48 protein-coding genes and 3 pseudogenes (2 of these 51 cut by a window edge) are annotated in these 57,671 nt (G+C 64.4%); 16 read left to right on the forward strand and 35 right to left on the reverse strand.

Annotated features, from left to right (window positions below; genetic code table 11):
• The 11 genes from gcvT to HU772_RS23910 all read right to left on the reverse strand — a co-directional run.
• A protein-coding gene (gene gcvT, locus HU772_RS23860; RefSeq protein WP_186660616.1) for a glycine cleavage system aminomethyltransferase GcvT crosses the window boundary here: on the reverse strand, positions 1-660 show its 5' portion. It extends 423 nt beyond the left edge of the window; the window shows 660 of its 1,083 coding nt (coding positions 1-660); its start codon is at positions 658-660; its stop codon lies beyond the left edge, outside the window.
• A 124-nt stretch (positions 661-784) separates the two neighbouring features.
• A complete protein-coding gene (locus HU772_RS23865) occupies positions 785-2,407 on the reverse strand; it encodes an ABC transporter permease (protein ID WP_186660614.1) in 1,623 nt (540 codons plus the stop codon).
• Positions 2,408-2,568: 161 nt separating this feature from the next.
• Positions 2,569-3,570 carry an extracellular solute-binding protein gene (locus HU772_RS23870; protein ID WP_186660612.1) on the reverse strand — a complete coding sequence of 334 codons (1,002 nt, stop codon included), beginning with the start codon at positions 3,568-3,570 and terminating at the stop codon, positions 2,569-2,571.
• A gap of 154 nt (positions 3,571-3,724) precedes the next feature.
• A complete protein-coding gene (locus tag HU772_RS23875) occupies positions 3,725-3,940 on the reverse strand; it encodes a TOBE domain-containing protein (protein WP_003255829.1) in 216 nt (71 codons plus the stop codon).
• A gap of 30 nt (positions 3,941-3,970) precedes the next feature.
• Positions 3,971-4,783 (reverse strand): aliphatic sulfonates ABC transporter ATP-binding protein, encoded by an 813-nt coding sequence (ssuB, locus tag HU772_RS23880; protein ID WP_186660698.1) that lies wholly within the window; start codon positions 4,781-4,783, stop codon positions 3,971-3,973.
• Positions 4,783-5,580, reverse strand: a complete 798-nt coding sequence (gene ssuC, locus HU772_RS23885) for an aliphatic sulfonate ABC transporter permease SsuC (protein WP_186660610.1) — start codon at positions 5,578-5,580, stop codon at positions 4,783-4,785. Before ssuC ends, ssuB begins: the two co-directional genes overlap by 1 nt.
• Positions 5,581-5,590: 10 nt before the next feature.
• A complete protein-coding gene (gene ssuD / locus HU772_RS23890; protein WP_186660608.1) occupies positions 5,591-6,739 on the reverse strand; it encodes an FMNH2-dependent alkanesulfonate monooxygenase in 1,149 nt (382 codons plus the stop codon).
• 60 nt (positions 6,740-6,799) lie between these two features.
• Positions 6,800-7,765 carry a sulfonate ABC transporter substrate-binding protein gene (locus HU772_RS23895; RefSeq protein ID WP_186660606.1) on the reverse strand — a complete coding sequence of 322 codons (966 nt, stop codon included), beginning with the start codon at positions 7,763-7,765 and terminating at the stop codon, positions 6,800-6,802.
• A gap of 93 nt (positions 7,766-7,858) precedes the next feature.
• On the reverse strand, positions 7,859-8,452 hold the full coding sequence (gene ssuE / locus HU772_RS23900; RefSeq protein WP_186660605.1) for an NADPH-dependent FMN reductase: 594 nt from the start codon (positions 8,450-8,452) through the stop codon (positions 7,859-7,861).
• 365 nt (positions 8,453-8,817) lie between these two features.
• Positions 8,818-9,456, reverse strand: a complete 639-nt coding sequence (locus HU772_RS23905; protein WP_186660603.1) for a peroxiredoxin — start codon at positions 9,454-9,456, stop codon at positions 8,818-8,820.
• Positions 9,457-9,621: 165 nt separating this feature from the next.
• Positions 9,622-10,977, reverse strand: coding sequence for an OprD family porin (locus HU772_RS23910; RefSeq protein WP_186660601.1), 1,356 nt, complete (start codon positions 10,975-10,977; stop codon positions 9,622-9,624).
• Between the two features lie 562 nt (positions 10,978-11,539).
• On the opposite strand from HU772_RS23910, the gene tauA reads away from it, so the two are divergent.
• Genes tauA through tauD form a run of 4 tightly spaced genes read left to right on the forward strand, consistent with a single transcriptional unit; the run spans position 11,540 to position 15,040 of the window.
• Positions 11,540-12,511: a taurine ABC transporter substrate-binding protein gene (tauA, locus tag HU772_RS23915; protein WP_186660599.1), complete on the forward strand. Its 972-nt coding sequence runs from the start codon at positions 11,540-11,542 to the stop codon at positions 12,509-12,511.
• An 18-nt stretch (positions 12,512-12,529) separates the two neighbouring features.
• Positions 12,530-13,324: a taurine ABC transporter ATP-binding subunit gene (tauB, locus tag HU772_RS23920; RefSeq protein WP_186660598.1), complete on the forward strand. Its 795-nt coding sequence runs from the start codon at positions 12,530-12,532 to the stop codon at positions 13,322-13,324.
• Positions 13,321-14,157, forward strand: coding sequence for a taurine ABC transporter permease TauC (gene tauC / locus HU772_RS23925; RefSeq protein ID WP_186660596.1), 837 nt, complete (start codon positions 13,321-13,323; stop codon positions 14,155-14,157). The genes tauB and tauC overlap by 4 nt, the downstream gene beginning before the upstream one ends.
• 49 nt (positions 14,158-14,206) lie before the next feature.
• Positions 14,207-15,040 (forward strand): taurine dioxygenase, encoded by an 834-nt coding sequence (gene tauD, locus HU772_RS23930; RefSeq protein WP_186660594.1) that lies wholly within the window; start codon positions 14,207-14,209, stop codon positions 15,038-15,040.
• Positions 15,041-15,140: 100 nt separating this feature from the next.
• Here tauD and betT read toward each other — a convergent pair whose 3' ends face one another.
• Both betT and epsC read right to left on the reverse strand, forming a co-directional pair.
• Positions 15,141-17,102 (reverse strand): choline transporter BetT, encoded by a 1,962-nt coding sequence (gene betT / locus HU772_RS23935; protein ID WP_186660696.1) that lies wholly within the window; start codon positions 17,100-17,102, stop codon positions 15,141-15,143.
• A 317-nt stretch (positions 17,103-17,419) separates the two neighbouring features.
• Entirely contained in the window at positions 17,420-18,352 is a 933-nt protein-coding gene (epsC, locus tag HU772_RS23940; RefSeq protein ID WP_186660593.1) for a serine O-acetyltransferase EpsC, read from the reverse strand.
• A 328-nt stretch (positions 18,353-18,680) separates the two neighbouring features.
• Here epsC and tcyJ point away from each other — a divergent pair, with 328 nt between their 5' ends.
• Genes tcyJ through tcyN form a run of 3 tightly spaced genes read left to right on the forward strand, consistent with a single transcriptional unit; the run spans position 18,681 to position 20,915 of the window.
• The gene (tcyJ, locus tag HU772_RS23945) at positions 18,681-19,487 is read left to right on the forward strand and encodes a cystine ABC transporter substrate-binding protein (protein ID WP_186660592.1); all 807 of its coding nucleotides are present in this window, start codon (positions 18,681-18,683) and stop codon (positions 19,485-19,487) included.
• Complete coding sequence (gene tcyL / locus HU772_RS23950) at positions 19,484-20,152, forward strand: cystine ABC transporter permease (protein WP_186660591.1); 669 nt, start codon at positions 19,484-19,486, stop codon at positions 20,150-20,152. Before tcyJ ends, tcyL begins: the two co-directional genes overlap by 4 nt.
• A 1-nt stretch (position 20,153) precedes the next feature.
• Positions 20,154-20,915: an L-cystine ABC transporter ATP-binding protein TcyN gene (gene tcyN, locus HU772_RS23955; RefSeq protein WP_186660590.1), complete on the forward strand. Its 762-nt coding sequence runs from the start codon at positions 20,154-20,156 to the stop codon at positions 20,913-20,915.
• A gap of 18 nt (positions 20,916-20,933) precedes the next feature.
• On the opposite strand, the gene HU772_RS23960 is transcribed toward tcyN, so the two are convergent.
• The 5 genes from HU772_RS23960 to trxA all read right to left on the reverse strand — a co-directional run bounded on the left by HU772_RS23960 (position 20,934) and on the right by trxA (position 26,456).
• The gene (locus HU772_RS23960; RefSeq protein ID WP_186660589.1) at positions 20,934-21,584 is read right to left on the reverse strand and encodes a gamma-glutamylcyclotransferase; all 651 of its coding nucleotides are present in this window, start codon (positions 21,582-21,584) and stop codon (positions 20,934-20,936) included.
• A 334-nt stretch (positions 21,585-21,918) separates the two neighbouring features.
• Complete coding sequence (locus tag HU772_RS23965) at positions 21,919-22,887, reverse strand: CDP-6-deoxy-delta-3,4-glucoseen reductase (protein WP_186660588.1); 969 nt, start codon at positions 22,885-22,887, stop codon at positions 21,919-21,921.
• The gene (ubiD, locus tag HU772_RS23970) at positions 22,887-24,353 is read right to left on the reverse strand and encodes a 4-hydroxy-3-polyprenylbenzoate decarboxylase (protein WP_186660587.1); all 1,467 of its coding nucleotides are present in this window, start codon (positions 24,351-24,353) and stop codon (positions 22,887-22,889) included. Before ubiD ends, HU772_RS23965 begins: the two co-directional genes overlap by 1 nt.
• A 204-nt stretch (positions 24,354-24,557) precedes the next feature.
• The gene (rho, locus tag HU772_RS23975; RefSeq protein WP_011536308.1) at positions 24,558-25,817 is read right to left on the reverse strand and encodes a transcription termination factor Rho; all 1,260 of its coding nucleotides are present in this window, start codon (positions 25,815-25,817) and stop codon (positions 24,558-24,560) included.
• Positions 25,818-26,126: 309 nt separating this feature from the next.
• A complete protein-coding gene (gene trxA / locus HU772_RS23980; RefSeq protein ID WP_186660585.1) occupies positions 26,127-26,456 on the reverse strand; it encodes a thioredoxin TrxA in 330 nt (109 codons plus the stop codon).
• A 242-nt stretch (positions 26,457-26,698) separates the two neighbouring features.
• Between trxA and ppx the strand changes: the two genes are divergently transcribed.
• Positions 26,699-28,201: an exopolyphosphatase gene (gene ppx / locus HU772_RS23985; protein ID WP_186660584.1), complete on the forward strand. Its 1,503-nt coding sequence runs from the start codon at positions 26,699-26,701 to the stop codon at positions 28,199-28,201.
• Positions 28,202-28,474: 273 nt separating this feature from the next.
• On the opposite strand, the gene ppk1 is transcribed toward ppx, so the two are convergent.
• Positions 28,475-30,706, reverse strand: a complete 2,232-nt coding sequence (ppk1, locus tag HU772_RS23990; RefSeq protein ID WP_186660582.1) for a polyphosphate kinase 1 — start codon at positions 30,704-30,706, stop codon at positions 28,475-28,477.
• Between the two features lie 19 nt (positions 30,707-30,725).
• On the reverse strand, positions 30,726-31,736 hold the full coding sequence (gene hemB, locus HU772_RS23995; RefSeq protein ID WP_186660580.1) for a porphobilinogen synthase: 1,011 nt from the start codon (positions 31,734-31,736) through the stop codon (positions 30,726-30,728).
• Between the two features lie 208 nt (positions 31,737-31,944).
• On the opposite strand from hemB, the gene HU772_RS24000 reads away from it, so the two are divergent.
• Entirely contained in the window at positions 31,945-32,589 is a 645-nt protein-coding gene (locus HU772_RS24000) for a DedA family protein (protein WP_186660578.1), read from the forward strand.
• Positions 32,590-33,138: 549 nt separating this feature from the next.
• Here the strand turns inward: HU772_RS24000 and HU772_RS25055 are convergent.
• A pseudogene (locus HU772_RS25055) lies at positions 33,139-33,717 on the reverse strand (sterol desaturase family protein); the annotation flags it as partial.
• 113 nt (positions 33,718-33,830) lie between these two features.
• On the opposite strand from HU772_RS25055, the gene elbB reads away from it, so the two are divergent.
• Entirely contained in the window at positions 33,831-34,496 is a 666-nt protein-coding gene (elbB, locus tag HU772_RS24010; RefSeq protein ID WP_186660576.1) for an isoprenoid biosynthesis glyoxalase ElbB, read from the forward strand.
• A gap of 245 nt (positions 34,497-34,741) precedes the next feature.
• On the opposite strand, the gene HU772_RS24015 is transcribed toward elbB, so the two are convergent.
• Together HU772_RS24015 and HU772_RS24020 are read right to left on the reverse strand one after the other, a co-directional pair.
• A complete protein-coding gene (locus tag HU772_RS24015) occupies positions 34,742-35,194 on the reverse strand; it encodes a YaiI/YqxD family protein (RefSeq protein WP_186660574.1) in 453 nt (150 codons plus the stop codon).
• 83 nt (positions 35,195-35,277) lie between these two features.
• Positions 35,278-37,209, reverse strand: coding sequence for an FTR1 family protein (locus HU772_RS24020; RefSeq protein WP_186660573.1), 1,932 nt, complete (start codon positions 37,207-37,209; stop codon positions 35,278-35,280).
• A 288-nt stretch (positions 37,210-37,497) separates the two neighbouring features.
• On the opposite strand from HU772_RS24020, the gene HU772_RS24025 reads away from it, so the two are divergent.
• From HU772_RS24025 to HU772_RS24040, 4 genes are read left to right on the forward strand one after another with little or no spacing between them, the layout of a single operon-like run.
• Positions 37,498-38,889 carry a COG3014 family protein gene (locus tag HU772_RS24025; RefSeq protein WP_186660571.1) on the forward strand — a complete coding sequence of 464 codons (1,392 nt, stop codon included), beginning with the start codon at positions 37,498-37,500 and terminating at the stop codon, positions 38,887-38,889.
• A gap of 14 nt (positions 38,890-38,903) precedes the next feature.
• Entirely contained in the window at positions 38,904-39,272 is a 369-nt protein-coding gene (locus HU772_RS24030; RefSeq protein WP_186660570.1) for a YcfL family putative periplasmic lipoprotein, read from the forward strand.
• Positions 39,273-39,293: 21 nt separating this feature from the next.
• The gene (gene lpoB / locus HU772_RS24035; RefSeq protein ID WP_186660568.1) at positions 39,294-39,881 is read left to right on the forward strand and encodes a penicillin-binding protein activator LpoB; all 588 of its coding nucleotides are present in this window, start codon (positions 39,294-39,296) and stop codon (positions 39,879-39,881) included.
• A gap of 3 nt (positions 39,882-39,884) precedes the next feature.
• The gene (locus HU772_RS24040) at positions 39,885-40,628 is read left to right on the forward strand and encodes a penicillin-binding protein activator LpoB (RefSeq protein WP_186660567.1); all 744 of its coding nucleotides are present in this window, start codon (positions 39,885-39,887) and stop codon (positions 40,626-40,628) included.
• A 44-nt stretch (positions 40,629-40,672) separates the two neighbouring features.
• On the opposite strand, the gene HU772_RS24045 is transcribed toward HU772_RS24040, so the two are convergent.
• The 7 genes from HU772_RS24045 to HU772_RS24075 form a co-directional block, all read right to left on the reverse strand.
• Positions 40,673-41,644 (reverse strand): IS110 family RNA-guided transposase, encoded by a 972-nt coding sequence (locus tag HU772_RS24045; RefSeq protein WP_217858722.1) that lies wholly within the window; start codon positions 41,642-41,644, stop codon positions 40,673-40,675.
• 366 nt (positions 41,645-42,010) lie between these two features.
• Complete coding sequence (locus HU772_RS24050; RefSeq protein WP_186662679.1) at positions 42,011-43,429, reverse strand: efflux transporter outer membrane subunit; 1,419 nt, start codon at positions 43,427-43,429, stop codon at positions 42,011-42,013.
• Complete coding sequence (locus tag HU772_RS24055) at positions 43,426-44,301, reverse strand: efflux RND transporter periplasmic adaptor subunit (RefSeq protein ID WP_186662680.1); 876 nt, start codon at positions 44,299-44,301, stop codon at positions 43,426-43,428. The genes HU772_RS24050 and HU772_RS24055 overlap by 4 nt, the downstream gene beginning before the upstream one ends.
• On the reverse strand, positions 44,298-44,510 hold the full coding sequence (locus HU772_RS24060) for a DUF1656 domain-containing protein (protein WP_016392395.1): 213 nt from the start codon (positions 44,508-44,510) through the stop codon (positions 44,298-44,300). The genes HU772_RS24055 and HU772_RS24060 overlap by 4 nt, the downstream gene beginning before the upstream one ends.
• Positions 44,507-46,594: an FUSC family protein gene (locus tag HU772_RS24065; protein ID WP_186662681.1), complete on the reverse strand. Its 2,088-nt coding sequence runs from the start codon at positions 46,592-46,594 to the stop codon at positions 44,507-44,509. The genes HU772_RS24060 and HU772_RS24065 overlap by 4 nt, the downstream gene beginning before the upstream one ends.
• Complete coding sequence (locus HU772_RS24070) at positions 46,591-47,028, reverse strand: MarR family winged helix-turn-helix transcriptional regulator (RefSeq protein ID WP_186662682.1); 438 nt, start codon at positions 47,026-47,028, stop codon at positions 46,591-46,593. Before HU772_RS24070 ends, HU772_RS24065 begins: the two co-directional genes overlap by 4 nt.
• A 255-nt stretch (positions 47,029-47,283) precedes the next feature.
• Complete coding sequence (locus HU772_RS24075; RefSeq protein ID WP_186662683.1) at positions 47,284-48,096, reverse strand: tetratricopeptide repeat protein; 813 nt, start codon at positions 48,094-48,096, stop codon at positions 47,284-47,286.
• Between the two features lie 207 nt (positions 48,097-48,303).
• On the opposite strand from HU772_RS24075, the gene HU772_RS24080 reads away from it, so the two are divergent.
• Positions 48,304-48,861, forward strand: a complete 558-nt coding sequence (locus HU772_RS24080) for a WYL domain-containing protein (RefSeq protein ID WP_186662684.1) — start codon at positions 48,304-48,306, stop codon at positions 48,859-48,861.
• 104 nt (positions 48,862-48,965) lie between these two features.
• On the opposite strand, the pseudogene HU772_RS24085 reads toward HU772_RS24080, so the two are convergent.
• The 5 genes and pseudogenes from HU772_RS24085 to HU772_RS24100 all read right to left on the reverse strand — a co-directional run.
• Positions 48,966-49,115: pseudogene (locus tag HU772_RS24085) on the reverse strand (ABC transporter permease); the annotation flags it as partial.
• Positions 49,105-49,209 (reverse strand): annotated as a pseudogene (locus HU772_RS25140) (TauD/TfdA family dioxygenase); the annotation flags it as partial. The pseudogenes HU772_RS24085 and HU772_RS25140, both read right to left, overlap by 11 nt.
• Before the next feature lie 330 nt (positions 49,210-49,539).
• Positions 49,540-50,916, reverse strand: a complete 1,377-nt coding sequence (locus tag HU772_RS24090; RefSeq protein ID WP_186662685.1) for an HlyD family type I secretion periplasmic adaptor subunit — start codon at positions 50,914-50,916, stop codon at positions 49,540-49,542.
• Positions 50,906-53,062, reverse strand: coding sequence for a type I secretion system permease/ATPase (locus tag HU772_RS24095; RefSeq protein WP_186662686.1), 2,157 nt, complete (start codon positions 53,060-53,062; stop codon positions 50,906-50,908). Before HU772_RS24095 ends, HU772_RS24090 begins: the two co-directional genes overlap by 11 nt.
• Before the next feature lie 43 nt (positions 53,063-53,105).
• On the reverse strand, positions 53,106-54,443 hold the full coding sequence (locus HU772_RS24100; RefSeq protein ID WP_186662687.1) for a TolC family outer membrane protein: 1,338 nt from the start codon (positions 54,441-54,443) through the stop codon (positions 53,106-53,108).
• 349 nt (positions 54,444-54,792) lie between these two features.
• Here HU772_RS24100 and HU772_RS24105 point away from each other — a divergent pair, with 349 nt between their 5' ends.
• Positions 54,793-57,671: the 5' end (the start) of a retention module-containing protein gene (locus tag HU772_RS24105; protein ID WP_217858741.1), read on the forward strand. 12,670 nt of this gene lie beyond the right edge of the window; the window shows 2,879 of its 15,549 coding nt (coding positions 1-2,879); it begins with the start codon at positions 54,793-54,795; the stop codon falls past the right edge of the window.

Below are 57,671 nucleotides of genomic sequence, written 5' to 3' on the forward strand. Positions count from 1 at the left end.
CAGGCCGCTTGGGGCGATGCCGGCGCCGACCAGGTCGTTGAAGAACGCCGGGGCTTGCTCGGCCGGCAGCATGATTTCCAGGCCATCCTCGCCGGTATAGCCGGTGCGTCCGATGAACCAGTCACCTTCGGCCATCCCTTCGAACGGGCGCAGTTCGCGAATCAGCGCGGCGCGCGGCGCACTGACCAGCGCAGCGACCTTGTCCCGGGCATGCGGGCCCTGGATGGCGAGGATCGCCAGCTCTGGGCGGTGCTTGAAATCGGCCTTGAAACCTTCGCTGCGTACCCGCAGCCAGGCCAGCACCTTGTCGCGGGTGGCGGCGTTGGCCACCAGGCGGTAGCCGTCTTCGGTGCGGTAGGCGATCAGGTCGTCGATGACCCCACCCGCGTCGTTGAGCAGCGGGCTGTAGAGGGCTTTGCCGGGGCTTTCCAGGCGCGTCACATCGTTGGCCAGCAGGTGTTGCAGCCACGCAGTGGCGGCACAGCCATCGATGTCGATGACGGTCATGTGGGAGACATCGAATACCCCGCAGTCACTGCGCACCTGGTGGTGCTCCTCGACTTGCGAGCCATAGTGCAGGGGCATGTCCCATCCGCCGAAATCGACCGTCTTGGCGCCAAGCGCCAGGTGCAGGTCATACAGAGGCGTACGCTGTCCCATGGGTTTCTCCTTCCGGGCGTGGCGAGGCGGCGGCGGTCGGCGATGTTCAAGCATCACCTGTTTTTGTAGGACCCGTCGCTGCGAATGCCGCGCATTGTAGCCGCAAGGGCGCCGCGTGGCACCCTCAGCGCGGTTGCCCCGGACGTTGCGCCGAACGGCGAATCAGGCCGATCACCGGTAGCAGGCCAACCAGCACCAGGGTCAGCGCCGGCAATGAAGCACGCGCCCATTCGCCCTCGCTGGTCATCTCGAACACGCGCACGGCCAGGGTGTCCCAGCCAAACGGTCGCATCAGCAAGGTCGCCGGCATTTCCTTGAGCACGTCGACGAACACCAGCAAGGCGGCGCTGAGAGCACCGGGCACCAGCAACGGCAGATACACCTTGAAAAACAATCGTGGGCCGGCGACCCCAAGGCTGCGCGAGGCCTCCGGCAGAGACGGGCGGATCCGCTCCAGGCTGCTTTCCAGCGGACCATAGGCCACGGCAATGAAGCGCACCAGGTACGCCAGCAGCAAGGCCGACAGGCTGCCCAGCAACAGCGGCTTGCCTGCGCCGCCCAGCCATTGCGACAGCGGAATCACCAGCTGGTTGTCCAGGTAGCTGAACGCCAGCATGATCGACACCGCCAGCACCGAGCCAGGCAACGCGTAGCCCAGGTTGGCCAGGCCAACCCCGGCACGAATACCCCCGGTCGGCGCCTGGCGCCGGGCGAAGGCCAGCAGCAATGCCACGCAGACCGTGATCAACGCGGCCATGGCGCCCAGGTAGAGGGTATGCATGACCAACCCGAGATAACGCTCGTCCAGGTCATGCCGGCCGCGCTGCCAGCACCACGCGAGCAACTGCAGCATCGGGATCACGAAAGCGCAAGCGAATACCAGCAGGCACCAGCCACTGGCCGCCAACGCCTTGAGCCCACGCAGGTGGTACAGCGCCTGCCCGCGCGGGCGCTCGTTGGCGCTGCGGCTGGCGCCACGGGCGCGCCGCTCGCCGTACAGCACCAGCATCACCGCCAGCAGCAGCAGGCTGGCCAGCTGCGCCGCGCTGGACAGGCTGAAGAAGCCGTACCAGGTCTTGTAGATCGCGGTGGTGAAGGTGTCGAAATTGAACACTGCCACCGCCCCGAAATCGGCCAGGGTCTCCATCAGCGCCAAGGCGATACCCGCACCGATGGCCGGTCGTGCCATCGGCAGCGCCACCCGCCAGAACGCCTGCAAAGGCGACAAACCCAGGACCCGCGCCGCTTCCATCAGGCCCTTGCCCTGGGCCAGGAAAGCGCTGCGCGCCAGCAGGTAGACATAGGGGTAGAACACCAGCACCAACACCGTGATCACCCCGCCGGTGGAGCGCACCCGCGGCAGGCGCATCGGGCCGAAGGCCTCGCGCAGCGAGGTCTGCACCGGGCCGGCAAAGTCCAGCAGGCCGACGAAGACGAATGCCAGCACATAGGCGGGGATGGCGAACGGCAGCATCAACGCCCAATCCAGCCAGCGCCGGCCTGGGAACTCGCAGAGGCTGGTGAGCCAGGCCAGGCTCACCCCCAGCACGGTCACGCCGACGCCCACCCCCAGCACCAGCGTGAGGGTATTGCCCAGCAGGCGGCTCATCTGGGTGTCGAGCAGGTGCGACCAGATCTGTGTGTCGACCGATTGCCAGGACAGCAGCAGGACGCTCAGTGGGAGCAGGACCAGGGCGGCGGTCAGGGAGACTGGCAGGTACCAGCGGCGTTGGGGGGTGTGGGGCAATGCAGGAGTCTCGGTTGCAGGTGGCGACCGCTGTGCGGTCGTTCGCGGCTAAAGCCGCTCCCACAGGGATCGCGCCAACCTGCCAGGCAGCGCAGAACCTGTGGGAGCGGCTTTAGCCGCGAAGGGGCCCTTGAGGGCCCCGCAAGGATAAGCGCTGAAACTCAGTTCCAGCCAGCCCGGTCCATCAGGCGAATGGCCTCGGCCTGGCGCTTGCCAGCCACTTCCACCGGGATGCTGTCGGCCTTGAAGCTGCCCCAGGCCGCCACTTCCGCGGACGGTTTCACCTTCGGGTTGGCCGGGAATTCCTGGTTGATATCGGCGAACAGCTTCTGCGCTTCTTCGCCGGTCATCCACTCCACCAGCTTCTTCGCCGCTTCCGGATGCGGTGCATGCTTGGTCAGGCCGATGCCCGACAGGTTCACGTGCACGCCACGGTCAGCCTGGTTGGGCCAGAACAGCTTCACCGGCAGGTCGGGTTTGTCCTTGTGCAGGCGGCCGTAGTAGTAGGTGTTGACGATGCCCACGTCGCACTGGCCGGCAGCGATGGCCTGGAGTACCGCGGTGTCGTCGGAGAACACATCGGTGGACAGGTTGTTGACCCAGCCCTTGATCAGCTTCTCGGTCTCGGCCTCGCCGTGGTTCTCGATCAGGGTGGCGGTCAACGACTGGTTGTAGACTTTTTTCGCCGTGCGCAGGCACAGGCGGCCTTCCCAGTGCTTGTCGGCCAAGGCCTCGTAGGTGCTCAGCTCTTCGGGTTTGACCCGATCGGTGGAGTAGGCGATGGTCCGCGCGCGCAGGCTCAGGCCGGTCCAGTCATGGGACGAGGCGCGGTACTGCGCGGGGATGTTCTGGTCGATGACCGTCGACTTGATCGGCTGCAGGATGCCCATCTGCTCGGCCTGCCAGAGGTTGCCGGCATCGACGGTCAGCAGCAGGTCGGCCACGCCGTTCTGCCCTTCGGCCTTGATGCGCTGCATCAAGGGCGCTTCCTTGTCGGTGATGAACTTGATCTTGACGCCGGTCTTGGCGGTGTAGGCGTCGAACACCGGCTTGATCAGCTCGTCGATGCGCGAGGAATACACCACCACTTCGTCCGCCGCCTGGGCGGTGCCACCGAACAATGTGAGGGCCAGGGCGGCCAGAAGAGGCTTGCGGGGCAACATCGGGAGTACTCCTCGCTGATTTCAAAGGTGTAAATGGTAGTGAATCCCATTTTCCCGCTCATCTGCGACGCAGTTACCAGATGTTGCAAAGGCCTGCCGACGCTCACGCGATAGCAATACCTCGTGGACGTCGGCAGCCCGACAAACATGGCCTTCACAGCTTGGCGATGGAGACCTCGGTCGATTTGACGAAGGCGATCACCTCGCTGCCGACTTGCAATTCCAGCTCGCGCACGGAACGGGTGGTGATCACCGAGGTGACGATGCCGGAGGCGGTCTGCACGTCGATTTCCGACAGCACCGGGCCTTCGAGGATTTCTTTCACGGTGCCTTTGAACTGGTTGCGAACGTTGATGGCTTTGATGGTCATGGCGTTATTCCTTTTGCGGTCTTCGTAGGTTCAATGGGCCCAACGCAACTGCGTGGGCAAAGGGGCTACAGGTTCCGGTTCGGGCGGGGTGCCCGGCACGGACAGGACACGGTTGAGCACTTCGCTTTCCAGCGCCGCCAGGCGGTGCGAACCGCGCACCCGCGGTCGTGGCAGGTCGACCGCCAGGTCCAGGCCGACGGCGCCGTCCTCGATCAGGATCACCCGGTCGGCCACGGCAACGGCTTCGCTGACGTCGTGGGTGACCAGCAGCACGGTGAAGCCATGCTGGCGCCACAGGCGCTCGATCAGTTGCTGCATCTCGATACGGGTCAGTGCATCCAGCGCGCCCAATGGCTCGTCCAACAACAACAGACGCGGCTGGTGGATCAGCGCGCGGGCCAGGGCCACCCGCTGTTTCTGGCCACCGGAAAGCGCCGCCGGCCATTCGTGGGCGCGCTCGGCCAGGCCGACCGCCTCCAGGGCCTCCAGGGCGCGCCGGCGCCAATTGCCGGTCAAGCCCAGGCCGACGTTGTCGATGACTTTCTTCCAGGGCAGCAGGCGCGCGTCCTGGAACATCAGCCGGGTGTCTTCACGAGCCTCGGCCAACGGCGCGGCGCCGGCCAGCAGCTCGCCGGCACTGGGCTGGTCGAGCCCGGCCAACAGGCGCAGCAAGGTGCTTTTACCGCAACCGCTGCGGCCGACGATGGCGACGAACTGGCCAGCCGGAATGTGCAGGTCGATGCCGCGCAGCACTTCACGCTGGCCAAAGGTGCGCCGCAGACCATTGGCCGCGAGCGGGATGCCGGGCAGCAGGCGCGGCGGCCGTTCCTTGAGCACGGTCATCATGCGCCCTCCTTCCTGGCCACCTGGTACGCCGGGTGCCAGCGCAGCCACACGCGCTCAAGGCCACGAGCCGCCAGGTCGGCAAGCTTGCCGAGCACGGCGTACAGCACGATCGCCAGCACCACCACGTCGGTCTGCAGGAACTCCCGGGCGTTCATCGCCAGGTAGCCGATGCCAGCATTGGCCGAGATGGTCTCGGCGACGATCAGGGTCAGCCACATGAAGCCCAGGGCGAAGCGCACGCCGACCAGGATCGAGGGCAAGGCGCCCGGCAGGATCACCTGGCTAAATAGCGCGAAGCCCGACAGCCCATAGCTGCGCGCCATCTCCACCAGCGCCGGGTCGACGTTGCGGATGCCGTGGTAGGTGTTGAGGTAGATGGGGAACAACGTCCCCAGCGCCACCAGGAAGATCTTCGCCGACTCGTCGATGCCGAACCACAGGATCACCAGCGGGATCAGTGCCAGGTGCGGCACGTTGCGGATCATCTGCACCGAGCTGTCGAGCAGGCGCTCGCCCCAGTTCGACAGGCCGGTGACGAAGCCCAGCACCAGGCCGATGGCGCCGCCAATGACGAAGCCCAGGCCGGCGCGCCAGCCACTGATGGCCAGGTGGGTCCAGATTTCGCCGCTGCGCACCAGCTCGACGCCGGCCGCGACCACCGCGCTCGGCGCCGGCAGAATGCGCGTCGACAGCCAGCCGGCGCTGACCGCCAGCTGCCACACGGCCAGCAGCAGCACCGGCAGGGCCCAGGGGGCCAAGCGTTGGCGCCAGGTGCTTGAGGGTGCATGACTCATGGCCGGGCCCTCAGCTCTGCGCCACGGACTTGGGCAGGATGTCGTTGGCCACCATTTCCCCGAACGGGCTGACGTAACCACCGGTCTGCGCCTGCTCCGGGCGCTGCACGTCCAGATGCGGGAACAGCAGTTCGGCGACGCGGTACGACTCCTCGAGGTGGGGATAGCCGGAGAAGATGAAGGTGTCGATGCCCAGTGCCGCGTATTCCTTGACCCGGGCGGCGACGGTCGGGCCATCGCCCACCAGCGCGGTGCCGGCCCCGCCACGCACCAGGCCGACGCCAGCCCACAGGTTCGGCGCGACCTCCAGCTTGTCGCGCTTGCCGCCATGCAGCGCGGCCATGCGCTGCTGGCCAACCGAGTCGAAACGCGCCAGCGAGGCCTGGGCACGGGCGATGGTGTCGTCGTCCAGGTGCGAAATCAGCTTGTCGGCGGCGGTCCAGGCTTCGTCGTTGGTTTCCCGCACGATCACGTGCAGGCGAATGCCGAAGCGCACTTCACGGCCCTGGGCCGCGGCTTTCTCGCGCACCTGGGCGATCTTCTCGGCCACGGCGGCCGGCGGCTCGCCCCAGGTCAGGTACAGCTCGACCTGCTCGGCGGCCAAGTCCTGGGCGGCCTCGGACGAACCACCGAAGTACAGCGGCGGGCGTGGCTGCTGGATCGGCGGATAGAGCAGCTTGGCGCCCTTCACCTGGATGTGCTTGCCGTCGTAGTCGACCACCTCGCCTTCGAGCACCTTGCGCCAGATGCGGGTGAACTCCACCGAGGCTTCGTAGCGCTCCTGGTGGTTCAGGTGCAGGCCATCGCCCGCCAGTTCGTCCGGGTCGCCGCCGGTGACCAGGTTGAACAGCGCGCGGCCATTGGACAGGCGGTCCAGGGTGGCGGCCTGGCGCGCGGCGACGGTCGGCGAGATGATCCCCGGGCGCAGCGCCACCAGGAACTTCAGGCGCTCAGTCACGGGGATCAGCGAGGCGGCGACCAGCCAGGAGTCCTCGCATGAGCGCCCAGTGGGGATCAGCACGCCGCCAAAGCCGAGGCGGTCGGCGGCCTGGGCGATCTGCGTCAGGTAACCGTGGTCGACGGCGCGGGCGCCTTCGGTGGTGCCCAGGTACTTGCCGTCACCGTGGGTAGGAAGGAACCAGAAGATGTTCAGGCTCATTGGAGTTGTCTCCTCAGGGGTGGCGAGGGCCGGGGCGACGCCCCGGCGCAGGCGAATCGTTCAAGGCGCGCTGGCGACCTTGGCCGGGGGTGTCCAGATCACGTCCTTGATGCTCAAGGGTTTGGGAATCAGCTTCAGGGCCTGGAAGGTGTCGGCGATCTTCTGCTGCGCGGCGACCACCTCCGGGGTCAGCGGCGCGGCGCCGTAGCCCTGGCGCTTGACCGAGGTGAGAGTGATGTCGGCGGGCAGGCCGAGCAGCGGCGCGACCTGGTCGGTGACCTGCTGCGGGTTGGCCTGGGACCATTCGCCCACCGCGCGCACTTCCTCGACCAGGGTGTTGATCACCGCCGGGTGCTGGGTCGCATAGCTGCGAGTGGCGAGGTAGAACTGATGGTTGTCGACCAGGTCCTTGCCGTCGCGCAGGGTGCGAGCCTGCAGCTGTTGCTCGGCCGCGGCCTGGTAGGGATCCCAGATCACCCAGGCATCCACGCTGCCGCGCTCGAAGGCAGCGCGAGCGTCGGCCGGGGGCAGGTAGACCGGCTGGATATCGCTGTACTTGAGGCCGGCGTCTTCCAGGGCGCGGACCAGCAGGTAATGCACGTTGGAGCCTTTGTTGAGGGCGACCTTCTTGCCCTTGAGTTCCTTGACCGACTGGATCGGCGAGCCCTTGGGCACCAGGATCGCCTCGCTGTGCGGGGCGGGTGGCTCATAGGCGACATACAGCAGGTCGGCGCCGGCGGCCTGGGCGAACACCGGCGGGGTCTCGCCGGTGACGCCGAAGTCGATCGAGCCGACGTTCAATCCTTCGAGCAGTTGCGGGCCGCCGGGGAACTCGGTCCATTGCACCTGGATGCCCTGCTCGGCCAGGCGCTTCTCCAGCGAGCCCTTGGCCTTGAGCAGCACCAGGGTGCCGTATTTCTGGTAACCGATGCGCAGGCTCTCAGCCTGGGCCTGGGTGATGGCGCCGAACGATACAGCCGCCGCGAACAGGGCGACCAGACCGCGACGCAAGAAGACTGTGCGCATGGCGCTCTCCTGTGCGAGTGGGTTCGGGTAGCACCTGCTTGCCTCGTTGGCGGGCGAGTAAGGTGGGAACAGCGATGAAACGGTAGCGGTGGCTCAGATGCTCCAGCGGGCACTGAGCAGGCGTTCGTTGAGCAGGCCTGGCGCAACGGGCCGAGGCCGCCGCGCCAGGGCACCGTGGAAGGTGTCCAGTGCGTCCAGCAGGCGTTGCTCCAGCGCCGGGTCCAGGCGCGCCGGGCGGTCGCCGTCGGCATAGGCGATCTGGCTGTCGTCGGCGAAGATCCCTTGCAGGGTCTCCTGCGCCTTGAGCGCCGCCAGCACCGGCTTGAGGGCGTAGTCCACCGCGAGCATGTGGGCGATGCTGCCGCCGCTGGCGATCGGCAACACCACCTTGTGTTCCAGGGCCCGCTCGGGCAGCAGGTCGAGCAGGGTCTTCAGGGCACCAGCAAACGATGCCTTGTACACCGGAGTGGCGACCAGCAGGCCGTCGGCCTGGGCCACCAGTTCGTTGAAGTGACGCACCTGCGGGCTGTCGAAGCGTGCGTGCAGCAGGTCCTCGGCGGGGAATTCCCGCACCTGGAAGGTCACCACCTCGACACCGCGCTGTTGCAGCCAATCGCGCGAGTGTTCCAGCAGCACGCCGGAGCGGGAACGAAGACTGGGGCTACCACCGACAGATACAACCAGCATTGAAAGCGCTTCCTTCGAATCAATTCAGGGCCGCGAGGGGTTGGCCCCGCTGGATGGGAATGACATTAACAGTTCGTCATATATATCTATAAATCATATTTTCGTATTTATTTATTCCATAAAGAGATATTCAGATTTATCTCTGAGCGGCCTTGCCGAGGCGTCGGACCGGCCGGAAAGGGCCGCAAAGCGGCCCCGGCGATAGGTGCATTGATGCTGAGATCCTGGGGGTGCTGTGCACCCCTTTCGCGACACAAGGCCGCTCCTGCAGGGGATATGCGTAGCTTTCTGCCAGGCATAAAAAAGGGCCGTCGAAACGGCCCGAAGATCCCTGCTTGGCTAAGAACAATGCAACGAGGAATTCATCAGCGGTTGGGCTGCGGGGTCAGGCGCAGGTAGGGTTTGACCGCCCGGTAACCTTTCGGGAAGCGCTGCTTGATTTCGTCCTCGTCCTTGAGCGACGGCACGATCACCACCTCGTCGCCATCCTGCCAGTTGGCGGGGGTGGCGACCTTGTGGTTGTCGGTCAGCTGCAGCGAGTCGATCACCCGCAGGATCTCGTTGAAGTTGCGCCCGGTACTGGCCGGATAGGTGATGGTCAGGCGCACCTTCTTGTTCGGGTCGATGACGAACAGCGAGCGCACCGTGAGGGTATCGCTGGCATTCGGATGGATCAGGTCGTACAGGTCGGAGACCTTGCGATCGGCATCAGCGATGATCGGGAAGTTGACCACGGTGTTCTGGGTCTCGTTGATGTCATCGATCCACTTGTGGTGCGAGTCCACCGGGTCGACCGACAGGGCGATGGCCTTGACCCCGCGCTTGGCGAATTCGTCCTTGAGCTTGGCGGTCAGGCCCAGCTCGGTGGTGCACACCGGGGTGAAGTCGGCCGGATGGGAGAACAGCACGCCCCAGCTGTTGCCCAGCCATTCGTGGAAACGGATCTTGCCGGCGCTGGAATCCTGTTCGAAATCGGGGGCGATGTCGCCGAGTTTGAGGCTCATGGAAGCGGCTCCTGTGCTGTGTCTGGCCTTGTGGGTTCAATGTGCCTGCTTCCATATAAAAACAAAAAGAATAAATATCGATTTATTTATAACCAGAACGAATACGAATGCGCAGGCACAAAAAAGCCTCGCATCAGGCGAGGCTTTCTTGCGTAGCGCTACGACTTACATGAAGGCGTAAGTGTAGTTGACGATGAAGCGAGTCTGGTCCTGGTCGGCAGCGGAGCCCGAACCGGTACCACGGTAGACACCCTGGCGCAGGCTGAAGCCCAGGCCTTTGAGGGCGCCGCCCTGCAGGACGTAGTCGATACGCGCATCGCGTTCCCACTCGCTGAAGGTGCCATGGCCATTGGTGGCACGGCCGTCTTCACCACGCAGGTAGGCAACGGATGCCTTCAGGCCCGGAACACCCAGGCCAGCGAAGTCGTAGGAGTACTGACCGAAGGTGGTGTTTTCACCGGCCTTGGCGAACTGGTTGATCATGCTGTCGGTGAACAGGTAGAAGCTCGCGCCGCCGTTACCTTCCAGCGGGGAGTTCAAGCCGTCCTTGCGCACGTTGCCCTGGTTCAGCCAGACGAAGCCGCCGTCATCGCTGATCTGCTGGTGGCCCAGCATCAGCGCGTGGCTACCCAGGGTATAGGTGAACATCGCCGACCAGGTCTTGTTGTCGACTTCGCCGGCATGCTTGGCGTAACCGCCGTTGTTGCCGAAGGCGTAGCCGGTCTCACCGTTCTTGCCGTCCTTGCTGCTGTCGAAGTAGCGCAGGTCGGTCTTGAACGATTGGTTCTGGTCGATCTGGTAAACGTGGGTCAGGCCCAGGAAGTGCTGCTTGTAGTAGTCTTCCAGGTTCGAGTAGTAGTACTGCAGGGTCAGGTCTTTGGTGACCTTCCAGTCGCCACCGGCGAACTGGAACTTGTTGCTGTCGCGGAACGCGCCGTTACCGGAAACGGCCAGGCCGGTACGGTTGCTCGAGGCACGACCCATGGCATGGGTCAGCTGACCGGCGTTGATGGTGAGATTATCGATCTCTTTGGTCTGCAGGGTGCCACCCTCGAAGGTTTGTGGCAGCAGACGACCATCGTTGGACACCAGGATCGGCAGGTTCGGCGCCAGCGCGCTGCCGTAGTGAACCTCGGTCTTGGAGAAGCGTGCTTTGGCATTGGCACCGAAACGGGCCCACTGGGCCACGGAGGAACCATTGCTTTCGCTTGGCATGAAGGTACTGCCATCCTGGTGGTAGCCTTTGCCGCCATCCAGGTGGATGCCCCACAGGGCCTGGGCATCGACACCAAAGCCAACGGTGCCTTGGGTGAAGCCGGAGATGTAGTCAAGCTTGAAGCCTTGACCCGACTCACGCACGTCAGGGCGTGGCTTGCTGCCATGCGCTTCACGGTTGTCGTTGTTGAAGTACATGGTGCGCGAGCTCACGGACAGCTTGCTGTCCTCGATGAACCCTGCAGCGCCTGCTTGTTGGGCGATTACCCCCAGTGCCACGGCCAGGGCCAGGCTGGACTTGTACATGTTTTGCTCCTCTACGTTCTAATTTTTGTGCGTCTCAAGTGGTGGGATCTGCTGCCCCACTCACCCGGATCGGCGATTTAGCACCAAAGCGTGACCGCCAAGTCAACCCTCAAGGGTCGATTCGCGACTTTCGTCTAAGACCGCGTCCTGCGCTACAGGATAATGACAATCCTATAAATCCAAAATGACCGTTTTATGAATCGGTAAGATTTTTACGGAATAACTTTGGAACCTTTACTGCCAAAAGTTGTATCGACGACGTCAATCATACCTTTAGGTTATTTGCAAACGTTTGCCGGTGGGCAAACCGGTGACCGGCAAGCGGAACCGAAAAAGGCTAGCAGCCCCTTGCGATTACGCCACCCAGCCCCCCCACCCAATAGGAGCCAGGCTGGCTGGCGACGCAGCCGCCACGGTGTTCGCCACAAACCAACGGTGTCGCTGCTCACCGGCAAGGCCAGCTCCGACTAAGCTAATGCAAAAAGGTTATTTATTTTAAGTTTCTTAGATCACTTAGGCTTCTCGCCATCCATTCCCCGAATGCCTGACGAGAGGTTCAACCATGATCCCGCACGCTCCGCTGCGCCTGTTCGCCGCCCTGACCCTCGCCAGCGCCAGCTGGGCGGCCCAGGCCGCCGACCTGACCGTGGCCTACCAGACCACCGTCGACCCGGCCAAGGTCGCCCAGGTCGACGGCGCCTATGAAAAAGCCAGCCAGGCCAGCATCGACTGGCGCAAATTCGACAACGGCGCCGATGTGATCACCGCCGTGGCCAGCGGCGACGTGCAGATCGGTTACCTCGGCTCCAGCCCGCTGGCCGCCGCCGCCACCCGCAAGCTGCCGGTGGAAACCTTCCTGATCGCCACCCAGATCGGCGCCGGCGAAGCGCTGGTCGCCCGCGACAGCATCAAGACCCCGCAGGACCTGGTCGGCAAGAAGGTCGCCGTGCCATTCGTTTCCACCGGCCACTACAGCCTGCTGGCCGCGCTGAAGAGCTGGAACATCGACCCGGCCAAAGTGCAAATCCTCAACCTCGCGCCGCCGGCGATCATCGCTGCCTGGAAGCGCAGCGACATCGACGCCACCTATGTCTGGGACCCGGCCCTGGGCGTGGCCAAGGAAAACGGCAAGGTACTGATCACCTCAGGCGAGCTGGCAAGCAAGGGCGCACCGACCTTCGATGCCTGGATCGTGCGCAAGGACTTCGCCGCCAAGCACCCAGAGATCGTCAAGTCGTTCGCCAAGGTCACCCTTGACGCCTACGCCGACTACCGCAAGGACCCGCAGGCCTGGCTGGCCGACAAGGACAACGTCGCCAAGCTGGCCAAGCTGTCCGGGGCCAAGCCCACTGACATCCCGGTGCTGCTGCAGGGCAACGTCTACCCATTGGCCGCCGACCAGGCCAGCGCCCTCGGCGCGCCGACCACCCAGGCGCTGACCGACACCGCGACCTTCCTCAAGCAACAAGGCAAGGTCGACGCGGTACTGCCGGACTACTCGCCGTACGTCAGCGCCCAGTACCTCCCCAACTGATACCGCCCGGAGCCCGTCATGGCCTTGCTCGAGCTGGAGCGCATCAGCGCACAGTACCCCGGCGCCAGCACCCCGGTGCTGGCCGACATCAACCTGAGCCTGGGTCCGCGCCAACTGCTGGTGGCCCTCGGCCCTTCCGGTAGCGGCAAGACCTCGCTGCTCAACCTGATCGCCGGCTTCGTCGCCCCCAGCGGCGGGCACATCAGCCTCGACGGCGTGCCGGTGCAAGGCCCGGGCGCCGAACGCGGCGTGGTGTTCCAGGACGACGCCCTGCTGCCCTGGCAGGATGTGCTCGGCAACGTCGCCTTTGGCCTGGCCCTGGCCGGCGTGCCGCGCCCGCTGCGCGAAGCCAAGGCCCGTGAGATGCTGGCGCTGGTCGACCTCGCCGGCTTCGGCGAACGGCGCATCTGGCAATTGTCCGGTGGCCAGAAACAACGCGTGGGCCTGGCCCGGGCGCTGGCCGCCGACCCACGGGTGCTGCTGATGGACGAGCCGTTCGGCGCCCTCGACGCCTTCACCCGTGAGCAGATGCAGGAACTGCTGCTGCAGGTCTGGCAGCGCACCGCCAAGCCGGTGTTCCTGATCACCCACGACATTGAAGAAGCGGTGTTCCTCGCCACCGAGCTGGTGCTGCTGGCGCCCAATCCGGGACGGGTGGTCGAGCGCTTGCAACTGGACTTCGGCCAGCGCTATGCCGCCGGTGAGTCGGCCCGGGCGATCAAGTCCGATCCCCGCTTCATCGAGACCCGCGAACATGTGCTGGCGCGGGTGTTCTCCCAACGCCAAGCCACACGACAGGAGGCATCCGCATGAGCAGCCTGGACCTGCCGGTCGCCACCAAGCGCCCCGCCAACCCTGCGGCGGCCAAGCCTCGCCGGCCATTGCCCACGCGCTGGATCAGCGCCCTGACCCTGGCCACCCTGCTGCTGGCCTGGTGGCTGGTGACCGCCGCCGGCTGGGTCGAGCCACTGTTCCTGCCCGCCCCCGCCGACATCGTCGCCAAAGGCTGGACCTTGCTGACCCAAGGCTACATGGATGCCAGCCTATGGCAGCACCTGGGCGCCAGCCTCGGGCGCATTGGCCTGGCGTTGCTCGCCGCGACCCTGACCGCCATCCCGGTGGGCCTGGCCATCGGCTATAACCGCGTGGCCCAGGGCATCCTCGATCCGCTGATCGAGTTCTACCGGCCGATCCCGCCCCTGGCCTACCTGCCGTTGATCGTGATCTGGTGCGGTATCGGCGAGCTGTCCAAGGTGCTGCTGATCTACCTGGCGATCTTCGCCCCGATCGCCATTGCCACCGCCACCGGCGTGCGCACCGTCGACCCGGCCAAGCTGCGCGCCGCCCAGTCGCTGGGTGCGAGCAAGGCGCAGTTGGTCCGCCACGTGATCCTGCCCAGCGCCCTGCCCGACATCCTCACCGGCATCCGCATTGGCCTGGGCGTCGGCTGGTCGACCCTGGTCGCCGCCGAGCTGATCGCCGCCACCAGCGGCCTGGGCTTCATGGTGCAGTCGGCGGCGCAGTTCCTGGTCACCGACGTGGTGGTGCTGGGGATCCTGCTGATCGCCCTGATCGCCTTCGCCCTGGAGATGGGCCTGCGCGCCCTGCAACGCAAGCTGGTGCCCTGGCACGGGCAGAGCCACTGAAACGCCGAATGACCACGCCGGCACCCCGGCACCTGGAACGAGAAAACACATGAGCCTGACCGTTACCCCCTTGAGCCCGGCCCTGGGCGCCCAGATCAGCGGCGTGGACATCAGCCGCGAAATCACCGCCGAACAGCGTGACGCCATCGAGCAGGCGCTGCTCGAGCATCAGGTGCTGTTCTTCCGCGACCAACCGCTCACCCCCGAGCAGCAAGCCCGCTTCGCCGCGCGCTTTGGCGACCTGCACATCCACCCGATCTACCCCAACGTGCCGGACACCCCGCAGGTGCTGGTGCTCGACACCGCGGTCACCGATGTACGCGACAACGCCGTGTGGCACACCGATGTCACCTTCCTGCCGACCCCAGCACTGGGCGCGGTGCTCAGCGCCAAGCAACTGCCGGCCTTTGGCGGCGATACCCTGTGGGCCAGCGGCATCGCCGCGTTCGAGGCGCTGTCGGCGCCGCTGCGCAAGATGCTGGACGGTTTGACCGCCACCCATGACTTCACCAAGTCGTTCCCGCTGGAGCGCTTCGGCACCACCCCCGAGGACCTGGCGCGCTGGGAGGCGACCCGGCGCAACAACCCACCGCTGTCGCACCCGGTGGTGCGCAGCCACCCGGTGAGCGGACGCAAGGCGTTGTTCGTCAATGAAGGGTTCACCACGCGGATCAACGAGCTGAGCGAGCTGGAAAGCGAGGCGCTGCTCAAGCTGCTGTTCGCCCATGCCACGCGGCCGGAGTTCAGCATTCGCTGGCGCTGGCAGGAAAACGACGTGGCGTTCTGGGACAACCGCGTGACCCAACACTTTGCCGTGGATGACTACCGGCCGAACCGGCGGGTGATGCACCGGGCAACCATCCTGGGGGATGCGCCGTTCTGAGGTTTCCTGTGCGGGCCTCTTCGCGGGACAAGCCCGCTCCTACAGGGATCGCGTAACCCTTGTAGGAGCGGGCTTGTCCCGCGAAGAGGCCGGAACAGGCTTACCTCACCAGATGCAGGAACTGCATGTGCCGCTCGTACTGGTCGAGGATGTCGTTGATGATCTGCTCCTTGCTGTAGCCGACCAGGTCGTAGTTCTGGCTACCCTCGGACAAATGCACCTCCGCCCGGTAATAGCGGCGGTTCTTCAACTCCTGCGTGCCCAGCCCACCCAAGGCGAACGAGGGGGTGAAATACCCGCGCATCTGCACCTGGTAGATGAACGGCTGTTCCTCGCCATGGCCGATCTTCAGGCTGACGTTGTCGTGGCTCGGGTCGTCCTGGGTGATCAGCACCAGGCCCTTCTGCTCGAACACTTCACGCACGTCGGCGATCGCCGGGCGCACTACATCGTCCATGAAGCGGTACACCTCATCGCGTGACGGGAAGTGCACCGCCTGGCTCAGGCGCTGGCGCCAGCCTCCACGACCACGTCGGGACTGGGCGAACGGCGCCAGCGAATGCATCTGCGCGATCTGCCGCTGCGACTCGAGGTAGAAGGCCTTGTGCAGCCCCCACATCATGCACAGCAGGATCAGCGAGAACGGCAGCGAGGTCAGCACCACCGCCGACTTCAGCGAATCGATGCTGCCGGCGAACAACAACCCGCTGGTGATCAGCGCGGTCATCGCGCCCCAGAAGATGCGCAGCCAGTTCGGCCCGTCCTCGTCGGCGCCACCGCCCTTGGCCGACAGCGTCGACAGCACCACGGTGCCGGAGTCGGCCGAGGTGACGAAGAACACGAAGCTGATGAACACCGTCACGGCGATCACCGTCTTGCTCCACGGGTAGGTCTCCAGCAGCAGGTACAGGCTCATCGACGGGTTGTCGATGGCCGACTGGCCGAGGGCGGTCATGCCGTGGTTGATCACCTGGTCCAGGGCGCTGTTGCCGAAGATCGACATCCACGCCAGGGTGAAGCCCAGCGGGATCAGCAACACGCCAAAGACGAACTCGCGGATGGTGCGCCCACGCGAAATGCGCGCGATGAACAGCCCCACGAACGGCGCCCAGGCAATCCACCAGGCCCAGTAGAACACCGTCCAGCCGCCCAGCCAGTCGCGTTGCTCGCCGTAGGCGTAGACATCGAAGCTCTTGCGCGGCAAGGCGCCGAGGTAGTCGCCCAGGTTCTGGATCAGGGTATTGAACAGATGCTGGGTAGGCCCGGCGAACAGTACGAACAGCAGCAGCGCGCAGGCCAGGAACAGGTTGATGTCGCTCATCACCCGCACGCCCTTCTCTACCCCGGCGACCGCCACCGCCACCGCCGCGCCCATCATCAGGGTAATGAGGATCACCTGGATCCACTGGCTGTGGCTGATGCCGAACAGGTAGTCGAGGCCGGCATTCAGGTGCAGTACGCCAAAGCCCATGTCGGCGCCCAGGCCGAACACCGTGGCGATGATGCCGAAGCCGTCCACCGCGTAGCCGATCGGGCCGTTGATGCGCTTGCCGATCAGCGGGTACAGCGCCGAGCGCAGGGCCAGCGGCAGGTTGTGGCGGTAGGCGAAGTAGGCCAGCGCCATGCCGACGAAGGCGAACACGCCCCAGCCATGCAGGCCCCAGTGCAGGAACAGGATCTGCATCGCCTGGCGCCCGGCCTCGGCCGTGCCCGCCTCGCCTTGCGGCGGCTGCAGCATGTGGGTCAGAGGCTCGGAGACGCAGAAGAAGAACAGCGTGATGCTGATGCCGGCGGCGAACAGCATGCCGGCCCAGGACAGGTAACTGAACTCGGGTTCGTCGTGGTCGGCACCGAGCTTGATCTTGCCGTAGCCAGACAAGGCGGTGACCACCACGAAGACCAGGTACAGGGTCATGGCCAGCATGTAGTACCAGCCGACCGTGTTGGCCGCCCAGTTCTGCGCCGCCAGCAACCATTCACCCGCCGCTTGTGGGAAGGCGATGACCACCAGGCCGAAAAGGAGGATGAAACTTGCCGCGAAGTAGAACACGGGGGGGTTCATGCGGATCTTGCCATTGGCAAGGTCGGGGGTCGGTGCACTCATTGAACGGGCACCTCGTCGAAGGACGTGAGGTTCGGATTGAACGGGTTCAGCAAAGGCAATTCCTCCTTTTGAACACCGGCAATGGACCAGCGTTTTTCGTTGAACAAGCGTTCAAGTTAAACATGGATCGAGTTTCAATGCGACCCGATGCCGCTGGGCGGGGCATCGGCGGCGGTGCCTTCGCGGGTAAACCCGCTCCCACAGGATCGCGCTGTCAGACGATTCTGCGCCATGCCTGTGGGAGCGGGTTTACCCGCGAAAAGGCCGGGACAGGGTTAGTTCTTGTCCTGGCAATCCAGCTGCAAGTTAGCCTGGGTAATGTTGCTCTCGGCCGGCACACCACGGGTCAGCCAGACGTTGCCGCCGATGGTCGAGCCCTTGCCGATGGTGATGCGCCCGAGGATGGTCGCGCCGGCGTAGATCACCACATCGTCCTCGACGATCGGGTGACGCGCCAGGCCCTTGTGCAGCGTGCCCGACTCGTCGCTGGGGAAGCGCTTGGCGCCCAGGGTCACGGCCTGGTAGATACGCACTCGCTCACCAATGATCGCGGTCTCGCCAATCACCACGCCGGTGCCATGGTCGATGAAGAAGCTCGGGCCGATCTGCGCGCCCGGGTGGATGTCGATACCAGTGGCCGAATGCGCCAGTTCCGAGCTGATCCGCGCCAACAGTGGCAGCCCGGCGCAATACAGATGATGGGCCAGGCGATGGTGGATGATGGCGAGGATGCCCGGATAGCACAGCAACACCTCGTCGACGCTGCGCGCCGCCGGGTCACCGTGGTAGGCAGCCAGCACGTCGGTGTCCAGTAGCACGCGCAAGGCCGGCAGGGCCGCGGCGAAGTCCTGGATCAGGCGCAGGGCGTGGGCATCGACATCGGTGATGTCGGTCTTGCCGTGGCGCGCGGCGTAGCGCAGCTCCAGGCGGGCCTGGGCCAGCAGCGCGGTGAGCGCGGCGTCGAGGGTGTGGCCGACGTAGAAGTCTTCGCTTTCCTCGCGCAGGTCCACCGGGCCCAGGCGCATGGGGAACAACGCCCCGCACAGCTGCTCGAGAATCTGCCGCAGCGCCTCGCGCGACGGCAGCTCGCGCCCGCCCTGCTCGCCACTGCTGCGGCCATTGCTGCTGCGCCACTGCTCGCGGGCGCTGCGCAGGCCGTTGACGATGCCCTGCAACTGCCATTGCCCGGTTGATGGTTGTTCGCTCACGGTGTTTCTCCTGCCGAGTAGGCCATCTGCCTTGTTATTGCCTGTTCCGGCGTCTTCGCGGGCAAGCCCGCTCCCACAGGCTTGGTGCTGCACCTGAGGGAGCGGGCTTGCCCGCGAAAAGGCCAATACGGGATAGATGCGATCCACAATACGTCAAATTCACCTCTTGGAAAAAACAACGCTTTATTCCATCCTGAGCTAAGTCGGGCATAAGCCCCTGAAAAGTAAAAACAGGAATAACAACCTGATTTTTTATTATTTCCAGACCTATAAAGCTCACCTCTATAGTCGCCACCTCACTACTTCCACAACAAGCGCGGGGCATGCCATGACCAAATTCACCAAACCCCTTCTCAATGCCAGCCTGGCGCTGCTGCTCGGCACCGGTCTGCTCGGCCAGGCCTTCGCCGGCGAGCAACTGAAGACCATCCAGGAAAAAGGCGTGCTCAACGTCGGCCTGGAAGGCACTTATCCACCGTTCAGCTTCCAGGATGAAAACGGCAAGCTGACCGGCTTCGAGGTCGAACTGTCCGAGCTGCTGGCCAAGGAGCTGGGGGTCAAGGCCAAGGTCCAGCCGACCAAGTGGGACGGCATCCTCGCCGCCCTGGAGTCCAAGCGCCTGGACGTGGTGATCAACCAGGTGACCATCTCCGAGGAGCGCAAGAAGAAGTACGACTTCTCCGAGCCCTACACCGTTTCCGGCATCCAGGCCCTGGTGCTCAAGGGCAGCGACAACGAGAAGAACATCAAGACCGCCGCGGACCTCGGCGGCAAGAAGGTCGGCGTCGGCCTGGGCACCAACTACGAGCAATGGGTGAAACAGGACGTGCCGACCGCCGATGTCCGCACCTACGAAGACGATCCGACCAAATTCGCCGACCTGCGCAACGGCCGTATCGACGCCATCCTGATCGACCGCCTGGCCGCGCTCGAATACGTGCAGAAAACCGCCAAGGACAAGAAGCCAACCGCGCTTGCCGGCGAGAAATTCTCCAAGCTGGAATCGGGCGTGGCCCTGCGCAAGGGTGAACCAGAGCTGCTCGAGGCGCTGAACAAGGCCATCGACAAGCTCAAGGCCGACGGCACGCTGGCCAAGCTGTCCGAGAAGTACTTCGGTGCCGATGTCACCAAATGATCGCTGAAAGCCTGCAACTCGTTGTCGATTCCGCGCCCTTCCTGCTCAAGGGCGCGGGTTATACCGTGCTGCTCAGCGTCGGCGGCATGTTCTTTGGCCTGGTGCTGGGCTTTGCCCTGGCGCTGATGCGTCTGTCGAAGATCCTGCCGCTGGACTGGCTCGCGCGCATCTATGTGTCGTTCTTCCGCGGCACGCCGCTGCTGGTGCAGCTGTTCGTGATCTACTTCGGCTTGCCACAGATCGGCATCGAACTCGATCCGATCCCGGCGTCGCTGATCGGTCTGTCGCTGAACATGGCGGCGTACATCTGCGAAATCCTCCGCGCGGCGATCTCTTCGATCGATCGTGGCCAGTGGGAAGCCGCCGCCAGCATCGGCATGACCCGGACCCAGGCCATGCGCCGGGCGATCCTGCCGCAAGCCTTGCGCACCGCCCTGCCGCCGCTGGGCAACAGCTTCATCTCGCTGGTCAAGGACACCGCCCTGGCGGCGACCATCCAGGTGCCCGAGCTGTTCCGCCAGGCGCAGTTGATCACCGCGCGGACCTTCGAAGTCTTTACCATGTACCTGGCTGTCGCCGTGATCTACTGGATTCTCTGCAGCATCCTGGCGCACTTCCAGAACCGCATGGAAGCGCGAGTCAACCAGCACGACCAGGAGCACTGAGATGATCGAAGTACAAGGCCTGACCAAGCAGTTCAAGGGCCACACCGTGCTCAACGGCATCGACCTGACCGTGCAGGCCGGCGAGGTAGTGGCCATCATCGGCCCCAGCGGCTCGGGCAAGACCACCTTCCTGCGTTGCCTGAACCTGCTGGAGACACCCGACGCCGGGCGGATCCAGATCGGCGACATCAGCATCGATGCCAACCGCCCGCTGGGAAGCCAGCAAGGCGCGATTCGCCGCCTGCGCCAACAGGCCGGCTTCGTGTTCCAGAACTTCAACCTGTTCCCTCACCGCACCGCCCTGGAGAACGTCATCGAAGGGCCGGTGATCGTCAAGAAGACCCCGCGGGACAAGGCCATCGAACTGGGCAAGCGACTGCTGGCCAAGGTCGGCCTGGCAGGCAAGGAAGACGCCTACCCGCGGCGCCTGTCCGGCGGGCAGCAGCAGCGGGTGGCCATCGCCCGCGCCCTGGCCATGGAGCCGGAGGTGATCCTGTTCGACGAACCCACCTCGGCGCTCGACCCCGAGCTGGTGGGCGAAGTGCTGGCGACCATCCGCGGCCTGGCCGAGGAAAAGCGCACGATGATCATCGTCACCCACGAGATGAGCTTCGCCCGCGACGTGGCCAACCGGGTGATCTTCTTCGACAAGGGGGTGATCGTCGAGCAAGGCGAGGCCAAAGCATTGTTCGCCAACCCTAAGGAAGAACGCACCCGGCAGTTCCTACGCAAGTTCCTCGGCACCGCCGCCGCCCAGGACTGACCGGCAACCGCGCGGGGCTCAGGCCTCGCGCAGGTTGTGGCAACGGCGGAATCGCGCCTCCAGGTTGCGGTCGGGCATCTGGTGGCTGCGCAGGGCGTTGAGGGTCTGCTCCACGTATTCCCGTGTGCTGCCATAGCGCCCCTTGGCGCTGGCGAGGATCTGGCTGAGCAGGGTATCCGGCAGGTTGCCGGCGTAGCACGGCAGGTGCCGCTCCAGCACGAAACCCAACGCCTGTACCTTGCTGCCGTCATCCAGACGACAGCTGAGCCAATGCGGGCGATAAGCCGGATAAGGCATTTCGCGCTGCCAGAGGGCCATGAGCGAGTCGTGCAGATTGTGTTCGTCCAGGCGGAAGGCAAAGCCGCTGCAGGAGCCGCCACGGTCCAGGCCAAACACCAGACCTGGGCATTCCGGCGTGCCGCGGTGCTCGTGGGACCACAGGTACAAGCCACGGTGGTAGCCATGCACCCGGGCCCGCTGGCGCTCAACCGAGTTGCATTCAGGGCGCCAGATCAATGAACCATAAGCGAACAGCCACACCGGGCCGCCTTCATGCTGGGACATGGTGTCCTGCATCGAGCGCTGCAGTTGTTCGGGGGTGAGTTGCTGGCCGAAGTCGAGCGACGGTGGATAGGTTATTTGCCAGGATGAACTTTCAAGTGTCGACATGAGCTGCCGCCATTAATTCCTGTGAACTACAAAGTTACGCGTTCCACTGCGATTTATGCACAGCCTTCGCGGCTAAACCCGCTCCCACCCGGTTGTGTGAAAGGCCTGTGGGAGCGGGTTTACCCGCGAAGGCCCTGGTGCTTAACCTAAGGGATAAATCACTGCCGACTCAAGCCGGAATTAAGGATTTCATTAAAGCATCCGCCGAACGGAAACTAATAGACCGAGTATAGCGAAACTTATTACCCGCACCGGTAACAATCCTCGCCATATAATCAACAGGACAACACTTGGTTATTAAACCCGGCACGCCCTTGCAGCGTGCCGCGCTGTTTCAACCCCGTGGCGCGTAGGCGAACACGTCGGCACGCATGCGGTGGGCATCCATGCCTGCCTCGACCAAGGCATCGAGGGTGGCATAGACCATGTTCGGCGAGCCGCTGGCATAGACATGCACCTGGTTCAGGTCGCCGATATCCTCGCACACCGCCTCATGCAGCAGGCCGCAGCGCCCTTCCCAACCGCACAGATCGCTGACCACCTTGTGCAGGAACAGGTTGGGCAGGCGCTCCCACTCGTCCCAGTGCTCGATCTCGTAGAAGTCTTCAGGCCGGCGCACGCCCCAATACAGGTGCACCGGGTGCTTGAAGCCGCTGGCCCGGCAATGCTCGACCAGGCTGTGCATCTGTCCCATGCCGGTGCCCGCCGCGATCAGTACCAACGGGCCATCGGGCAGTTCGGCCAGGTGGGCGTCGCCAAACGGCAGCTCGACCCGGGCGATGCCGTTGCGCCGTAACTGCTCGATCAACTGCACCGCGCTGCTTTCGCGGGCCAGCACATGCAACTCGAGGTCGCGTCCGCCATGGGGCGCCGAAGCCAGGGAAAACGCGGCCTTGTCCATGCCCTCACGTTCGATCATCAGGTACTGCCCGGCATGATAGCGCGGCGGCTTGCCGGCCGGCGCGCGCAGGCGCACACGCCAGACGTCGCCACCAACCTCGACGCACTCGCTCACGGTACAGGCGAGCTTGCGCACCGGCAGCTCGCCCAAGGCCAGCACACCATCCCACAGCAACACGCAATCCTCCAACGGCTCGGCGATGCAGGTGAACAGTTCGCCATGATCACGGACCTGGCCTTCCTGGCGCACCCGGCCTTCGACCAGCAACGCGGCACACACATGGCAGTTGCCGTTGCGGCAGCTGCTTGGGCAGTCATAGCCCAGGCGCCGCGCGGCATCCAGAATCCTTTCACCCGGTTCGACCGCCAGTACCGCCCCGGAAGGCTGCAAGGTTACCTGCATCAATCTATTCCCAACTGGTCCCACAGCTCATCGATACGGCGGGTGACGGCCTCGTCCTTGACGATGACCCGGCCCCATTCGCGTGTAGTCTCGCCCGGCCACTTGTGGGTGGCGTCCAGGCCCATCTTCGACCCCAGGCCCGACACCGGCGACGCGAAGTCGAGGTAGTCGATCGGGGTATTGTCGATCATTACCGTATCACGCTTGGGGTCCATGCGCGTGGTGATGGCCCAGATCACATCGTTCCAGTCACGGGCGTTGATATCGTCGTCGGTGACGATAACGAACTTGGTGTACATGAACTGTCGCAGGAACGACCACACACCCAGCATCACGCGCTTGGCATGACCAGGATACTGCTTCTTCATGGTCACCACCGCCATGCGGTACGAGCAGCCTTCCGGCGGCAGGTAGAAGTCGGTGATCTCGGGGAACTGCTTCTGCAGGATCGGCACGAACACTTCGTTCAGCGCCACGCCGAGGATCGCCGGCTCATCCGGTGGCCGACCGGTGTAGGTGCTGTGGTAGATCGGCTTTTGCCGATGGGTGATGCGCTCGACGGTGAACACCGGGAAGCTGTCCACTTCGTTGTAGTAGCCGGTGTGGTCGCCGTATGGGCCTTCCGGGGCCATCTCGCCGGGGTGGATCACGCCTTCGAGGATGATCTCGGCGGTGGCCGGCACCTGCAGGTCGTTGCCACGGCATTTGACCAGTTCAGTGCGGTTGCCACGCAACAGGCCGGCGAAAGCATATTCGGAGAGCGTGTCCGGTACCGGGGTCACGGCGCCGAGGATGGTCGCCGGGTCCGCGCCCAGGGCCACGGCTACCGGGAACGGCTGGCCGGGGTGTTTCTCGCACCACTCGCGGTAGTCCAGCGCGCCGCCCCGGTGGCTCAGCCAGCGCATGATCACCTTGTTGCGGCCGATTACTTGCTGACGGTAGATGCCCAGGTTCTGGCGGTCCTTGTTCGGCCCGCGGGTGACGGTCAGGCCCCAGGTGATCAGCGGCGCCACGTCGCCCGGCCAGCAGTGCTGGATCGGCAACTGGCCCAGGTCGACATCGTCGCCTTCGACCACGATTTCCTGGCATACCGCGTCCTTGACCACCTTCGGCGCCATGGACACGACCTTCTTGAAGATCGGCAGCTTCGACCAGGCGTCCTTCAGGCCCTTCGGCGGCTCGGGCTCCTTGAGGAACGCCAGCAGCTTGCCGATCTCGCGCAGCTCTTCGGTGGACTCGGCCCCCATGCCCATGGCCACGCGCTCGGGCGTGCCGAACAGGTTGCCCAGCACCGGGATGTCGAAGCCAGTGGGTTTTTCGAACAGCAAGGCCGGGCCCTTGGCACGCAGGGTGCGGTCGCAGACTTCGGTCATTTCCAGTACAGGGGAGATGGGAACCTGGATGCGCTTGAGTTCACCGCGCTGTTCCAGGCCACGGATGAAGTCGCGTAGATCGCGATACTGCATGCAAGGGCCTCGTATGGGGCATGTCGGTCGGGGTGCAGAGTGTAGCGCCGTTCACGCCTTGTTTGGGGGCAAAAATGAACTGGGGCCGCTCCGCGCCCCTTCGCGGGTAAACCCGCTCCCACAGGTTTCGAGTGATCCCTGTGGGAGCGGGTTTACCCGCGAAGGGGCGCGGAGCGGCCCCAATTACTTCCTGGTCGCCAGCGCTTACTTGCGCTTCATCGACAGGAAGAACTCATCGTTGGTCTTGGTCTGCTTGAGCTTGTCGACCAGGAACTCGATGGCGGCGATCTCGTCCATCGGGTGCAGCAGCTTGCGCAGGATCCACATGCGCTGCAGTTCGTCGTCGGCGGTCAGCAGCTCTTCGCGGCGAGTACCGGACTTGTTGATGTTGATGGCCGGGAACACACGCTTCTCGGCGATGCGGCGGTCCAGCGGCAGCTCCATGTTGCCGGTACCCTTGAACTCTTCGTAGATCACTTCGTCCATCTTCGAGCCGGTCTCGACCAGCGCGGTGGCGATGATGGTCAGCGAACCGCCTTCCTCGATGTTACGGGCGGCACCGAAGAAGCGCTTGGGCTTTTCCAGGGCATGGGCATCGACACCACCGGTCAGCACCTTGCCGGAGCTCGGGATCACGGTGTTGTAGGCACGGGCCAGTCGGGTGATGGAGTCGAGCAGGATGACCACGTCCTTCTTGTGCTCGACCAGGCGCTTGGCCTTCTCGATGACCATCTCGGCGACCTGCACGTGGCGGGTCGGCGGCTCGTCGAAGGTCGAGGCGACCACTTCGCCGCGCACGGTGCGCTGCATTTCGGTCACTTCTTCCGGGCGCTCGTCGATCAGCAGGACGATCAGGTGGCACTCGGGGTTGTTGCGGGTAATGTTGGCCGCGATGTTCTGCAGCATGATGGTCTTACCGGCTTTCGGCGGGGCGACGATCAGGCCACGCTGGCCTTTGCCGATCGGGGCGCACAGGTCGATGACACGACCGGTGAGGTCTTCGGTGGAGCCGTTACCGGCTTCCATCTTCAGACGCTTGTTGGGGAACAGTGGCGTCAGGTTTTCGAACAGGATCTTGTTCTTCGCGTTTTCCGGACGGTCGAAGTTGATGGTGTCGACCTTCAGCAGCGCGAAGTAACGCTCGCCTTCTTTCGGTGGGCGGATCTTGCCGACGATGGTGTCGCCGGTGCGCAGGTTGAAGCGGCGGATCTGGCTGGGCGAAACGTAGATGTCGTCGGGGCCGGCCAGGTAGGAGGCATCCGCCGAACGCAGGAAACCGAAACCATCCTGGAGAATCTCCAGCACGCCGTCACCCGAGATCTCTTCGCCGCTTTTCGCATGCTTTTTCAGCAGGGCGAAAATCACGTCCTGTTTGCGCGAACGGGCCATGTTTTCGATGCCCATCTGTTCGGCCATTTCCAAAAGATCGGTAATCGGCTTTTGCTTGAGTTCTGTCAGGTTCATAAGGGGAGTGACGTAATCATGTAAGGAAGGGAAAAATTAAGCATGTGGCTTAATGAGGCCGCGCCGCTAGATGGCGACAGGATCGCGTACTGATTCGAATTAGGGATGCTTCGGCGACGGCGTGCAGAGGGCACTGGAGAAGCAGTGCGAGGCCGAATGTAACACTTGCTTTTTTCGACGTCTAGTGGTTTTGCCCATTGATTTCCGGGGCTATCCACCTGAATAGGCCTGGGCCTGGAGCCTGTCGCATAGCAAGGAAATTGCCTACAACAGATAAAGAAAAGCCCCGCATCTGCGGGGCTTTTCACATCACAGGTTGGCGTCGAGGAACGCCTTGAGCTGCGACTTGGACAGCGCGCCGACCTTGGTCGCCTCGACGTTGCCGTTCTTGAACAGCATCAGCGTCGGGATGCCACGCACGCCGTGCTTGGCTGGAGTCTGGTCGTTTTCGTCGATGTTCAGCTTGGCGACGGTCACCTTGCCCTGATATTCAGCGGCGATGTCGTCCAGTACCGGAGCGATCATCTTGCATGGGCCGCACCATTCAGCCCAGTAGTCGACCAGCACCGCGCCTTCCGCCTTGATTACGTCGGCTTCGAAGCTGGCGTCGGTGACATGTTTGATAAGATCGCTGCTCATGGATATCTCCAGGTCGTAAGCAAAAAAACGTTGCCCATCATAGCCGCACCCTCGTCCGACAGGAAGCCACAGACGATTGAGTGTATCTATAGTTGAGCAAGACGCCACGAATCGGAACGGTCATATCGCTGTCACAGGATTGCGATCACATTGCCATGCATCAAACCCCGGGATGACGCGCGTTGGCGTAACGCCACGATCGTGGCAGGATTGCCGGGTTAACGACCGAGAACTTGCAGATCATGCCGCAAACCACCGCGAAGAACCTGTCCCTGATCGCCGCCATCGACCTTGGCTCCAACAGTTTCCACATGGTCGTGGCCAAGGCCCATCACACGGAAATCCGCATTCTCGAAAGGCTCGGGGAGAAAGTGCAGCTGGCCGCCGGTATCGACGACGAGCGCAAGCTCAGCGAAGAAGCCATGCAGCGCGGGCTCGAATGCCTCAAGCGCTTCGCCCAGCTGATCAACGGCATGCCGCAAGGGTCGGTGCGCATCGTCGGCACCAACGCCCTGCGCGAAGCCCGCAACCGCAACGAATTCATCCAGCGCGCCGAGGCCATCCTCGGTCACCCGGTGGAGGTCATCTCCGGCCGTGAAGAGGCGCGCCTGATCTACCTGGGCGTCTCGCACACCCTGGCCGACACCCCCGGCAAGCGCCTGGTCGCCGACATCGGCGGCGGCAGCACCGAGTTCATCATCGGCCAGCGTTTCGAGCCTCTGCTGCGCGAAAGCCTGCAGATGGGCTGCGTGAGCTTCACCCAACGCTACTTCCGCGACGGCAAGATCACCCCGGCGCGCTACGCCCAGGCCTATACCGCCGCGCGCCTGGAGCTGATGAGCATCGAGAACGCCCTGCACCGCTTGACCTGGGACGAAGCCATCGGCTCGTCCGGGACCATCCGCGCCATCGCCGCGGCGATCAAGGCCATGGGCCAAGGCAGCGGCGAGGTCAACGCCGAGGGCCTGGCGGCGCTCAAGCGCAAGCTGTTCAAGCTCGGCGAGACCGACAAGATCGACTTCGAAGGGGTCAAGCCCGACCGGCGCACCATCTTCCCGGCCGGCCTGGCGATTCTCGAGGCGATCTTCGACGCCCTGGAGCTGGCGCGCATGGACCACTGCGACGGCGCCCTGCGCGAAGGCGTGCTGTTCGACCTGCTGGGCCGCCACCACCATGAAGACGTGCGCGAGCGCACCCTGAACTCACTGATGGAGCGTTATCACGTCGACCAGGGCCAGGCGGCACGGGTCGAGCGCAAGGCCCTGCATGCCTTCGACCAGGTGGCCAAGGCCTGGGACCTGGAATGCGGCAACTGGCGCGATCTGCTGGGATGGGCGGCAAAAGTGCATGAAGTGGGGCTGGATATTGCCCATTACCACTACCACAAGCACGGCGCCTACCTGATCGAGCACTCCGACCTGTCGGGGTTCTCCCGCGAGGACCAGCAAATGATGGCCCTGCTGGTGCGTGGCCACCGCCGCAACATCCCCAAGGACAAGTTCGCTGAGTTCGGCGACGAAGGCATCAAGTTGATCCGTCTATGCGTGCTGCTGCGTTTTGCCATCCTGTTCCACCACATCCGTGGCACCCAGCAGATGCCCAAGGTGGTGTTGCAGGCCGGCGACAACAGCCTGGAAGTGGTCTTCCCCGAGGGCTGGCTGGAGCAAAACCAGCTGACCCAGGCCGACTTCGCCAACGAGGCGGAGTGGCTGGCGCGGGTTGGGTTTGTGCTGAGCGTGCGCTGACGAGGTTCGGGGTCGCCGTTTGGCTTGAGGCTGCCTGGGGGCGCTTTGCGCCCCTTTCGCGACACAAGGCCGCTCCTACAGGAAACGCGCCGGCCTCAGGGCATGCACCACACCTGTGGGAGCGGGTTTACCCGCGAAGCAAGCAACGCGGTGCCTGGCACCGGCTGCGCCGGTGTTCGCGGCTGAAGCCGCTCCCACAGGGACCGCGCCGACCTCGGGGCATGCACTACACCTGTGTCGCGAAAGGGCCGCAAGGCGGCCCCCATATCGGTACTACCGCACGTTCAACACCGGGTTGCTCAGGCGCTCCAGCAGCGTCGCCTGGGCGCTGCGCGGGTTCTGGTTGCCCGTCGGCGTGCTGCGCACGTAGCGCCCGTCCGGCTGCAAGGTCCAGGCCTGGGTGTTGTCGGTGAGGTAACCCTCCAGCTCCTTCTTCACCCGCAGCAGCAGCTTCTTGCCTTCCACCGGGAAGCAGGTCTCCACACGCTTGTCGAGATTGCGCTCCATCCAGTCGGCGCTGGACAGGTAGATCTGCTCCTCGCCGCCATTGAGGAAGTAGAACACCCGGGTGTGCTCGAGGAAGCGGCCGATGATCGAACGCACGTGGATGTTGTGCGACACTCCCGGAATACCCGGGCGCAGGCAGCACATGCCGCGCACCACCAGGTCGATGCGCACGCCCGACTGGCTGGCCTTGTACAGCGCCTTGATGATCTTGGCGTCGGTCAGCGAGTTGAACTTGGCGATGATGTGCGCCGGCTTGCCTTCCAGGGCGAACTGGGTTTCCCGGGCGATCATGTCGAGCATGCCCTTCTTCAGGGTGAAGGGGGCGTGCAGCAGCTTCTTCATGCGCAGGGTCTTGCCCATGCCGATCAGCTGGCTGAACAGCTTGCCGACGTCCTCGGTGAGGGCGTCGTCGGAGGTCAGCAGGCTGTAGTCAGTGTACAGACGGGCGTTGCCGGCGTGGTAGTTGCCGGTGCCCAGGTGCGCGTAACGGACGATTTCGCCCTGTTCGCGACGCAGGATCAGCATCATCTTGGCGTGGGTCTTGAAGCCGACCACGCCGTAGATCACCACCGCGCCCGCAGCCTGCAAGCGGCTGGCCATCTGCAGGTTGGACTCTTCGTCGAAGCGCGCGCGCAGTTCGATCACCGCGGTGACCTCCTTGCCGTTACGCGCCGCGTCCACCAGGGCGTCGACAATCTCCGAGTTGGCGCCCGAGCGGTACAGGGTCTGGCGCACGGCAAGCACGTGCGGGTCCTTGGCGGCCTGGCGCAGCAGGTCGATCACCGGGGTGAACGACTCGAACGGGTGCATCAGCAGCACGTCCTGCTTGCCGATAACGCTGAAGATGTTGTCGGCGTTCTGCAGCAGCTTGGGGATCGCCGGGGTGAACGGTGTGTATTGCAGCTCCGGGTGGCTGTCGAGCCCGGTGATGCTGAACAGGCGGGTCAGGTTGACCGGACCGTTGACCTGGTACAGCTCACTCTCGCTCAGGCTGAACTGCTTGAGCAGGTAGTCCGACAGATGTTTCGGGCAGGTGTCGGCCACTTCGAGACGCACGGCATCACCGTAGCGGCGCGAGAACAGCTCGCCACGCAGGGCCCGGGCCAGGTCGTCGACCTCCTCGGAGTCCAGCGCCAGGTCGGCGTTGCGGGTCAGGCGGAACTGGTAGCAACCCTTGACCTTCATGCCCTGGAACAGGTCGTCGGCGTGGGCGTGGATCATCGACGAGAGGAACACATAGTTGTCGCCCGGGCCACCCACCTCCTCCGGCACACGAATCACCCGTGGCAGCAGGCGCGGCGCCGGGATGATCGCCAGGCCCGAGTCGCGGCCGAAGGCGTCGACGCCTTCGAGTTCGACGATGAAGTTGAGGCTCTTGTTCACCAGCAACGGGAACGGATGGGTCGGGTCGAGGCCGATCGGGGTAATGATCGGCGCGATTTCGTCGCGGAAGAACCGGCGCACCCAGGTCTTGAGCTTGGGCGTCCAGTAACGGCGGCGGATGAAGCGAATGGCGTGCTTTTCCAGCTCCGGCAGCAGCACGTCGTTGAGGATCGCGTACTGGCGGTCCACCTCCAGGTGCACCAGCTCGCTGATGCGTGCCAGCGCCTGGTGCGGCTGCAGGCCGTCGGCGCCGGCCTGCTCGCGGGCGAAGTTGATCTGTTTCTTCAGGCCCGCCACGCGGATTTCGAAGAACTCATCGAGGTTGCTGGAGAAGATCAGCAGGAACTTCAGGCGCTCAAGCAGCGGGTAGGACTCGTCCAGCGCCTGTTCCAGCACGCGGATATTGAACTGCAGCTGCGAGAGCTCGCGATGAATGTACAGGCTGCTGTCGTCCAGGCTCGGCACGGCGATCGCCGGCGCAGGCGCCGGTGCGGGCGCGGCGGGCTCTACCACCGGCTCCGGGGCGGCTGGCAGGTCGGGCGGGGTCTGTACCAGCTCTTCGGGCACGGCCTGGGCGTCCTTGATCTCGACAGGGGTTAGCACTTCGTTATTCATCTGACGTTCCTGGAGGGCGTTACTGCCCTCTCATCAATTGAGCGGCACGCACGGCGAAATAGGTCAGGATGCCATCAGCGCCTGCCCGTTTGAAAGCGGTGAGGGATTCGAGGATCACGGCCTCGCTGAGCCAGCCGTTCTGGATCGCCGCCATGTGCATGGCGTACTCGCCGCTGACCTGGTAGACGAAGGTCGGGACCTTGAACTCGGTCTTGACCCGGTGAACGATGTCCAGGTACGGCATGCCCGGCTTGACCATGACCATGTCGGCGCCTTCGGCAAGGTCGGTGGCCACTTCGTGCAGGGCCTCGTCGCTGTTGGCCGGATCCATCTGGTAGGAGGCCTTGTTGGCCTTGCCCAGGTTCAGCGCCGAGCCGACCGCGTCGCGGAACGGGCCGTAGTAGGCACTGGCGTACTTGGCCGAGTAGGCCATGATGCGCACGTTGACGTGGCCGGCCACTTCCAGGGCTTCGCGGATCGCGCCAAGGCGGCCGTCCATCATGTCCGACGGGGCCACCACCTGGGCGCCGGCCTCGGCGTGGGACAGGGCCTGGCGCACCAGGGCATCGACAGTGATGTCATTCTGGACATAGCCCTCTTCATCGAGGATGCCATCCTGGCCGTGGGTGGTGAACGGGTCCAGGGCCACGTCGGTGATCACCCCCAGTTCCGGGAAGCGCGCGCGCAGGGCACGGGTGGCGCGCTGGGCGATGCCATCCGGGTTCCAGGCTTCGGCGCCGTCGAGGGACTTCTTCTCGGTCGGGGTCACCGGGAACAGCGCCAGCGCCGGGATCCCCAGCTCCACCCAGCCTTGTGCGGCTTCGAGCAGCAAGTCGATCGACAGGCGCTCGACGCCTGGCATGGACGGCACCTCTTCGCGGCGATTCTCGCCGTCCAGCACGAATACCGGCAGGATCAGGTCATCGACGGTCAGGGTGTTCTCGCGAACCAGACGACGGGAGAATTCATCCCGGCGGTTGCGACGCAGACGGGTGGCAGGAAACAGACGATTGGCGGGGGTAAAGCTCACGGCAGACTCCTGAGCCCGCGCAGGCGGGCTAGCGCGACAGTTATAAGCGGCCATTATGACGCCTGTGTTACACCCTGAGGCAACCCTGCGACTTGTGGCCGCAGTCATTGTCTGTGTAGGAAATGTTCACGTCGAGACACATTTGGACACTTTCCCGAACGCGCCGTAAGGGGTAGGCTGCGCGTTCATTTCGCCAGCACGCCAGAAAATGCTTCAACAATTCCTGAACGATTTCGGCTACTTTGCCCTTTTTCTCGGCACGTTCTTCGAAGGCGAGACCATCCTGGTGCTCGCCGGATTTCTTGCGTTCCGCGAGTACATGGATATCAAGCTGGTGGTGCTGGTGGCCTTCTGCGGCAGCTACGCCGGCGACCAGCTGTGGTACTTCATGGGCCGCCGCCACGGGCGCAAGATCCTCGCCCGCAAGCCGCGCTGGCAGGCCATGGGTGACCGGGCGCTGGAACACATCCGCCGCCACCCCGACATCTGGGTGCTGAGCTTCCGCTTCGTCTACGGCCTGCGCACGGTGATGCCGGTGGCCATTGGCTTGTCCGGCTACCCGCCACGCCGCTACCTGCTGCTCAACGGCATTGGCGCCGCGGTGTGGGCCCTGGCCCTGGGCCTGGCCGCCTACCACTTTGGCGCAATCCTCGAAGGCATGCTGGGCAGCATCAAGAAATACGAGCTATGGGTGCTCGGCGGCCTGTTGGTGCTGGGCCTGCTGCTGTGGCTGCGCCGGCGTTTTCGCAACAGCCGCGCCGAGCGCCGCGCGGCGGCACAGGGCCAGGCCGCCGAGGCTGAGCAGGCTGTAGCCCAGGAGCAACAGCCAGAACACGGGCGTGACCAGCGCTAAGCCCAACGCGCCGGCCAGGTACAGGGCCGGCGCATTCGACACCAACCGCACCAGTTCCAGCCGCCGCGCCCAGGGCCGATCCTCCAGCGCCGCGCCAAGCACGAACAAGCCGAACGCCATCAGCGCCCAGCCCAGCACCAGGGCCGTGGGCGACAACCGCTCGGCCGCATCCATCAGGTAACTGCCCAACGCCACGTAGACCGCGAACTGCGCCGTCACGTACAGCTGCTGCACGCCGCCCAGCGGGATGGCGAACTTGTGGAAACGCGCCAGGTCCTGCTTGGGCTGAGGATCAGCCGCCGCCACGTCCGCCGGGCGCCAGCCGGTGGGCATGAACCAGATGCGCAGCTTGTCCCACCAGCTGCCGGCGCGACGGGCGTCGTGCCAGAGCTGGGCGTAGAACTGCACATTGGCCCACAGGGGGTTCCAGCTCGCCAGGGGCGTGGTCACGCCGAAGATCACCGGCTCGCGCTCGTCCTCTTCCTGGAAGGTGCCGAACAACCGATCCCAGATTATGAACACGCCACCGTAGTTGCGATCCAAGTACAGAGGATTCTGCGCATGGTGGACACGATGGTTGGATGGCGTGATGAACACCCACTCGAGCCAGCCCAGCTTGGGCACGTGGCGGGTGTGCACCCAGAACTGGTAAAGCAGGTTCAGCGAGGCCACGGTGATGAATACCACCGGCGGCACGCCCAGCAGCGCCAGCGGCAGGTAGAAGATCCACGAGAAGATAAAGCCGCTGCTGGTCTGGCGCAGGGCGGTGGTGAGGTTGTATTCCTCGCTCTGGTGGTGCACCGAATGCGCCGCCCACAGCACGTTGCGCTCGTGGCCGAGGCGATGCAGCCAGTAGTAGCACAGGTCGTAGAGCACGAAGGCGAACACCCAGGTCCACCAGGCGGCGGCGGGCAAGCGCAACAGCGCCAGGTGCTCCCAGGCCACGGCGTAGGTGACCAGCCCCACGCCTTTGGTCAGCAGGCCAGTGCTGGTGGACAGCGCACCAGTGCTCAGGCTGTTGATCGAATCGGCGAGCTGGTAATTGCGGCGCCCACGCGCGTAGTCGGCGATCAGCTCCACGGCGATCAGCACGAAGAAGAACGGCACGGCCAGCAGAATCAGGTCCATGAACGGCCACCTCCAAGGTTATCCAGGAAGATTAGGCCCGGCGAAAGGCAAATCCCATGGATACATCTGCCAAACTAGAAGACATTTAGCGCCTCGACACTGGAGTATTGAGCATGACGAAAAAAGTAGCGGTGATTCTGTCCGGATGCGGCGTGTACGACGGCGCTGAAATCCACGAAAGCGTGATCACCCTGCTGCGCCTCGACCAGCGCGGCGCCCAGGTGCAGTGCTTCGCGCCAAACATCGCGCAACTGCATGTGATCGACCACCTGACCGGTGAAGAAATGCCCGAGTCGCGCAATGTGCTGGTGGAATCGGCGCGCATCGCCCGGGGCGAGGTGAAGGACATTCGCGAAGCCAAGGCCGAGGACTTCGACGCGCTGATCGTGCCCGGCGGCTTCGGCGCGGCGAAGAACCTGTCCAACTTTGCCGTCGAAGGCGCCAACTGCACCCTGAACCCGGATGTACTGGCCCTGGCCGAGGCCTTTGCCGATGCCTGCAAGCCGGTCGGCCTGATCTGCATCTCGCCTGCGCTGGCGGCGAAGATCTACGGGCCGGGCGTGGTCTGCACCATCGGCAAGGATGCCGGCACCGCGGCGGCCGTGGTGAAAATGGGTGGCACCCATGAAGAATGTGATGTGCACGACATCGTCGAGGATGTGCAACGCAAGCTGGTGACCACTCCGGCATACATGGAGGCCAAGTCGATCAGTGAGGCGGCAGGCGGGATCTACAAGCTGGTGGACCGGGTGCTGGAGCTGACCCACGAGAACGACTGATAAACGCTGGTGCAGGGACAACTGTCTTGTGCTGCCCGTACCGGCCTCATCGCCGGCAAGCCGGCTCCTACAGGTAAAGCGCAGGCCCATGACTGCTGCGGTCCCTGTAGGAGCGGCCTTGTGTCGCGATGGGCTGCGTAGCGGCCCCGGCGATTTTGCATGATGCCGAGATCCTGGGGCCGCTACGCGCCCCATCGCGACACAAGGCCGCTCCTACAGGCTAGGCGAATACTTCCGGGATAGCGTCAGCCTTTGGACAGGCGGGTGAGGATCCGGTCCAGCGCATTGGCAAACGCTTGCTTCTCACGCTCGCCATAAGGCGCCTGGCCACCGCCGACCTGGCCCTGCTCGCGCAGCTCGGTGAACAGGTTGCGCACCGCCAGGCGCTCGCCCATGTTGCGCTCGTCGAACTCGCGACCACGCGGGTCCAGCGCCGCCACGCCCTTCTTGATCAGGCGATCGGCCAACGGCACGTCGCTGCAGATCACCAGCTCGCCAGGCACGGCGTTGTCCACCAGGTAGTCATCAGCCGCATCCATGCCGCTGGGTACCACGATCAGCCGCACGCAGGCGAACGCCGGCTTGATCTGCGGCTGACCGGCGACCATCACCACCTCCAGCTTGCGCTTGAGGGCGAACTTGACGATCAGGTCCTTGGCCGCCTTGGGGCAGGCGTCGGCATCGATCCATACACGCATGGTTTTTTTCCTGGGTTTGGCGGATGGCCATTGTCGCAGGTTCGGCTCTTTCGCGGGTAAATCGGGGCGCCGAACCACCGCTCTCAGTTGGCCGCCGCGCGGCGTTTCTCGGCCAGGCGGCTGCGCCCGTAGAGGAACAGGATCGCCAGCAACGCCAGCGCCTGCGCGCTCAACGAATAAGCATCGGCATGGATCCCCAGCCAATCGAACTCGAAGAACGCCACCGGCCGCGTGCCCAGCACGCCGGCCTCCTGCAGCGCCTTGACGCCATGCCCGGCGAACACCACCGACAACGCGCACAGCAGCGCCGCGTTGATGCTGAAGAACAGCGACAGCGGCAACTTGGCCGAGCCGCGCAGGATCACCCAGGCCAGGCCCACCAGCAGCACCAGCGCCGTGGCGCCACCGGCCAGCACCGCCTGGTGTCCGGCCGGCCCGGCCTGCAGCCACAGGGTTTCGTAGAACAGGATCACCTCGAACAGCTCGCGGTACACCGAGAAGAACGCCAGCACGGCAAAGCCGAAGCGCCCACCACCGCTGACCAGGCTGCTCTTGATGTAGTCCTGCCAGGCCGCGGCGTGGCGGCGGTCGTGCATCCACACCCCCAGCCACAACACCATCACCGCGGCGAACAGCGCGGTGCAACCCTCGAGCAGTTCGCGCTGGGCGCCGCCCACATCGATCACATAGGCCGCCAGCGCCCAGGTGGCGAAACCGGCCACCAGCGCCAGGCCCCAGCCGATGTTGACGCTGCGCACCGCCGACTGCTGCCCGGTATTGCGCAGGAACGCGAGGATCGCCGCCAGCACCAGGATCGCCTCGAGGCCCTCGCGCAGCAGGATCAGCAGGCCGGAAATGTAGCTCAGCGACCAGCTCAGGCCGTCACTGCCCAGCAGCTTGGCAGCCGCGTCCAGCTTGGCCTTGGCCTCGGCCAGGCGCTGTTCGGCCTGGGCCACCGGCAGGCCGTCCTGCAACGACTGGCGGTAGGCCATCAAGGTTTTTTCAGTGTCCTTGCGGGCCTGGGTGTCGATGTTGTCGAGCGAGCTTTCCACCAGCTCGAAGCCTTCCAGGTAGGCCGCCACCGACAAGTCATAGGCCTGGTCGTGGTCGCCGGCGCGATAGGCCGCCAGGCTCTTGTCCAGGGTGCTGGCGGTGTATTCGAGCAACTGCGCCGGGCCACGCTTGGCCTGCGGCGGCTGCGCGCGCTGGGCGCGGAACGCGGCCACGGCTCCGGCGCCTTCGCTTGCGGCAACCTCGGCCGGGGTCTGGCGGGCCAGGTCAGCGAGGTTCCAGGCCTTGTCGCTTTTGGCGGCCTGCGGATCGGCGGTGAAGCTGGCGATGTAGGCCGCCACGTCCCAGCGCTGACGCTCGTCGAGCTGGTCGGCGAACGAGGGCATTTCGGTGCCTTCGATGCCCAGGCCCAAGGTGTTGTACAGGTCGAACAGGCTCAGGTGATCGAGGCGCTCGACGCTGCGCAGGTTGGCCGGCGGCGGCTCAAGGCCGGTACCGGCCGGGCCGTCGCCCAGGCCACTGTCGCCGTGGCAGATGGCGCAGTTCTGCGCGTACAGCGAGGCGCCACGGGCCGGGTCGGGGGTGATCACCGGGGCCTGGCTGACCTCGTAGGCCACCGCCAGGCGGGCGCCCAGCTGGCGTGCCTGACGCGCCACCCCGGCACCGTCCTGGCGCTGGTCGATGGCCTGGCGCAGGTCTTTCACGCCCTGCTCCAGCGCGCCCCGTTCGGGATTGTCCGGCAGGCCCTTGATCAGCTCGGCGAGCACGCCGCTGAACTCCTGCTGCTCGCGGTATTCGCCGTCATCCACCACCTTGCCGTCGCGCACGGTAGGTGGGTAGTCGGCACCGATGTAGTCCAGCAAGTGCAGGGCCTTGGTCGCATCGGCAGGGGCTTCGGCCAGCGCCAGGACGCTGCACAGCGCCAACACCGGACCGAGCACCAGGGCAAGCAGACGGGAACGGGAAATCATGGCCAATCTCGAGGTAAATACGAAAGAGAACATTGTTCACTTCCACTCTGCATCGCTCAAGGCTCAGGGGCAGATTTCATGAAAAATCCCGTGACAATTTGCCGAAAGGCCACTTCGAGCAGGCTTTTTCGACTGCTGGCAAACCTGCGGAAGTTGCGAAGCATTTCGCCATCATGGCGCTACTACTTTGGGTATAATCCCGCGCCGCCGTAATAGCCATTAGCAATCAAGGCGCCTCCATCGAGAGGTTCTGGCGATAAACAGAGGGATCTGCCGCCCCCGCCCGCGCGGCTCATTTGTTTCAGGGAAAGAAGAAGTCCGATGGTATCCCGCGCTTTGACCCTGGCGACCCTGTTCGCCGCCGTGCAGCTCACCGGCTGCTCGGTCTTCCGCAGCTACGACAGTGAATTGCAGGAGACCAACCAGCAGTTGGCCGCCGGCAATGTCGATGCCGCCCTCGCCTTGCTGGAAAGCCACAACAAGGGCGAGCAGAAAGACCTGCTCTACTACTTCGAAAAAGGCGAACTGCTGCGCTCCAAGGGTGACCTCAAGGGCAGCCAGGATGCCTGGCGCTCGGCCGACAGCGTGGTGTTCCAATGGGAAGAGTCGGTCAAGCTCGACACCGACAAGTACCTCAGCCAGTTCGGCAGCTACCTGGTCAACGACAAGGTCCGTCGCTACGAAGGCTACGACTACGAAAAAGTCATGCTGACCACGCAGATGGCCCTGAACCTGCTGGCGCAGAACGATTTCGACGGTGCCCGCACCGAGATCAAGAAAACCCACGAACGCGAGGCGATCATCGCCGAGCTGCGCGACAAGGAATACCTCAAGCGCGAGGAAGACGCCGAGAAGGAAGGCATCAAGACCGAGTACAAGGATTTGCAGGGCTACCCGGTCGCCAGCCTCGACGCGCCGGAAGTGGTCAACCTGAAGAACAGCTACCAGAGCGCCTTCAGCCACTACCTGTCCGGCTTCGTCTATGAGGCCCTGGGCGAAAAAGGCCTGGCCGCGCCGGGCTACCGCAAGGCCGCCGAACTGCGCCCGAACACGCCGCTGCTGGAGCAGGCCCTGCTCGACCTGGACAAGAACAGCGCCAAGGCCGGTGAAAGCGACGTGCTGATCGTGGTGCAGAGCGGCCTGGCCCCGGCCCGCGACTCGATCCGCATCCCCCTGCCGCTGCCGATCGAGGACAACCTGGTGATCACCCCGCTGTCGTTCCCGATCATGCGCGAGGACACCTCCACCGCCCCCCTGGGCGCGATCAACCTCGACGACCAGGCCTTGGCCCTGACCGCGCTCAACAGCACCAGCGCCATGTCGCGCCGCGCCCTGCGCGACGACATGCCGGGCATCATCCTGCGCACCAGCGTGCGCGCCATCAGCCGCGGCGTGGCGCAGAAGAACCTGAACAAGACCAACCCCATGGCCGGCCTGGTGGTCGGCATCGCCTCCACCGTGCTCGAAGGCGCCGATACCCGCACCTGGCGCACCCTGCCCGACCAGACCCAGGTGGCGCGGGTACGCCTCAAGCCCGGCGAGCATCGCCTGAACCTGCCGTCGAGCCTCGGCGGCACCCAGGTCAAGGTGAAGATCGACCGGCCCTACCAGGTAGTGAACCTGCGTGTGCTCGGCAACCGTGTATTCGCCGGCGGCCCGGCCGTCGAAGTCGCCCCGCAGGCCCCGGCGCAAGCCGTCGCCAGCCTCAAGTAAGCAAAGGATCGAACATGCGCAAAACATGCCTCGCCCTGGCCGCCGTCGCCCTGCTGGCCGGCTGTGCCACCCCGCCACCCGCGCCCGGCAGCGCCGCCAGCAAGGTGGTGACCATGGGCCAGCTCGATGACATCAAGATCGGCCAGATGCGCGTCGCCCGCGAGAACGGTTTCCTCACCGTCAACGTGGCGCTGAACAACACCAGCCGCGGCAACCAGACGCTCTACTACCGCTTCGCCTGGCTAGGCGACGACGGTTTCCCGGTGGCCGACGAAGAAAGCTGGAAGGCCCTGCCGCTGTACGGCAAGCAGGCCAAGTTCCTGCCCGCCATCGCCCCAACCCCTGCCGCCCGCGACTTCCGCCTCGAAGTCCACACCCGGTAACCCCTTTCAGGAGCACGTTTCATGTTTGCACGCCTTTCCCTCGCCGCCATCGCCATTGCCCTGGTCAGCGGCTGCAGCACCCCGTCGCCGGTCCTCGGCGGCAAGAACATCAGCTACGGCGACAGCAAGGCCGTCGAGCTGGTCACCAACGAGTTCGGCTCCACCGACCTGCAGATGATCGCCGAGAGCATGACCCGCTCCCTGGCCCAGTCCGGCGTGCTGCACGGCCGTCCGGTGGTGCAGGTGTACGACGTGAAGAACAAGACCAGCGAGTACATCGATACCCGCGAGATCACCACCTCGATCAAGACCCAGCTGATGAAGTCCGGCGTGGCGCGCTTCGCCAGTGACAACACCGACATGCAGAGCCAAGTCGACCAGCTCAAGCTGCAGAACCAGAGCGGCCTGTACAAGAAGAAGACCGTGGCCAAGACCGGCAACATGATCGCCGCCAAGTACCGCCTGGAAGGCTCGATCAGCTCCATCGTCAAGCGCAGCAGCGACTACAAGGACGTGTTCTACAAGTTCAGCCTGCAACTGGTCGACGTCGAAAGCGGCCTGGCCGAGTGGATGGACGAAAAAGAAATCCGCAAGACCACGGAGCGCTGATCGATGCGTGCATGGATGGCAATCATTGGCCTGGCCTGCGCCTTCGGTGCGCAGGCGGCCCCCAAGGTGGCGGTGACCGACCTGGCCTACCAGGCGCAGGTGGAGGAATACATCCACACCGTCAACGCCCAGAGCAGCGGCCAGGCCGGCATGTACCACGCCAGCGGGCAGTCGAGCTACAGCGAGTACGAGAGCCTCAACAGCTACATCGAGCAGACCGAACTGCGCAAGTTCGGCGGTGACATCAAGGGCGAGCTCCTCAAGACCGGCATGTTCCAGCTGGTCCAGGGCCGCCCGTATACCGCCGACTCGAAGGAAGACGTGTACGACGTGATCCGCCGTATCAAGAACGGCGCGTTCAAGGGCGCCGACTACGTGCTGTTCGGCACCCTGTCGGACATCGACTTCCAGCAGGACATCAACTCGCTGGACCACACCGACAGCTACTCGGCGGTGCTGGGCCTGACCGTGGTCGCCGACTTCAGCCTGATCAACACCCGCACCTACGAGATCACCTCGGCGTTCACCGCCATGGGTGAAGGGCAGGACACCAAGCTGGTGAAGGGCCAGGACCGCCGCGTGACGTTGAACCGTCCGCGGGTGGTGCGGGAGGTGTCGAAGGCGCTGGGCGAGGATGTGGCGCAGCAGCTGGCCGAGCAACTGGGTGGCTCGCTGCCTGGGCAACCAAAAGCGCCGCGTGGTCGCGACAACCTGCCGCCGGATGAACCTGCGCGGGTGCTGAACTAGCCCCCCTGAGCCACACGCAATCCCTGTAGATACCGTCTTGACCCTCACCCCGCAAGAGGGATTTTGGGGTCAAACGGTATCCCCGACTTCACCACCCCGTAAACCAGGTGCAGCAGCTTGCGCATCGCCGCGCAGACGATCTGTTTGTAAGCTTTGTGCCGGCTGCTCAACCGCTCTGCCAGTTCCTTCACAACAGGGTTATGTCTGATTGAGACAGTGCCTGACATCCACAAGCCTGCACGCAGCCTTGAGGCGCCTGTACGCGAAATAGTGCTCTTACCTATGAACTCTCCCGATTGCTGCACCACTGGGTTTAAGCCTGAAAACGCGACAATCGCAGAAGGGCTTTGGTATTTCAGTGGATCGCCCAGTTCGGCGAGCAGCAACGTAGCAGTGGTGTCACCCAAACCATCAATCGAGGTAATCAGCTCACGTCGCTTGCGCAGGTCTGGATCATCATCGATCGTCTGCTCGATGGCCTTCCTGGTCTTTTCCAGCTCTTCGTTGATGTGCCCGATTACGTCTTGAATCGACTGCTGTACCGCATCTAGTGCGACATCCAAACGATTCTGCTCCATCTGGCGCATTTCCTTGAGGTCGTCCAGTCGCCGCACCAGAGCACGCAAGCGGCGCTGCGCAGGGGGCTCAGGCTCCCACTGGCGAAGCGAGACAGCCTTTTGTTGGCCATAGGCAGCAATGACTTTGGCGTCAGCCTTATCTGTTTTGACGCGCCGAAGCTCCACGTCAGCGAATTTCGCAATCACCGCCGGGTTCAGAATGCACACCCGATAACCTTGGTTGTGACAGTGCTCGGCCAGCGCTTCGTGATAGATGCCTGTAGCCTCCATAACAATCCAGGCGCCTGGTTCAGCATGGCGCTCAAGCCAGTCGCTAAACTGCCTGAACCCTCCAGGATCATTGGACAGCTTGGCTTTGGTGCGCATCTTGCCATTGGGGAGCGGGATGGCAATGTCGAAAGATTTTTTGGCGACATCAACGCCAACAAAGACGGACATGATCTCCTCCTTCAAACTACGAAAGTCGATCACCCTACACTCAGTTCAACCTTGTTAATGCGTGCTCACGCCGGGGGCGGGCACTAGATACCGTTCGAACTCGTCGAGTGGGGTTGGAAGACCAGAGCGTTATCTACAGTGCGGGCTTGATGCCCTTGGAGCGGCTCTGCTTCAAGGCCTTCCCTCGATGATCAGTCGAGAACTTTCGCCTCTAGGGAGGCGAAAGTCGAGATACAAGGAGCGGCCTTGTGCCGCTATGGGCTGCGTAGCGGCTCCGGCAATTTTGCATGATGCCGAGATCCTGGGGCCGCTACGCGCCCCATCGCGGCACAAGGCCGCTCCTACAGGGGTCTGTATTCGCAGCCATCAAGGCCTGGCGCTGTTCTTCCAGCCGCCCCCCAAGGCCAGGAACACCCCGATCTGCCCCATCGCCACCTGGCTGTTGGCCGCCGCCAGTTGCGCGCGGACATCGGTGTAGGTACGGGTCGCCTGCAAGTCCGCCAGGAACGACTCGCGCCCGACCTGGTAGCGCAGGTGGGTCTGGTCCGCCGACTCTTTCGCCGAACGCTCGGCATCGGCCAGCGCATCACGCCGGTCCAGCAGCGCGCTGTACTGCGCCAGGCGGGTCTGGGTCTCGCGAATGGCGTTGAGCACCACCCCGTCGAAATGCGCCAGCGCCGCCTGGGTCGAGGCCTCGGCCATGCGAATGCGCGCGCGGGTGCCGTTGGTGGGGATGTTCCAGCTGATCTGCGGGCCGAAGCCCCAGCGATTGGTCGAAGGATCGCCAAGATTCTTGGCCAGGCCAATGGTGCCGATCTGCGCGCCGATGCTGATATCCGGATACAACGCGCCAGTGGCTACGCCGATGGTCGCGGTGGCGGCGGCCAGCTGGCGTTCGGCCTGGCGCACATCAGGGCGGCGCTTGAGCAGCGCGGCGCCGTCACCGATCGGGATCAGCTGCGCCAATTGTGGCAGCTCGGCGCAGTCGGCGGTGCCCGCCGGCAGTTGCTCGACCGGCTTGGCCAGCAGCGCGGCCAAGGTATACAAGCCGGCCTCGCGCTCTGCCTTGAAGCGCGGCAGCTCGGCACGCAGCGACTTGAACTGGGTCTGCGAACGGGTCACCTGGGTCTCGTCGCCACGGCCGGCGTCGCGCAGGCGTTGGGTCAGCTGCACGCTCTGCTGCTGCAAGTCCAGCGACTCATGGGCGATATGGTATTCCTCGTTGGCCGAGCATACCTGGGTATAGGCCTTGACCACGTCGGCCACCAGGGTGATGCGTGCGGTGTCGGCCGCGGCCTGCACCGCGTCGGCGTTGGCCTTGGCGGCCTCGGTGCCACGCTTGAAAGTGCCCCACAGGTCGAACTGGTAGCTGGCGCTGACAATGGCCTCACCGATGTTGCCCACCGGCACCTTCTCTGGCAGCAGGAAGGCTTCGCCGGACTCCTGCAGGCGCTGGGCGGCCAGCTTGACGCCACCGTTGAAGCCGCCTTGCGACTCGGCCACTTCCACCTGGGCACGGGCCTTGGCGATGTTGGCGGCGGCCACGCGCAGTTCGGTGTTGGCGCTCAGCGCCTGGCGCACCAGCTCGTTGAGCCGTTGATCCTGGTACAGCTGCCACCAGTCCTCGGGCACCGGCGCCGACACCACGCTGTCGGCGTCCTGGCGCAGCGGGCCATTGAGGTCATCACGCTGCACCGCGGCGTCCTTGGGCAGCTGGTAGTCGGGGCCAACCATCATGCAGGCGCCGAGGGACAGGCACAGCCCCGCCAGGATCAGCTGTTTCATGGACGTTGCCCCTCGATGATCGACACCGTGGCGGTACGCCCGGCGATCATGCGGAAGTCTTCCGGCACTTCATCGAAGGCGATGCGCACGGGGATGCGCTGGGCCAGGCGCACCCAGCTGAACGCCGGGTTGACGTTGGGCAGCAGGTTGGCGCCGCTGCTGCGGTCACGGTCCTCGATGCCGGCGGCCAGGCTCTGCACGCGGCCGCGCAGGCGGGTGGTGTCGCCCATCACGCGGATGTCCACGGCATCGCCGATATGGATGCCGCCGAGCTTGGTCTCCTCGAAGTAGCCATCGACGTGGTACGAGGCACTGTCGACCACCGACAGCACCGGTCGCCCGGCGCTGACGAACTCGTGGGCACGCGGGGCGCGGTCGTTGAGGTAGCCGTCCACCGGGCTGCGCACCACCGAACGGTCGAGGTTGAGCTGGGCCACATCCACCTGCACCTGGGCCTCGTTGACCGCCGAGCGGGCGCGGGCCTCGCGGGACTGGCTCTCTTCCAGCTGCTCGGCCGCCACCAGGTTGCCTAACTTGCGGTTGCGCTGCGCCTCGCGGGAGGCCTGAGCCAGGGTTTCCTGGCGCTCGGCCAGGGTCGCCTTGGCCTGGCGCAGGGCCAGGGTGAAGCGGTCCTGGTCGATGGTGAACAGCACGTCGCCGCGCTTGATGGTCTGGTTGTCGCGCACCTCGACCTGCTGGATCAACCCCGACACATCGGGGGCGATCTGGATCACATCGGCGCGGATATGACCGTCACGGGTCCAGGGGGCGAACATGTAGTACACGACCATCTGCCACACGAGCACGGCGGCGAACGTCACTACCAGCAAGGTCAGGACCACACGGCCCAGGGTCAGCAAAGGTTTTTTCATGGCAGCATCAGGCTTCGGCAAAAGTGGTCCACCGCGCCAAGCAGCACGGCATACAGGGCAACGTTGAACAACGCCCGGTGCCAGACCAGGCGGTAGAAGTGCAGGCGCACCAGCACCGCGTGCACCCCAAGAAACAACAGGTAGGTGCCAAACATCATCACCAGCAGCGTGGGCAGGAACACCCCGCTGATATCCAGTTCACCGATCACAGGGGCGCTCCGTCGAGGCCGGGGGGCAGTTGCGTTTGTTCGGCAGGCTCGAGCATCACTTCCACGCCCGGCAACAACGCCAGACGCAGGCCGCTCAAGGCATGCAGCAAGTGGGTGCGGGCATCGCCGCGCTCATACAGCTCGTCCAGGTTCAGCGCCAGGCGCGCACGCTCCATGTTGCGCAACAGCGCCGCCGGAGCATGCAGGCGCTCGCCGGCACGCAGGCAGGCGGCGTAGTGGCCGCCGGCGTCCTCGATCACGGTCTGCAGGCGCTCGCGGGCTTGCTGGCCGGCACGCGGCAGGTAGGCCAGCAGGTCGAGCAGGTTCAAGCCCACGCGCAGGTCGCGCAACGCCACGCCGCTGTCCTGGCCGGTCTGCGACAGCCGCGGCAGGTGCTGCATCAGGCGATCGAGCAACTGCACGCCGACCTGACGGTGCTCGGCCAGGGTCGCAGGCTCGGTCATCTCGACGATGTCGCGCCAGACGAAGCGGGTCATGCGCTTGGCCGCCAGCTCGACACCGAACGGGCGCACCACCAGGGTCCAGATGAAGGCGAACAGCAACCCCACCGGCCCCGCCAGGTTGGCATTGATGAAGGTGAAGAAGTCGGCGTCGTAGGCACCCTGAATGCTGATGAAGGTCGAGGTGTTGACGATGGTCAGCAAGGTGCCGAGGTAGAAGCGCGGCTGTACCGTCAGGGTGCCGACACAGATGAACGGCACGGCGAAGGCCAGCACCAGCATCGGGAAATCGTGCAGGTTGGGCAGCACCAGGAACAGGTACAGGCTGGAGAAGATCACCGACATCAAGGTCCAGAAGAAGAACCGGTAGATCTGTGGCGCGGGGTCATCCATGGCGGCGAAGAAGCTGCACGACACCGCGGCGAGAATCACCGCGCTGGCGCCGTCGTTCCAGCCCAGGCCAATCCACAGGCCGCAGGCAACGACGATGGCAGTGACAGTGGAAAACACCGAGTACAGCATCAGGCCACGGTCGAAGAACGGCGTCAGCCGGCCCAGGCGCCAGTGGCGATACACCGCGCGCCAGGGCGTGGCGTCGTCCTGGCGCAGGGCGTGCTGCAAGGTGCAGCAGTCCTGCCACAGGTCGACCCATTCGGTCAGCCGGTACAGGGCGTTGGACATCAACAGCTGGTCGCGCTGATCGAGCGCGGCGGCGCTGGGCTGGAGGCGGTCGATCTGCTCGTGCAGGGCGGTCCAGCGTGCCACCGAGGCGCTGTCGGCAGTGCCCTTGAGCCATTCACGGGCCTGCCCGAGCACTGGCTGCAACAGGGCGAACTGCGCCGGCGCGCGGTTTTCCAGGGCCACCAGGGCGTCGTCCAGGGCGTCGATCACCGGTAGTAGGTGGATCATCCGCCCACGCAGTTCGCGGGCATTCTTCAGCGTATGCGGGCCGGCACCTTCATGGCTGAGCTGGCCGATCATCGGTTCCAGCGTGTTGAAGGTGGCGACCATCGCCCCGCGCATGCCGCCAACCTTCTCGGCGCTGGCTTCACGGGCAAGGTAAGTATCGCTGTAGCGGATCGCCTCGGCGAACCAGTTGCTGGCCGAGCCCAGCACCACCGGCGCCAGCCGCCGTGGCCAGAACACCGCGCCGACCACCGCCGCGCAGACGATCCCCAGGCAGATTTCCTGGGCCCGGGAAGAGGCCACATCGAACACCGCCAGCGGATTGTCGACCACGGCCAGGGCGATCATCGGCAAGGTGTAGCCGGCCAGCATCAGCACGTAGTTGTTGGCGGTGCGCAGGTTCAGCGAGAGGAACAGCAAGGTGCCGGTCCACAAGGCAATGGCGATGCTCAGCAGCAACGGCGACTGCACCAGCGGCGGGACCAGGAGAATGGCGCCGCCGGCCCCGAGCAAGGTGCCAAGGGCGCGATACAAGGCCTTGGAGGTGGTCGGGCCGAGGAACGGGCTGGAGACGATGTATACCGTGGCCATGGCCCAATACGGACGCGGCAGTTGCATCAGCAGGGCGATGTACAGGGCGATCATCGAGGCGGCGAAGGTGCGCACGCCGTAGAACCAGTCGCGCGCCGGTGGCACCGAACTGAAGAAACCATTCATGCCGGATGCCCCGCCTGTTCGAAGGCGTGGATCACCCGCAGGGTGGCTTCCAGGTCGGCCTGGTCGATACCGGCGAGCACTTCGCGGCGCAGGCGCACCAGTTCACCCTCGATCGACTCGGCCAGAGCCCGCCCTTCGCGGGTCAGGCTCAGGGCCTTGGCCCGGCGGTCCAGCGGATCTTCACTGCGGCAGACCAGCCCGGCCTTGCACAGCTGATCGAGCAGGCGCACCAGCGACGGGCTTTCCAGACCGGCGGCGTGGGCCACGGCGACCTGATGCACGCCATCGCCCAGGCGCACGATCATCAGCAGCGGCACGGCGCAGGCTTCGGAAATGCCATAGCCGGTCAGGGCGCCCTGGCACAGGCGACGCCAATGCCGGGCGGCCACGACCATGCCGCTGCTGATCTTCAGGTGCAGTGCGTCTAGGGACATGTGAGAACCGAGGATATTCATAGTTTGCTAACTATCAATATACGCCCTGCCCTCCCCCTGTCGTCAACCGTGGGCGACAAGAGGGGGAGATGAAAGGTTGTTCATCAAGCCGTGCGCGAACTGTGTAGGAGCGGCCTTGTGCCGCGAAAGGGCCGCGAAGCGGCCCCAGCGATTTCAGGTTAATGCGCGAACACGGGGGCGCTTCGCACCCCTTTCGCGGCACAAGGCCGCTCAGGGAACGCATCGCACCTTGCCTCACGGCTGGATCTGGTCTTCCAGCTTCATGGTCAACGCCAGCTTACTGCCCAGCTTGATGGCCTGGTCACGCCAGCCCAGGTAACGTGCCGCGTCGCGGCTGCTGAAGTACACCGCCAGTTCCTCGGCGGCATGCATCACCCCGGTCGCCGCCGCCAGCTCCAGCCAGTACAACCCAGCCCGGGCATCCGCCTCCACGTTCACACCGTGCAGCAAGCGATAGCCCACCTCGAAACGGCAGCGTTTCTCACCACGCTGGGCGCCACGCAGGAACCACTGGTAGGCCTCGAGCGCATCGACCTGCCACACCTGGTCGCCGTCGCAGACCTCTTCCTCGTACAGGTCGCCCAAGGCCGCGGCGGCATGCACCATGCCGCGCTCGAAGGCGTGCCGGTAGTACTCCGCAGCGTTGGCGTAGGACACGTCCACGCCCTTGCCGAAATAGTGCTGCTGACCAAGGTTGAACCACGCCGCGGCATTGCCCTGCAACGCAGCCATGCGCAGCAGGTGCCCGGCCAGCGAAGTATCACCCCGCCAGTACTTGCCGTTGAGCCAGATCCAGCCCAGGTCGTTGAGCGCCGCCACGTTGCCCAGCAGCGCCTGGCGACACAGGTCGTGATAGACCGCCTGCAGGTCGACCGCTTCGTCCAGGCGATCGATCAGGCCGAAGCGCTCGCCGGGCAAAGCCTGCTGGCTGGGCATGCCGACCCCGGCGAACAGCCGGTGACGCTGGCCCGGGCGCGCCGGCGCCGGGACGATCCGCTCGGGAAGCAGCCGGGCGAGCAGCGAATGGATATTGCTGGCGGCAGACATGTTCATCCTCATTGAACGACCCACAGCTCCAACCTCCACTGTGTTGAGGCGTGATTCTGCGCGATGGCACGACAAAACCTGTCGCGAACGATTCAAAGCCAGGCAACCAATTGCTGCTTCCTTGATCTGAGCAGGGCTGTGGCCAATTGCCATGCCTCGCCCGTGCCGCCATCCTATGCCGGCAAGCCTAGACAAGGACGTTCCCTTTTGCCGTTCGCCACCACCCGCGCCACCCTCAGTCGACAATGGGCGTTGCTGCGCCAGTTGCCCAGTCGTTCCCCCGGGATCACCAGTGCCGAACTGGTGTGGCGCCTGCGTGACGTGGGCTTCAGCGTCAGCAAGCGCACGGTCGAGCGCGACCTCAATGAGCTGTCGTTGATCTTTCCGCTGGAGCGCAACGACAAGAGCATTCCGTTCGGCTGGCACTGGTCGGCCAATGCGGGCAGCGAATTGCGCGGCAACTTCGACCTGCAAGGCTATCTGCGTGGCGATACGTTGCAGCCGGGGCAGGAAGACGGCCTCGAGCTGCAGGCGTGGGTCAGCGATCTGCTCGCGCGGCGCCTGCGCGAAGCGCCGCTGACCGGCGACATGCAACTGACGGCGCTGGAGCAAGGCCACCGGCTGCGCGCGACCGTGGCCGATGGCTGGCCGTTGCGCTGGTGGCTGCTGAGCCAGGGGGATGGCCTGGTGGTAGAAGCGCCGCAGGCGCTGCGCGAGGAGATTGCGCGGACGCTGGACAGCGCGGCGGCACAGTATCGGGATTGAGCTCGGTGTTATTGCATTCGCGGGTGAACCCGCTCCCACAGGGCTCTTGAATAGCCTGTGGGAGCGGGTTTACCCGCGAAGCAGGCCACACCGGCCGTACAAATCTAGTGCTGCATGCCCCAGCGCCGCACGGTCAGCCGCTCCAGGGTGTTGAACACCAGCCCCTCCACCAGCAGGCCGATCAGGATCACCACCGCCAGCCCGGCGACCACCTTGTCGGTGTACAGCTCGTTGCGGTTCTGGAAGATGTACCAGCTCGGCACCGACGGCGCCGCTGAACGGGCGGATGTCGAAGGTTTGCGGCAGGGCGCTGTCGATGGACGACAAGGCGTTCGAGGCGGCTGGCATTGGTCGCAGTGCGCGACATCAGGGCGCGCAACGATCGGAAACGCACGGGGATTGCCCGTGTGGGTTCGAGTCGTGCGGCGCGCCGATTGGTCGGCGGGTACGCAGTGGGGTGACTATAAAGTCATAAAAACAGGATTTTAAATACCGCTACGGAATATACATATGAAGGGGTTGCTTCTCAGGCGATACGCTCACCTGTAGGAGCGGCCTTGTGTCGCGAATGGGCCGCGAAGCGGCCCCGCGATCTTTGCATCAACGCTGAAATCCTGGGGCCGCCTTGCGGCCCTTTCGCGGCACAAGGCCGCTCCTACAGGGATCGCATAATGACTGTCAGCGCTCGCGCAGTGCCTCGCTGCGCGCCTTGATGATCGGCTTGAGCAGGTAGCTCATGATGGTCTTCTTGCCGGTCATGATATCCACCGTCGCCACCATGCCCGGGATGATCAACAGCGGCTTCTCTTCAGAGCCCAGGTGACTCTTCTCGGTACGCAGCTTGATCAGGTAGTAGGTGGTTTTCTTGTCTTCGTCGGTGATGGTGTCGGCACCGATCTGCTCGAGCTTGGCCTTCATGCCGCCGTAGATGGTGTAGTCATAGGCGGTGAACTTGACCGTGGCTTCCTGACCCGGGTGCAGGAAGGCGATGTCCTTGGGCAGGATCTTCGCCTCCACCACCAGGGTGTCGTCCAACGGCACGATCTCGATGATGTCGCTGCCCGGCTGGATCACCCCGCCGATGGTGTTGACCAGCAGCTGCTTGACGATGCCACGTACCGGCGAGGTGACCATGGTGCGGTGCACCCGGTCGTCCAGCGCCTTGCTGGTGGCGGTGGCCTTGTTCAGCTCGGTGCGGGCCTCGTTGAGCTGGGTCAAGGCCTCGCTGCGGAACTTGCCGCGGGTCTCCTCGATCTTGCTCTGGACTTCCTTGATCGCCGCTTCGGCACGGGGAATGGCCAAGGCGGTGGAGTCCATCTGGCCACGGTTCTCGACCTCGGCCCGACGCAGGCGCAGCACTTCGACCTGGGAGATCGCGCCCTGGGCCACCAACGGCTCGGACATGGCGATCTCCTGGCGCAGCAGCTGCAGGCTGTTGGCGTACTGGGCACGCTTGGAGTTGAACTCGCGCAGTTCCTGCTGCTTCTGCACCAGCTGCTGCTGCAGGCCGCCGATCTCGTCCTGCAATTGCTGGCGCCGGCTCTGGTACAGCGACTGCTCGTTGGCGGCCTGGCTCGGCGCGGCCTTGCGCAGTTCTTCGTCGATCTGCAGCGGCTTGTCCTCGACCTCGGCGTTCAGGCGTTGCACGCGCAGGGCCATGGCCAGGCGCGAGGCCTCGGTCTCGTCGACGTTGGAAGCGAAGCGGGTTTCGTCCAGACGCAGCAGCGGCTGGCCGACTTCGACGATTTCCCCTTCCTTGGCGAAGATCTCGGCGACGATGCCGCCCTCGAGGTTCTGGATCTTCTGCACCTTGGACGACGGGATGGCCTTGCCCTCGCCGCGCGTCACTTCGTCGATGGGCGCGACGCTGGCCCAGATGATCATGAACAGGAAGAACGCGATCACCCCCCAGATGGTCAGGCGCACCACCCGTGGCGCGTCCTCGATCAAGGCCTTGTTGACCTCAGGCAGGGGCTGCCCGGCCAACGACTCGGAGCCTTTGAAATAACGGCGCAGGCTGTCCTTGAAACGCCCGATATCCAGCTTATGCAACACTGATCTGCCCCTTCTTCAGCGCATCCATGACGGCGGCTTTCGGGCCATCCGCGACAATCTGTCCACGATCGATGACGATCAGCCGGTCCACCAGCGACAGCAACGAGGCGCGGTGGGTGACCAGCAACACGGTCTTGCCTTCGACAACTGCCGCCAGGCGCTGCTTGAGGCGCTCCTCGCCGGTGTTGTCCATGGCGCTGGTGGGTTCGTCGAGCAGCAGGATCTGCGGGTTGAGCAGCAGTGCCCGGCCCAGGGCGACGTTCTGCCGCTGGCCACCGGACAGGTTCTGCCCGCGCTCGCCGACCTGCAGCTCGTAGCCATCCGGGTGCAGGCGGGCGAACTCGTGCACACCGGCCAGCTCGGCGGCCTGCAGGATCAGCTCGTCCTCGATGTAGCGGGCGCCGCTGACCAGGTTGTCGCGCAGGGTACCGGCGAGCAGCTGGATGTCCTGGGGCACGTAGCCGATATTGTGACGCAGCTCGCTGACGTCGATCTGGCGAATGTCCACGCCATCGACCAGCAACGAGCCGTTATCCGGCTCGTACAGGCCAACGATCAACTTGGCCAGCGAGCTCTTGCCCGAGCCGCTGCGGCCGATGATGCCAACCTTCTCGCCGGGGCGGATGGTCAGGTTGATGCCCTTGAGCGCCTGGTTCTGCTGGTTCGGGTAGGTGAACTCGACACCCCGGAACTCAATGGCACCCTGCAGCACCTGGCGGCTCAGCGGACGCTCCTCGAAGTTGCGCTCCTGGGGCAGTTCCATCATCTGGTCGGTGGCGACCATGGTCACCTTGGCTTGCTGGTAGCGGGCCAGCAGGCCGTTCAGCGAGCCCAACGGGCCGAGGGCACGGCCGCTGAGCATGTAGCAGGCCACCAGGCCGCCCATGCTGAGGTTGCCGTCGATGATCAGGTACACGCCCACGCAGATCATCGCCACGCCGGCCAGCTGCTGGATCAGCGCGGTGATGTTCATGGCCAGGCCCGACAGCACCTTGACCCGCAGCTCCAGGCGGCTAAGGGTGCCGAGGGTCTGCTCCCACATGTACTGGCGCTCGCTCTCGGCGTTGTTGACCTTGACTGCGTCCAGCCCGGCTAGGGTCTCGATCAGGCTCGACTGGCGCTCCGAGGCCAGGGCCATGGTGCGTTCCATGGTCGCCATCAGTGGTTTCTGCAGGGCATAGCCGATACCCAGGGCCAATGGGAAGGCCAGGATCGGGATCCACACCAGGTGCCCACCGATGATGGCGATGACCATGAGGATCAGGAAGGTGAACGGCAAGTCGATCAGGCTGGTCAGGGTCAGCGAGGCGAGGAAGTCGCGCAGGCCCTGGAACTCGTGGATGTTCTGGGCGAAGCTGCCGACCCGCGCCGGACGGTACTTCATGGCCATGCCGACGATGCGCTCGAACAGCGTCGCCGAGATGATCAGGTCGGTCTTCTTGCCGGCCAGGTCCAGGCACAGGCTGCGCAGCCCCTTGAGGATCAGGTCGAAGACATAGGCGCCGGCGATGCCGACCGCCAGCACCCAGAGGGTCGAGGTGGCCTGGTTGGGCACCACGCGGTCGTACACGTTCATCACGAACAACGGCGCAGCCAGGGCGATCAGGTTGATCACCAGGCTGGCGGCGATGGCGTCGATGTACAGCCACTTGCTGCGCAGCAGGGTGTCGCGGAACCACGAGCGCGCCCGCGGGATCAGGTTGCCGTGGTTGACGTCGAACTTGTGCTGCGGCTGGGCGAAGAACACCTTGCCGCTGTAGTCGCTCTGCAGCGCTTCACGGGTGACGTGCACCTCGCCGCCGTCGCTCTCGCTGAGCAGCAGGCGCGCGGTGTCTTCGTTCTCCCAGCCCAGCAGGACGGCGCAGCGGCCTTCCTTGAGCAGCAGCATCGCCGGCATGGCGATGCTCGGGATCTGTTCCAGCTTGCGCTGCAGCAAACGCCCCTGCAGCCCGGCGCGCGCGGCGGCGCGGGGCAGCAGCTCGGCGGTCAGGCGCTGGGCGGGCAAGGGCAGCCCTGTGGTCAGCATGGCCCGGCTGGCGGGTTTCTGATGCAGGACACACAGGGTCAGCAGACTGTCCAGCAGCGGGTCGTCATGCTGACTGCGTGGATCGTGGCTGAGTTGGACTCGACTGACTTCGGATTCCACGCGGCGCTCTCTTCATCCTTGCGGGGTAGGTTCAAGGCGCCTTTCAGTTCATGCCTGGCAGGTTCACCTTGGGTTTCAGGTCGTTCTGCACAACAGCGGCCATCGGGGCTACGACACCCTGGCTCTTGAGCAGCTGGCCAATGGTCGCCTTGATTCGGTACTGAGTAAACATTTGCGTGTTCTTCACCTCTACCAGACGGCGCTGGGCGGTGAAGGTTTCATTCTCGCTGTCGAGCAAGTCGAGCAGGGTTCGCTCGCCCAGGCTGAACTGTTGCTGGTAGGCGCTGCGCACACGGTTGCTGTGATCGACGTACTGCTGGGCGATCGGCACCTGGGCGTTGGCGTTCTCCAGAGCATTCCATGCCAAGCCTAACTCCTCATTGAGCTGGCGCAAGGCGTTGTTACGAATATCCAGCGCCTGGTTGGCCAGGTACGACTTCGACTCGAGGTCGGCCTTGTTGCTGCCACCGGCGTACAGGTTGAAGTTCATGCGCAGCATGGCCTGCCACTCGTTGTTGTGGCCAACGGCGCCGTCGAGGTTGTTGTCGGCGGTGCGGCCGAGCTCGGCGTCGAATCGTGGGTAGAAGGTGGACTTGGCCGCGTCGTACTGCTTCTCGGCGGCCGCGATGTCCGATTCGGCCGAACGCAGTACCGGGCTGAACTCGATCAGCTGGTGGCGCGCTTCGTCGAGGGTTGCCGGCAGCAGGTCGACAAACGGCGCAGGCGTGCTTAACTCGTCGGGCATTTGTCCGACGACGCTCAGGTAGTTGGTATTGGCGTCGGCCAGGTTGGTCTGCTCGGTGATCAGGTTGTTGCGAGCCTGGGCCTGGCGCGCTTCGGCCTGGTCGAGATCGGCCATGCGCCCGACACCACGGCTGGTACGCAGCTTGATCTGGTCGAGGATGCGGTCGTGGTTGCGCAGGTTGTCTTCGGCCAGGCGCACCATTTCGCGGCGTGCCAGCACATCCAGGTAGACCTGGGCGACGGTCAGCGCGGTGCGCTCGGAGGTGCCCAGCAACGAATAGGCGCGGGCATTGACGGTGGCTTGTTGACGCCCGACTTCACTGGAGGTGGCGAAACCGTCAAAAACCATTTGTCGCAGGCGAATGGCCGACTCGCCACGGTTGAGCGTCTCCCAGCGATTGCGGGTACTGGGGCTGTCGCTGCCTTCACGACCGTAACCGGCCGTCACATCGACCCGCGGCAAATAGCCGCCCTGGGCAGCACGCAATTGGTAATCCGCAGCCGTGCGGGCATTTACCCCGGCCTGGATTTCCGGGTGCACCTCGAGGGCTTTTTGCATGGCTTCGGGCAAGGATTGTGCTTGAACGAATGTGGCGGCGAGAGCGAAAGGAAGAGCGGTGAACAGTGACGCACGCATGTTTGCTGGTTCCCGAGAAGAGCGGTTGTCCTAAATCACAGCCGAAGCTGTGCCTGCCTTGGAAAATGGCAAGCCCTGATCCTGTGGGTAGGAAACTTCCGAATAGGCAGTGCGATTAATACGAAAGAGAGGGCTGAAAGTGGCCAAATATCAATGTGACATTACCTCGGCGATTGTTTAGGATGGCAGCCAGAAGGTCAATACTTTGGCATAAACTTAATAGCCAGAAATTATAGACGTAAAATTGACGCAAATCAGCGTCAAAAACATTATTGAAACATTCCATCAGTCGCCGCCCACGCGCGAGCAGGCATGGAAGCCAACTGAACGGGTAGATCCGGAGAGTCCAATGAGCACTGTTGTTGCCATCGTCAAAAGCATTGTTGGCCAAGTCATCGCAGTTTCCCCAGAAGGCATCCGGCGTGTACTCATCGAAGGCGACCGCCTGTTCGCCGGCGAGCAGGTCGATACCGGCGCCGGTGGCGCGGTGTCCCTGGAGCTGGCCGATGGCCGCGTGCTCGACCTGGGCCGCGATACCCAGTGGAGCGCCGACACCCCCGACAGCAGCACCGACCTGAGCCAGGCCAGCGCCCAGGCGGCGCCTTCGGTCGAAGAGCTGCAGCAGGCGATTGCCGCCGGCGCGGACCCGACCACCGAACTGGAAGCCACCGCGGCCGGCCCGTCTGCCGCAGGCGGTGGCGCGGCGGGTGGCGGTCACAGCTTCGTGATGCTGCAAGAGACCGCCGGCGCGGTTGACCCGACCATCGGCTTCCCCACCGGCCCGATCGGCTTCGCCAACGGCCAGGGCGTCGAGGAAGTGGGCGGGCTGGATACCAGCACCGGCAACACGACGACCACCAACGCTCCCATCGTCACCGGCCTGACCCTGAGCGCCACCCCCACGATCACCGAGGCGGGTGGCGTGATCGTCTATACCGCCACCGTCGGCCAGCCGCCGCTGAGCAACCTGACCGTCACCCTGTCCAACGGCGCGGTGATCGTCATCCCGGCCGGCCAGACCACCGGCAGCGTGAACGTCACCATCGCGCCGAACGACACGCCGTACATCGACGGCGGCCAGATCTCCGCCAACATCACCGGCACCACCGGTGGCAATGGCCTGGTCATCACGCCGAACACCACCCCGGCAGTGACCCAGGTCACCGACACCATCGACACCACCACCGCCACCCTGACGGCTACCCCGAGCGTCACCGAAGGCGGTGTGATCACCTACACCGTGACCCTGACCAACCCGGCCCAGACCCCGGTGACCGTGACCCTGTCCAACGGCCAGACCGTCACCATCGAGGCCGGCAAGTCGTCGGGCAGCGTCGATTTCCAGACCCCGCCCAACGATGTCTACAACAACGGCAGCACCGTCAGCACCACGATCACGGGGGCAACGGGCGGCAACTTCGAGAAACTGGAGCCGAACCCAACGCCTGCGGAAACAGTCATCAATGACTCGGTGGACACCACCACCGCTACCCTGACCGCCACCCCGAGCGTCACCGAAGGCGGCGTGATCACCTACACCGTGACTCTGACCAACCCGGCCCAGACCCCGGTCACCGTCACCCTGTCCAACGGCCAGACCGTCACCATCGAGGCCGGCAAGTCGTCGGGTAGCGTCGATTTCCAGACCCCGCCCAACGACGTCTACAACAACGGCAGCACCGTCAGCACCACGATCACGGGGGCAACGGGCGGCAACTTCGAGAAACTGGAGCCGAACCCAACGCCTGCGGAAACAGTCATCAATGACTCGGTGGATACCACCACCGCCACTCTGACCGCCACCCCGAGCGTCACCGAAGGCGGCGTGATCACCTACACCGTGACCCTGACCAACCCGGCCCAGACCGAGGTCACCGTCACCCTGTCCAACGGCCAGACCGTCACCGTCAAGGCCGGCGAAACCAGCGGTAGCGTCGACTTCCAGACCCCGGCCAACGACGTGTTCGTCAACGGCAGCACCGTCAGCACCACCATTACCGGCGCCACGGGCGGCAACTTCGAGAGCCTGGTGCCGAACAAGACGCCAGCCCAGACCGAAATCAAGGACAGCATCGATACCGTGACGGTCAATATCGCCAGCAACGGCGATGTGACCGAAGCACAACAGCCGACCTTTACCGTGTCGGTGAGCCAGAAGCTTGACCACGACCTGACCGTTACCCTGTCCAACGGTGACAAGGTGGTGATCAAGGCTGGTGAAACCGAAACGACCTACAACCTGCCAGCCCAGGGCGACGACGTGTTCAAGGACGCGGGTTCCGTGACCCTTGGCGTGACCGATGCCAGCGTCTCGGGCAAGACCTTCGAACACCTGGAGCTGGGTGGCGATGCCACCGTGCAGATCACTGACACCATCAGTGAAGTCGTCGCGACCCTGACGGCCGACAAGACCACCGTCGCCGAGGGTGGCCAGATCACCTACACCGTAACCCTGACCAACGGCCAGGGCCTGTCGGTCGTTGGCCACAATGGCCTGACCTTCACCCTCACCGATGGCACCAAAGTCACCATCCCCGCTGGCAGCGCCACCGGTACCATTACCATCAATGCCCCGGACGACGTCTTCGTCGGCGGCCAGCCTTCGATTGTGAACAAGCTCGAAGGCGTCACCGGCGCCGATAACTTCGAAAAACTCACCCTCGGCAAAGAGGAAGTGAAGACCGAAGTCACCGACGAGCCAGGCACCGGCACTCCGGGCACCGATAACCAGGGCGACAAAGTCTCGGTCACCATCGTCAGCAAAGGCGATGTCACTGAAGACCAGCAGCCGGCCTTCACCGTCAAAGTCAGCCAGAAACTGGACCACGACCTGACCGTTACCTTGAGCAATGGCGACAAGGTCGTCATCAAGGCCGGCCAGACTGAAACCGAGTACAAGGCCAAGGCCCAGGGTGACGACGTCTTCAAGGACGGCGACACCCTGACTGTCGGCATCACCGACGCAGCAGTGGATGGCAAGTCCTTTGAAAATCTGGAGCTGGGCGGCAACGCCAGCGTGCAGATCACTGACACCATCAGCGAAGTCGTCGCGACCCTGACCGCCGACAAGACCACCGTCAGCGAAGGTGGCCAGATCACCTACACCGTCACCCTGACCAACGGCCAGGGCCTGTCGGTCGTCGGCCACAATGGCCTGACCTTCACCTTGAGCGATGGCACCAAAGTGACCATCCCTGCTGGCAGCGCTACCGGCACCATCACCATCAA

The sequence above is a fragment of the Pseudomonas xantholysinigenes genome (genome assembly GCF_014268885.2).
Taxonomy (GTDB): Bacteria; Pseudomonadota; Gammaproteobacteria; order Pseudomonadales; family Pseudomonadaceae; genus Aquipseudomonas; species Aquipseudomonas xantholysinigenes.

Excerpts from the sequence above, each read along its gene's own strand:
- HU772_RS23870 (WP_186660612.1), bottom strand. The coding sequence starts at position 3,570 with ATGTTGCCCCGCAAGCCTCTTCTGGCCGCCCTGGCCCTCACATTGTTC.
- HU772_RS23875 (WP_003255829.1), bottom strand. The coding sequence starts at position 3,940 with ATGACCATCAAAGCCATCAACGTTCGCAACCAGTTCAAAGGCACCGTG.
- ssuB (WP_186660698.1), bottom strand. The coding sequence starts at position 4,783 with ATGACCGTGCTCAAGGAACGGCCGCCGCGCCTGCTGCCCGGCATCCCG.
- ssuC (WP_186660610.1), bottom strand. The coding sequence starts at position 5,580 with ATGAGTCATGCACCCTCAAGCACCTGGCGCCAACGCTTGGCCCCCTGG.
- ssuD (WP_186660608.1), bottom strand. The coding sequence starts at position 6,739 with ATGAGCCTGAACATCTTCTGGTTCCTTCCTACCCACGGTGACGGCAAG.
- HU772_RS23895 (WP_186660606.1), bottom strand. The coding sequence starts at position 7,765 with ATGCGCACAGTCTTCTTGCGTCGCGGTCTGGTCGCCCTGTTCGCGGCG.
- ssuE (WP_186660605.1), bottom strand. The coding sequence starts at position 8,452 with ATGCTGGTTGTATCTGTCGGTGGTAGCCCCAGTCTTCGTTCCCGCTCC.
- HU772_RS23905 (WP_186660603.1), bottom strand. The coding sequence starts at position 9,456 with ATGAGCCTCAAACTCGGCGACATCGCCCCCGATTTCGAACAGGATTCC.
- HU772_RS23910 (WP_186660601.1), bottom strand. The coding sequence starts at position 10,977 with ATGTACAAGTCCAGCCTGGCCCTGGCCGTGGCACTGGGGGTAATCGCC.
- tauA (WP_186660599.1), top strand. The coding sequence starts at position 11,540 with ATGATCCCGCACGCTCCGCTGCGCCTGTTCGCCGCCCTGACCCTCGCC.
- tauB (WP_186660598.1), top strand. The coding sequence starts at position 12,530 with ATGGCCTTGCTCGAGCTGGAGCGCATCAGCGCACAGTACCCCGGCGCC.
- tauC (WP_186660596.1), top strand. The coding sequence starts at position 13,321 with ATGAGCAGCCTGGACCTGCCGGTCGCCACCAAGCGCCCCGCCAACCCT.
- tauD (WP_186660594.1), top strand. The coding sequence starts at position 14,207 with ATGAGCCTGACCGTTACCCCCTTGAGCCCGGCCCTGGGCGCCCAGATC.
- betT (WP_186660696.1), bottom strand. The coding sequence starts at position 17,102 with ATGAACCCCCCCGTGTTCTACTTCGCGGCAAGTTTCATCCTCCTTTTC.
- tcyJ (WP_186660592.1), top strand. The coding sequence starts at position 18,681 with ATGACCAAATTCACCAAACCCCTTCTCAATGCCAGCCTGGCGCTGCTG.
- tcyL (WP_186660591.1), top strand. The coding sequence starts at position 19,484 with ATGATCGCTGAAAGCCTGCAACTCGTTGTCGATTCCGCGCCCTTCCTG.
- tcyN (WP_186660590.1), top strand. The coding sequence starts at position 20,154 with ATGATCGAAGTACAAGGCCTGACCAAGCAGTTCAAGGGCCACACCGTG.
- HU772_RS23960 (WP_186660589.1), bottom strand. The coding sequence starts at position 21,584 with ATGTCGACACTTGAAAGTTCATCCTGGCAAATAACCTATCCACCGTCG.
- HU772_RS23965 (WP_186660588.1), bottom strand. The coding sequence starts at position 22,887 with ATGCAGGTAACCTTGCAGCCTTCCGGGGCGGTACTGGCGGTCGAACCG.
- ubiD (WP_186660587.1), bottom strand. The coding sequence starts at position 24,353 with ATGCAGTATCGCGATCTACGCGACTTCATCCGTGGCCTGGAACAGCGC.
- rho (WP_011536308.1), bottom strand. The coding sequence starts at position 25,817 with ATGAACCTGACAGAACTCAAGCAAAAGCCGATTACCGATCTTTTGGAA.
- trxA (WP_186660585.1), bottom strand. The coding sequence starts at position 26,456 with ATGAGCAGCGATCTTATCAAACATGTCACCGACGCCAGCTTCGAAGCC.
- ppx (WP_186660584.1), top strand. The coding sequence starts at position 26,699 with ATGCCGCAAACCACCGCGAAGAACCTGTCCCTGATCGCCGCCATCGAC.
- ppk1 (WP_186660582.1), bottom strand. The coding sequence starts at position 30,706 with ATGAATAACGAAGTGCTAACCCCTGTCGAGATCAAGGACGCCCAGGCC.
- HU772_RS24000 (WP_186660578.1), top strand. The coding sequence starts at position 31,945 with ATGCTTCAACAATTCCTGAACGATTTCGGCTACTTTGCCCTTTTTCTC.
- elbB (WP_186660576.1), top strand. The coding sequence starts at position 33,831 with ATGACGAAAAAAGTAGCGGTGATTCTGTCCGGATGCGGCGTGTACGAC.
- HU772_RS24015 (WP_186660574.1), bottom strand. The coding sequence starts at position 35,194 with ATGCGTGTATGGATCGATGCCGACGCCTGCCCCAAGGCGGCCAAGGAC.
- HU772_RS24020 (WP_186660573.1), bottom strand. The coding sequence starts at position 37,209 with ATGTTCTCTTTCGTATTTACCTCGAGATTGGCCATGATTTCCCGTTCC.
- HU772_RS24025 (WP_186660571.1), top strand. The coding sequence starts at position 37,498 with ATGGTATCCCGCGCTTTGACCCTGGCGACCCTGTTCGCCGCCGTGCAG.
- HU772_RS24030 (WP_186660570.1), top strand. The coding sequence starts at position 38,904 with ATGCGCAAAACATGCCTCGCCCTGGCCGCCGTCGCCCTGCTGGCCGGC.
- lpoB (WP_186660568.1), top strand. The coding sequence starts at position 39,294 with ATGTTTGCACGCCTTTCCCTCGCCGCCATCGCCATTGCCCTGGTCAGC.
- HU772_RS24040 (WP_186660567.1), top strand. The coding sequence starts at position 39,885 with ATGCGTGCATGGATGGCAATCATTGGCCTGGCCTGCGCCTTCGGTGCG.
- HU772_RS24045 (WP_217858722.1), bottom strand. The coding sequence starts at position 41,644 with ATGTCCGTCTTTGTTGGCGTTGATGTCGCCAAAAAATCTTTCGACATT.
- HU772_RS24050 (WP_186662679.1), bottom strand. The coding sequence starts at position 43,429 with ATGAAACAGCTGATCCTGGCGGGGCTGTGCCTGTCCCTCGGCGCCTGC.
- HU772_RS24055 (WP_186662680.1), bottom strand. The coding sequence starts at position 44,301 with ATGAAAAAACCTTTGCTGACCCTGGGCCGTGTGGTCCTGACCTTGCTG.
- HU772_RS24065 (WP_186662681.1), bottom strand. The coding sequence starts at position 46,594 with ATGAATGGTTTCTTCAGTTCGGTGCCACCGGCGCGCGACTGGTTCTAC.
- HU772_RS24070 (WP_186662682.1), bottom strand. The coding sequence starts at position 47,028 with ATGTCCCTAGACGCACTGCACCTGAAGATCAGCAGCGGCATGGTCGTG.
- HU772_RS24075 (WP_186662683.1), bottom strand. The coding sequence starts at position 48,096 with ATGTCTGCCGCCAGCAATATCCATTCGCTGCTCGCCCGGCTGCTTCCC.
- HU772_RS24100 (WP_186662687.1), bottom strand. The coding sequence starts at position 54,443 with ATGCGTGCGTCACTGTTCACCGCTCTTCCTTTCGCTCTCGCCGCCACA.